At 45.1% G+C, this 57,671-nt stretch carries 54 protein-coding genes, 2 tRNA genes and 1 other RNA gene (2 of these 57 cut by a window edge); 11 read left to right on the top strand and 46 right to left on the bottom strand.

Annotation, left to right across the window (positions count from 1 at the left end):
• The 5 genes from QNI08_RS15400 to QNI08_RS15420 all read right to left on the bottom strand — a co-directional run.
• A protein-coding gene (locus QNI08_RS15400) for a Ger(x)C family spore germination protein (RefSeq protein WP_285768288.1) crosses the window boundary here: on the bottom strand, positions 1-385 show its 5' end (the start). It extends 698 nt beyond the left edge of the window; only the first 385 of its 1,083 coding nucleotides appear in the window; the start codon lies at positions 383-385; the stop codon falls past the left edge of the window.
• Entirely contained in the window at positions 382-1,482 is a 1,101-nt protein-coding gene (locus tag QNI08_RS15405) for a GerAB/ArcD/ProY family transporter (protein WP_285768289.1), read from the bottom strand. Before QNI08_RS15405 ends, QNI08_RS15400 begins: the two co-directional genes overlap by 4 nt.
• 23 nt (positions 1,483-1,505) lie before the next feature.
• A complete protein-coding gene (locus tag QNI08_RS15410) occupies positions 1,506-3,014 on the bottom strand; it encodes a spore germination protein (protein WP_285768290.1) in 1,509 nt (502 codons plus the stop codon).
• 154 nt (positions 3,015-3,168) lie between these two features.
• Positions 3,169-3,687: a YhcN/YlaJ family sporulation lipoprotein gene (locus tag QNI08_RS15415; RefSeq protein WP_285768291.1), complete on the bottom strand. Its 519-nt coding sequence runs from the start codon at positions 3,685-3,687 to the stop codon at positions 3,169-3,171.
• A gap of 541 nt (positions 3,688-4,228) precedes the next feature.
• On the bottom strand, positions 4,229-4,558 hold the full coding sequence (locus QNI08_RS15420) for a DUF948 domain-containing protein (RefSeq protein WP_061142386.1): 330 nt from the start codon (positions 4,556-4,558) through the stop codon (positions 4,229-4,231).
• A 118-nt stretch (positions 4,559-4,676) separates the two neighbouring features.
• On the opposite strand from QNI08_RS15420, the gene QNI08_RS15425 reads away from it, so the two are divergent.
• Entirely contained in the window at positions 4,677-4,856 is a 180-nt protein-coding gene (locus QNI08_RS15425; protein ID WP_061142385.1) for a hypothetical protein, read from the top strand.
• 683 nt (positions 4,857-5,539) lie between these two features.
• Here the strand turns inward: QNI08_RS15425 and QNI08_RS15430 are convergent.
• Positions 5,540-5,977, bottom strand: a complete 438-nt coding sequence (locus QNI08_RS15430) for a hypothetical protein (protein WP_285768292.1) — start codon at positions 5,975-5,977, stop codon at positions 5,540-5,542.
• 691 nt (positions 5,978-6,668) lie between these two features.
• On the opposite strand from QNI08_RS15430, the gene QNI08_RS15435 reads away from it, so the two are divergent.
• Positions 6,669-7,289: an RraA family protein gene (locus tag QNI08_RS15435; protein WP_285768293.1), complete on the top strand. Its 621-nt coding sequence runs from the start codon at positions 6,669-6,671 to the stop codon at positions 7,287-7,289.
• 57 nt (positions 7,290-7,346) lie between these two features.
• On the opposite strand, the gene ltaS is transcribed toward QNI08_RS15435, so the two are convergent.
• From ltaS to QNI08_RS15460, 5 genes are all read right to left on the bottom strand, one after another.
• On the bottom strand, positions 7,347-9,314 hold the full coding sequence (ltaS, locus tag QNI08_RS15440) for a lipoteichoic acid synthase (protein WP_285768294.1): 1,968 nt from the start codon (positions 9,312-9,314) through the stop codon (positions 7,347-7,349).
• Positions 9,315-10,349: 1,035 nt separating this feature from the next.
• Complete coding sequence (locus QNI08_RS15445) at positions 10,350-11,297, bottom strand: siderophore ABC transporter substrate-binding protein (RefSeq protein ID WP_285768295.1); 948 nt, start codon at positions 11,295-11,297, stop codon at positions 10,350-10,352.
• Between the two features lie 206 nt (positions 11,298-11,503).
• Entirely contained in the window at positions 11,504-12,262 is a 759-nt protein-coding gene (locus QNI08_RS15450) for an iron ABC transporter ATP-binding protein (protein ID WP_285768296.1), read from the bottom strand.
• Positions 12,256-13,203 carry an iron chelate uptake ABC transporter family permease subunit gene (locus QNI08_RS15455; RefSeq protein ID WP_285768297.1) on the bottom strand — a complete coding sequence of 316 codons (948 nt, stop codon included), beginning with the start codon at positions 13,201-13,203 and terminating at the stop codon, positions 12,256-12,258. Before QNI08_RS15455 ends, QNI08_RS15450 begins: the two co-directional genes overlap by 7 nt.
• Positions 13,196-14,146 carry an ABC transporter permease gene (locus tag QNI08_RS15460; RefSeq protein WP_285768298.1) on the bottom strand — a complete coding sequence of 317 codons (951 nt, stop codon included), beginning with the start codon at positions 14,144-14,146 and terminating at the stop codon, positions 13,196-13,198. The genes QNI08_RS15455 and QNI08_RS15460 overlap by 8 nt, the downstream gene beginning before the upstream one ends.
• Positions 14,147-14,467: 321 nt before the next feature.
• Between QNI08_RS15460 and QNI08_RS15465 the strand changes: the two genes are divergently transcribed.
• The 3 genes from QNI08_RS15465 (at position 14,468) to shc (ending at position 18,647) form a co-directional block, all read left to right on the top strand.
• On the top strand, positions 14,468-14,740 hold the full coding sequence (locus tag QNI08_RS15465) for a DUF1450 domain-containing protein (protein WP_285768299.1): 273 nt from the start codon (positions 14,468-14,470) through the stop codon (positions 14,738-14,740).
• Positions 14,741-14,971: 231 nt separating this feature from the next.
• Positions 14,972-16,627: a M14 family metallopeptidase gene (locus tag QNI08_RS15470; RefSeq protein WP_285768300.1), complete on the top strand. Its 1,656-nt coding sequence runs from the start codon at positions 14,972-14,974 to the stop codon at positions 16,625-16,627.
• A gap of 124 nt (positions 16,628-16,751) precedes the next feature.
• Positions 16,752-18,647 (top strand): squalene--hopene cyclase, encoded by a 1,896-nt coding sequence (shc, locus tag QNI08_RS15475; RefSeq protein ID WP_285768301.1) that lies wholly within the window; start codon positions 16,752-16,754, stop codon positions 18,645-18,647.
• 225 nt (positions 18,648-18,872) lie between these two features.
• Here shc and QNI08_RS15480 read toward each other — a convergent pair whose 3' ends face one another.
• From QNI08_RS15480 to QNI08_RS15520, 9 genes are all read right to left on the bottom strand, one after another.
• Positions 18,873-19,361: a tetratricopeptide repeat protein gene (locus QNI08_RS15480; protein ID WP_285768302.1), complete on the bottom strand. Its 489-nt coding sequence runs from the start codon at positions 19,359-19,361 to the stop codon at positions 18,873-18,875.
• 469 nt (positions 19,362-19,830) lie between these two features.
• Positions 19,831-19,901: transfer RNA gene (locus QNI08_RS15485), tRNA-Cys, on the bottom strand.
• Positions 19,902-20,032: 131 nt separating this feature from the next.
• Positions 20,033-20,287: a hypothetical protein gene (locus QNI08_RS15490; RefSeq protein WP_285768303.1), complete on the bottom strand. Its 255-nt coding sequence runs from the start codon at positions 20,285-20,287 to the stop codon at positions 20,033-20,035.
• 537 nt (positions 20,288-20,824) lie between these two features.
• On the bottom strand, positions 20,825-21,373 hold the full coding sequence (locus QNI08_RS15495) for a PepSY domain-containing protein (RefSeq protein ID WP_285768304.1): 549 nt from the start codon (positions 21,371-21,373) through the stop codon (positions 20,825-20,827).
• A gap of 65 nt (positions 21,374-21,438) precedes the next feature.
• Positions 21,439-22,794: a sensor histidine kinase gene (locus QNI08_RS15500; RefSeq protein WP_285768305.1), complete on the bottom strand. Its 1,356-nt coding sequence runs from the start codon at positions 22,792-22,794 to the stop codon at positions 21,439-21,441.
• Positions 22,791-23,486: a response regulator transcription factor gene (locus QNI08_RS15505; protein WP_285768306.1), complete on the bottom strand. Its 696-nt coding sequence runs from the start codon at positions 23,484-23,486 to the stop codon at positions 22,791-22,793. The genes QNI08_RS15500 and QNI08_RS15505 overlap by 4 nt, the downstream gene beginning before the upstream one ends.
• Positions 23,487-23,593: 107 nt before the next feature.
• Positions 23,594-24,115, bottom strand: a complete 522-nt coding sequence (gene msrA / locus QNI08_RS15510) for a peptide-methionine (S)-S-oxide reductase MsrA (protein ID WP_285768307.1) — start codon at positions 24,113-24,115, stop codon at positions 23,594-23,596.
• A 101-nt stretch (positions 24,116-24,216) separates the two neighbouring features.
• Complete coding sequence (locus tag QNI08_RS15515) at positions 24,217-24,825, bottom strand: response regulator transcription factor (RefSeq protein WP_285768308.1); 609 nt, start codon at positions 24,823-24,825, stop codon at positions 24,217-24,219.
• A gap of 12 nt (positions 24,826-24,837) precedes the next feature.
• Positions 24,838-25,959 (bottom strand): sensor histidine kinase, encoded by a 1,122-nt coding sequence (locus QNI08_RS15520; RefSeq protein WP_285768309.1) that lies wholly within the window; start codon positions 25,957-25,959, stop codon positions 24,838-24,840.
• A gap of 74 nt (positions 25,960-26,033) precedes the next feature.
• Here QNI08_RS15520 and QNI08_RS15525 point away from each other — a divergent pair, with 74 nt between their 5' ends.
• Positions 26,034-26,186: a hypothetical protein gene (locus QNI08_RS15525; protein ID WP_285768310.1), complete on the top strand. Its 153-nt coding sequence runs from the start codon at positions 26,034-26,036 to the stop codon at positions 26,184-26,186.
• A gap of 39 nt (positions 26,187-26,225) precedes the next feature.
• Here QNI08_RS15525 and QNI08_RS15530 read toward each other — a convergent pair whose 3' ends face one another.
• From QNI08_RS15530 to QNI08_RS15545, 4 genes are all read right to left on the bottom strand, one after another.
• Positions 26,226-27,152: an AEC family transporter gene (locus QNI08_RS15530; protein ID WP_285768311.1), complete on the bottom strand. Its 927-nt coding sequence runs from the start codon at positions 27,150-27,152 to the stop codon at positions 26,226-26,228.
• Positions 27,153-27,304: 152 nt separating this feature from the next.
• A complete protein-coding gene (locus QNI08_RS15535) occupies positions 27,305-28,177 on the bottom strand; it encodes a LysR family transcriptional regulator (protein WP_285768312.1) in 873 nt (290 codons plus the stop codon).
• Between the two features lie 22 nt (positions 28,178-28,199).
• The gene (fdhD, locus tag QNI08_RS15540; protein WP_285768313.1) at positions 28,200-29,024 is read right to left on the bottom strand and encodes a formate dehydrogenase accessory sulfurtransferase FdhD; all 825 of its coding nucleotides are present in this window, start codon (positions 29,022-29,024) and stop codon (positions 28,200-28,202) included.
• A 54-nt stretch (positions 29,025-29,078) separates the two neighbouring features.
• Positions 29,079-29,441, bottom strand: a complete 363-nt coding sequence (locus tag QNI08_RS15545; RefSeq protein WP_285768314.1) for a Na-translocating system protein MpsC family protein — start codon at positions 29,439-29,441, stop codon at positions 29,079-29,081.
• Between the two features lie 336 nt (positions 29,442-29,777).
• Here QNI08_RS15545 and fdhF point away from each other — a divergent pair, with 336 nt between their 5' ends.
• Together fdhF and QNI08_RS15555 are read left to right on the top strand one after the other, a co-directional pair.
• The gene (gene fdhF, locus QNI08_RS15550) at positions 29,778-32,717 is read left to right on the top strand and encodes a formate dehydrogenase subunit alpha (RefSeq protein WP_285768315.1); all 2,940 of its coding nucleotides are present in this window, start codon (positions 29,778-29,780) and stop codon (positions 32,715-32,717) included.
• An 18-nt stretch (positions 32,718-32,735) separates the two neighbouring features.
• Positions 32,736-33,212, top strand: coding sequence for a helical membrane plugin domain-containing protein (locus tag QNI08_RS15555; RefSeq protein WP_285768316.1), 477 nt, complete (start codon positions 32,736-32,738; stop codon positions 33,210-33,212).
• A 25-nt stretch (positions 33,213-33,237) separates the two neighbouring features.
• On the opposite strand, the gene QNI08_RS15560 is transcribed toward QNI08_RS15555, so the two are convergent.
• From QNI08_RS15560 to secG, 7 genes are all read right to left on the bottom strand, one after another.
• Positions 33,238-34,218, bottom strand: a complete 981-nt coding sequence (locus QNI08_RS15560) for a nuclease-related domain-containing protein (RefSeq protein ID WP_285768317.1) — start codon at positions 34,216-34,218, stop codon at positions 33,238-33,240.
• 421 nt (positions 34,219-34,639) lie between these two features.
• The gene (locus QNI08_RS15565; protein WP_285768318.1) at positions 34,640-36,289 is read right to left on the bottom strand and encodes an FAD-binding dehydrogenase; all 1,650 of its coding nucleotides are present in this window, start codon (positions 36,287-36,289) and stop codon (positions 34,640-34,642) included.
• Between the two features lie 127 nt (positions 36,290-36,416).
• Positions 36,417-36,778: a transfer-messenger RNA gene (ssrA, locus tag QNI08_RS15570) on the bottom strand.
• 123 nt (positions 36,779-36,901) lie between these two features.
• A complete protein-coding gene (gene smpB, locus QNI08_RS15575) occupies positions 36,902-37,369 on the bottom strand; it encodes an SsrA-binding protein SmpB (RefSeq protein WP_285768319.1) in 468 nt (155 codons plus the stop codon).
• Positions 37,370-37,435: 66 nt separating this feature from the next.
• Complete coding sequence (gene rnr / locus QNI08_RS15580; RefSeq protein WP_285768320.1) at positions 37,436-39,814, bottom strand: ribonuclease R; 2,379 nt, start codon at positions 39,812-39,814, stop codon at positions 37,436-37,438.
• 33 nt (positions 39,815-39,847) lie between these two features.
• The gene (locus QNI08_RS15585; protein ID WP_285768321.1) at positions 39,848-40,594 is read right to left on the bottom strand and encodes an alpha/beta hydrolase; all 747 of its coding nucleotides are present in this window, start codon (positions 40,592-40,594) and stop codon (positions 39,848-39,850) included.
• A 145-nt stretch (positions 40,595-40,739) separates the two neighbouring features.
• Positions 40,740-40,973, bottom strand: a complete 234-nt coding sequence (secG, locus tag QNI08_RS15590; RefSeq protein WP_057912046.1) for a preprotein translocase subunit SecG — start codon at positions 40,971-40,973, stop codon at positions 40,740-40,742.
• A gap of 176 nt (positions 40,974-41,149) precedes the next feature.
• Between secG and QNI08_RS15595 the strand changes: the two genes are divergently transcribed.
• Positions 41,150-41,692, top strand: a complete 543-nt coding sequence (locus QNI08_RS15595) for a hypothetical protein (RefSeq protein WP_285768322.1) — start codon at positions 41,150-41,152, stop codon at positions 41,690-41,692.
• Positions 41,693-41,748: 56 nt separating this feature from the next.
• A complete protein-coding gene (locus QNI08_RS15600; protein ID WP_285768323.1) occupies positions 41,749-42,573 on the top strand; it encodes a M15 family metallopeptidase in 825 nt (274 codons plus the stop codon).
• Between the two features lie 155 nt (positions 42,574-42,728).
• Here the strand turns inward: QNI08_RS15600 and eno are convergent, their stop codons facing one another.
• From eno to QNI08_RS15645, 9 genes are all read right to left on the bottom strand, one after another.
• Positions 42,729-44,024, bottom strand: a complete 1,296-nt coding sequence (gene eno / locus QNI08_RS15605; RefSeq protein ID WP_285768324.1) for a phosphopyruvate hydratase — start codon at positions 44,022-44,024, stop codon at positions 42,729-42,731.
• A 30-nt stretch (positions 44,025-44,054) separates the two neighbouring features.
• A complete protein-coding gene (gene gpmI, locus QNI08_RS15610; protein WP_285768325.1) occupies positions 44,055-45,590 on the bottom strand; it encodes a 2,3-bisphosphoglycerate-independent phosphoglycerate mutase in 1,536 nt (511 codons plus the stop codon).
• Positions 45,583-46,344, bottom strand: a complete 762-nt coding sequence (gene tpiA / locus QNI08_RS15615; protein WP_285768326.1) for a triose-phosphate isomerase — start codon at positions 46,342-46,344, stop codon at positions 45,583-45,585. Before tpiA ends, gpmI begins: the two co-directional genes overlap by 8 nt.
• Before the next feature lie 46 nt (positions 46,345-46,390).
• Entirely contained in the window at positions 46,391-47,575 is a 1,185-nt protein-coding gene (locus QNI08_RS15620) for a phosphoglycerate kinase (RefSeq protein WP_285768327.1), read from the bottom strand.
• Between the two features lie 249 nt (positions 47,576-47,824).
• Entirely contained in the window at positions 47,825-48,832 is a 1,008-nt protein-coding gene (gene gap, locus QNI08_RS15625) for a type I glyceraldehyde-3-phosphate dehydrogenase (RefSeq protein ID WP_285768328.1), read from the bottom strand.
• 32 nt (positions 48,833-48,864) lie between these two features.
• Complete coding sequence (locus tag QNI08_RS15630; protein ID WP_285768329.1) at positions 48,865-49,899, bottom strand: sugar-binding transcriptional regulator; 1,035 nt, start codon at positions 49,897-49,899, stop codon at positions 48,865-48,867.
• Positions 49,900-50,038: 139 nt separating this feature from the next.
• Complete coding sequence (locus tag QNI08_RS15635) at positions 50,039-50,281, bottom strand: glutaredoxin family protein (protein WP_285768330.1); 243 nt, start codon at positions 50,279-50,281, stop codon at positions 50,039-50,041.
• Between the two features lie 15 nt (positions 50,282-50,296).
• Entirely contained in the window at positions 50,297-51,634 is a 1,338-nt protein-coding gene (gene rpoN, locus QNI08_RS15640) for an RNA polymerase factor sigma-54 (protein ID WP_285768331.1), read from the bottom strand.
• A 293-nt stretch (positions 51,635-51,927) separates the two neighbouring features.
• Positions 51,928-51,999: transfer RNA gene (locus QNI08_RS15645), tRNA-Arg, on the bottom strand.
• A 290-nt stretch (positions 52,000-52,289) separates the two neighbouring features.
• On the opposite strand from QNI08_RS15645, the gene clpP reads away from it, so the two are divergent.
• Entirely contained in the window at positions 52,290-52,895 is a 606-nt protein-coding gene (clpP, locus tag QNI08_RS15650) for an ATP-dependent Clp endopeptidase proteolytic subunit ClpP (RefSeq protein ID WP_285768332.1), read from the top strand.
• Positions 52,896-52,979: 84 nt separating this feature from the next.
• On the opposite strand, the gene QNI08_RS15655 is transcribed toward clpP, so the two are convergent.
• The 6 genes from QNI08_RS15655 to trxB all read right to left on the bottom strand — a co-directional run.
• On the bottom strand, positions 52,980-53,237 hold the full coding sequence (locus tag QNI08_RS15655; protein ID WP_048688029.1) for an HPr family phosphocarrier protein: 258 nt from the start codon (positions 53,235-53,237) through the stop codon (positions 52,980-52,982).
• A gap of 20 nt (positions 53,238-53,257) precedes the next feature.
• Positions 53,258-54,211 carry a DNA-binding protein WhiA gene (gene whiA, locus QNI08_RS15660; protein ID WP_285768333.1) on the bottom strand — a complete coding sequence of 318 codons (954 nt, stop codon included), beginning with the start codon at positions 54,209-54,211 and terminating at the stop codon, positions 53,258-53,260.
• 70 nt (positions 54,212-54,281) lie between these two features.
• Entirely contained in the window at positions 54,282-55,268 is a 987-nt protein-coding gene (locus QNI08_RS15665; RefSeq protein ID WP_285768334.1) for a gluconeogenesis factor YvcK family protein, read from the bottom strand.
• Complete coding sequence (gene rapZ / locus QNI08_RS15670) at positions 55,258-56,157, bottom strand: RNase adapter RapZ (protein ID WP_285768335.1); 900 nt, start codon at positions 56,155-56,157, stop codon at positions 55,258-55,260. The genes QNI08_RS15665 and rapZ overlap by 11 nt, the downstream gene beginning before the upstream one ends.
• Positions 56,158-56,201: 44 nt before the next feature.
• Positions 56,202-56,660, bottom strand: a complete 459-nt coding sequence (locus QNI08_RS15675) for an 8-oxo-dGTP diphosphatase (RefSeq protein WP_061141161.1) — start codon at positions 56,658-56,660, stop codon at positions 56,202-56,204.
• 525 nt (positions 56,661-57,185) lie between these two features.
• Positions 57,186-57,671 carry the 3' portion of a thioredoxin-disulfide reductase gene (trxB, locus tag QNI08_RS15680; RefSeq protein ID WP_285768336.1) on the bottom strand. 462 nt of this gene lie beyond the right edge of the window, so only the last 486 of its 948 coding nucleotides appear in the window; its start codon lies off the right edge, out of view; the stop codon is at positions 57,186-57,188.

Below are 57,671 nucleotides of genomic sequence, written 5' to 3' on the forward strand. Positions count from 1 at the left end.
CGATCGCTAAATAAAGATCCCTTCCCACCATCGGGTCGCGCCGATATGTATCCACGTAATCATTCAGCCCTCTTCTCGCCAATTCATCACCGTACAGGATGACCGTCAGTCTCCCGCCGACGATGGGAAATGGCGTTTTGGCATTTTCTTGCTGACGAGTGGCGTTTATGTCATGGGAAATGGCTTCATACACCTCTTTCCCAAGATTCGCTTCCTCTCCAGGCTGCGGCACGCTGACAACGACCGTACCTTTGATTTTATCCTCACCCACATCATCATAGCCGACAATTTCAGCGATTAAAATATCCTCCAATATTTGCTTTTCCACTCCGCAAGCCGACAGTAGGATGAAACAGGATGATATTAAGAGTAATTTGACGTTCATGATTTATGTCCCCTTAGTTTGTAAACGATCATCTGCCATAAGAACAAAAGCGGGAGGTACACATAAATGATATAAAACCCGATATGTGAACTGATCGTGTTGAACAAATCGATCTTAATGCGGTTATCCAAGAAAATACAAGCAAATAAAATGACGAGCAGAATCATGACCAGCAGCTTCCTTTGCCTAACCCCGAATGCCCTTTTTGCCGTCCTGCTTGCTGCCCAGATCCCTAGGCAAATATTCGGCAGCACCATGAAGAGCCATAGGGAAACACCGATATATTCGAACCTCTCGATGAATGGAAGGTCGGCGATTTTCCATAAGGTCAAGGTTGCCCATATGACATCCTTCAGCTGATCTTGATGGTAGTAGGCAATGGAAACGATGAAGGAGTTTAGGTATACCGCCATGGTGAACAGCACCCCAAAGTGGGCCCATTTTTGCGAGTGCTCTCGCTTTTTGATGAATGGATAATAAACCAGGAGCAATTCAAACCCAAGATAATTCAACGTCATTTTCTTGCAGGCCTTCATGATTTCCAAAAAGGAATGATCAAGAACGGGTCCCAAATTTTCAAAATGGGCGTGCTTCAACGGAAAATAATTCAATAGGATCAAGGGGGACGTGATGATAAGTCCGATCAAACATAAGCCTGTAATGACCCTGAACCCACCCACGACAAAGCTATACACGAGTATCAGGATGATGCTTAAAAGCATCAGGATATTCACCCCCGGAAACATCCAAACCTGAATCACCTCCAAATACGTCCTGACAATGATGATGGTAATGGAGATGAAGTAAATGATGAATAAACTATTGAAGGCATTTCCTGCCCACTTCCCAAACAAATCGTGGTGGATGGCAACCAAGTCTAGCGTTTGGGTGCCTCTGCCGAGCATCTTGTAGCACATCCAAACAAGAATATTGATCGTTACCCCTGAAATGATGATCGATATCCAGGCGTCCTGGCCAGCCTCTTTCGCTATGATCCGCTCGAACCCTAACACCCCTACGCCAATCTGCATGCCTGGCATAAGGAAAAAAACAAAAAAGGCTGATATCAGCTTCGTTTCATTTGGTTTGATTTCCACACCATCTCACCGCTTTCCGGACCTTATTCATCAATATCTTTTTGAGACCTTCTAGCTTCATCCTTTTTCCTTATCCTTATTCCATCTTCCGTCCGCAGAAATTGCGGACGTTTTTTCTGTTTTGAGAAGGGCAGGCGAATTAAACTATCTTTAAAGTCATGAAATCGCATCGGGTAAAGCGGCTCTAAATAGGGGCTTCCAAGCGAAGTCAATTTCAATAAATGACTTAAAATGAATGCACTGCATATGACCAGTCCAAACAATCCGTATAGCTGGGCTGCAAGCAGGAAAGGGAAGCGGATGAGACGGATCGTATTGCTGATTTGATAAATCGGTACCGTAAAAGAGGCAAGGGCCGCCAGAGCAACGAGCATCAACAAGACGTTACTGACAAACCCCGCTTCCACTGCAGCCGTGCCAATGACGATACCGCCTACAATGCCGATCGTCGAACCAACCTTTGCAGGAAGCCTGACTGCCGCCTCCCTGAGGAGCTCGATCGTTCCTTCAAGCACGATCGCCTCCAAGATCGGCGGAAAAGGAATCACTCCCCTTGACGATATTAAAATCGGCAAAAGATCCGTTGGTATCACCTGATAATGATAGGTTATGACAGCAACGTACAGGGACGATGAAAAGATGGAAAAGAGTACGGCGAATAGCCGGATCAAACGAAAGGACGTGCCGAGATTCCAAATTTGCAGATAATCTTCAAATGACGAAAAAAACGAAATGATGGTATTCGGACCGACCAATGCATGTGGCGAGCCATCAAGCATGATCCCTATTTTCCCTTCCGATAGTACAGTGGCGAGATGATCCGGGCGCTCCGTATCGATGAGCTGCGGGAACATCGAATTCCGATTGTCCGTGATCATCTGGCCTACAAACGAAATATCGACGATCGTGTCATAATCGATGTCAGCGATCCTTTGCATGACCGTTTCTACCATCTGTTGATTAACGATGCCGTCCAAGTAGAGCACGACCAACTTTGTTTGCGAAATGCTTCCCACCCGAAATTCTCTTGCCTGCAGTTCGGGGGTGGGGAGCCGATTGCGAATCAGATTCAAATTCGTATCAAGCGATTCAACAAAGGCTTCCTTCGGTCCAGCGACCGTATACTCAGACTCGGGTATCGAGGTTTGCCTTTTCACGCTATGAACGCAAGGAATCAGCAAACACGATCCATCGGCCTTTTTTGTTTGGATCATGACCGATCCTGCCATGACCATTCGTTGAATGATGACGATATCCGAGGTCACTTTCGAAGCCTCCATCGGAATATCTCCTTTTAATCGCTGAAGACTTCTCATTGGCTGATTTTTGATCACCGCCAGGATATGCTCCTGTAGCTTTTGATCATTCACTAGTGAATTGAAATATGAAATCGTATACCCCTCTTCATCAGGGAATTGGAAGGTATGAAAATCATGGGATGCTTTTAATTTCCTCTGCAAATCATGAAAATCCTTAGGTGCTTCCTGAAAAGCGGCTACATCGGTTTCTCTTTTGCCCTTAAAAAACTTCACACTTCCACCCCCTGACGACAGATCCTCCCGTTTTCATTATTGTAACCACTCTCTTTAAAGTTACTCCAAGCTCATCGTAAAAGGAAAAGGCCTACCGGACCTCATGCTATTGACTAGCATGAAATCACAGATAGGCCATTGCACCTGATATACCTTACCTTGAGCTAGGGAAAATCCGAGTTACAAGCTCACGGAATTCATCAGCGAATCCTGCAACTGGTTTGCCATTTTGAATGTCATTGGCATAGCCATCCATCCTTTGAACAAAATCAGGATTTGTGGATACATACACCTTATCCACCGATGAATCTGCTCCTCTTACTGCATCTGCCACTTTGTTCTTCAGGTCATTCGAGACATCCTTGGCTCCACTGTTGTCAGTGAGAACAGCCCCGACATAGGCATGATGGTCCGTCACAATCACCCTGGCGCTCTTAACTTCCTTCAGGGCCTCGACGCGATTGGAGATATCGTCGGAAACCCTCATATCGGTTACATCATTAACATCATTTTGCATGTTATTCACATTTTGCCTCGTGTTGCTCACATTCATCGGATTTTCGTTTGTACGATTAAGGCCAAGATTCTCGCTTGCCCCTTCTTTACCATTCGAAGAACAACCCGTAACCACCAATGCCAACAACGTACTTGATATGATCGCTTTATAATTCATCCTTACACCCCTCTCTAATGGTTTAACGTTACTATTTGCATGGAGGAGGTAAATTATTCGGGAAACTGATATGATCAAGTGAGATAAATTCGTACGTCGTTCAACATTGACCGTTTCATTGCACTGCAGGCACTCCCTTTCCGCGGGCGGTTGGGGGAGCCTCCTCGGCGCATGCGCCTGCGGGGTCTCCCCTAGACCGCATTTCCCGCAGGAGTCTCGCACCTTCCGTTCCATTCCACTCTGCATTAATACGAAGATAAAACCCCCAATGCCTATTGTTTTAAGGGTTAGTATTTTTATCGCCTATTCTACACTACTTAAAAACGAAGTTAGACTTTCAAATACAAAAATTCAGGCGTATTTGTACTAAGTCTGTGTCTTTCTTCTGCATAAGAACTAAGAAAGACCCTCGATTGCCCGCATTTATGTGCATATCTCCTTAAGTTTGCACACAAAAAAGACACTGCCTGCAAAATACAGACAGCATCTCTTTTAAGTTGCTTTTCCCATTCTTTTTTCCAATCGTTAAAGTGATAAAGGGTTACCCATCACTTCTTTTTCTAATGCTCAGCTTATCGCCTTTTATCGTATACCAAATATTCTTGAATGGTTCTGGTGATTGTTTGGCTGCATCCACCGTATATTGGACAGCCTCTTTTTTATATTGAACATCTTCTGTGATCTCCTTCTGTGTCATGGAGAGCTGATCGGTTTCGGATTTGATTTGATCCGTTTTTGCCTGGATGCGCGTTACCGTTTCATTCACATTCTCGATTGTCGGCTTGGAATCCTTGAAGGTTTTGAAAGCAAAAAAAGCTAAATAGATAAGGGCTCCGATAAAGAGGGCAAGACTGATATAAACAATGACCACCTGAATTCCTCCTTCTTGTTTTATCTTTACTATACCCTTAATCGCAGGCGGAAAACGAATCCGCATGTATTTTCTTGCATGCCTGGTCATATTATTATAAGACAAAGGAGGAATGGACATGAATCAGATGCCGCTACTCAAAGCCTGCTTCAAGGCAGGGATGCACTTCATCAGACATATCACCATCCAGCAGGCTGCCGTTATAGCAGGAATCATCTTTTTGATCATTCATCCAGAAATCTTCAGCCCGATTTGGATCACACTCGCAGCCTCCGTCCTTGTATTGATCCTGCTTTGAAGCGCTCGACAAACCCCCTATCAGGAAAACCCCACTCCACTCGCTGCCGTCAGTAACATAACGACCTTCAGCCAGTTAAAAGCTTAGGAGCCCATGGATAACCACGAAAAAAAAGTTTAATCAAACGATTGATTAAACAGGGTTTAGCCTTGCGCAGAAACCTTTCTCCCTATCAACCCTCATTATCTTTTCGAAAAAGGTGCCCCGAAAAAGAAAAAAGTTCGCATAAGTGAGCTATTATGAACGTCCATGTATACCTATCCTCTTTAAATCAGAGGAATCATCCGCATTTTCTTCGTTATCTTTTTTGGCACTATAATATCCACAAAAAGTTATGGTCAGGATAAATATGATATAAAAAGAAAGACCTACGGCCCAATTGGGGATGAAGTCTTGAATATCTATACGAGAAAAAATTACTAAACATGCCAATGGTATATAAGAAATAAACCATAAATATAATTTATTTCGAATGATAAAAATAGTAAATATTATTATACATATTGTACAATACACTATCTGAAACAATTGAATCACCTATTCATTTTTTGTTGCTCTTCTTAAGGTCGAACATTAAATTAAGGTAGCTAACCAAGACAATCTAGGCAAACGAAATAAATAAAAATACTAAATGCACTCAGCAAAACCATCTAGTACCCTTTAAACAATTCTCCTCTAATAATTTAAAAATCAAGTATCATTTCTATAGTTTCAGAATACCTGTCCACAAGCTTAAAGCCTTTTTCCTCAGCCTCATCTTCATCCATTTTTTCATCATTTATCCATTGCTGATAATGAATAATTTCATGCGCAAAAGTATCTAGCATAGCATAAAGAGCATTAACTTTTCCTCGATCTTGAATAAGTTCATCATAATCTCCTGTTGCAATACGTATATAAGATTCTACATCTTTATCATAGGGTGCTAAAAAGGTAGCTGCTACATACTCTTTTGTTTTATGAGTTTTAATTTGATAATCACTTTTCACATATACAACAACTCGATTTGGAAAATCGATATTTTCTCGAGGCCATCTCCCAAAATTCAAACACACAGCTCGTACCTCGGGGTGAATTCCTTTTTCACTTCTAATCCTTAACCCACTTCTTGGATATTTCATACTTTTCTCCTTGTAGGATCAATTTGATAAAGATTGTAGAAAAAACGTTCGCAAAAGTGAGGTCTTACGAACGTCCATGGACACCTATCTTTTTTCAATCAGAAGAATCGTCCGCATTTTCTTTATTATCTTTCTTTAAGCTAAAATATGCACATAAATAGAAGGTCAGGATAACAATTATATAAAATGTAATGCTTACAACCCAATTGGGGATAAAATCTAAAATATCTGTTTTTGAAAGGACTATAGAATACGCAAAAGGTACTAAACACAGCAACCAGATATAATCTTTATCCCTAATCACTTTAATTATCACTATTACCGCTAATACTGTACTAATCACTATACTAGACATTAAATCACCTAATTACTTTATAATTTTTATATCCTTTATAGTAGCCGCGAGAAAAAGTATAAGCATCGACAGCCCAAGTGGCAGGTCCAAAGATAAAAAAAAATATAGCACTATATATTACATATTAGGTACTGTTATCCAATATTTGTTCAAAAAAATTAAAAATAGATAACATTTAGGGCAATATGAATTATTCGTCGTTCACATACATTATCCTATTTAGTCGATTTAAACAGCTTCCTCTCTGCGGCATCTATATTGAATTAATAAATAGAATATTATAATAATTGTGTATAATGGAGCTATATCATACATTTTCAAGGAGGAATCGTATACATGGATGCGCTGATTGAACAGTTCAGAGGTTTGCCCACTACGGCCATTTCGGATGTGCTGGGGGGAATGAGCAATTTGGATTCGGCGATAAAACCGTTGGATGAGGACTATCGTTTTGCCGGACGGGCTTTGACGGTACAGGTGCCTGTCGGTGATAATACAGCGGTCTTGAAAGCGATTGGCGAGGCAAGGCCTGGGGATATTATCGTCGTTGATTGCAAAGGCGATACATACCGGGCAATTGCGGGGGATTTTGTTGTCGGCATGATGCAGACGATGGATATTGGCGCGCTTGTAGTCGACGGGGTCATCCGTGATCTTAAGGCGATTAAGGACTTGAAGTTCCCTGTCTTCTGTAAAGGGAGCACCATTGCTTCAAGCGCCAAGGCAGGAGTCGGGGAAACGAATGTCCCCATTTCCTGCGGCGGAGTTGCCATTTTCCCAGGCGACATCATCGTTGGCGACGCAGATGGGGTCGTGGTCGTCCCACAAGCAAGGGGAGAAGAAATTCTAGTGCATGCAAAAGCCAAAATCAAGAAGGATGAAGAGCGGGCCGAAAAGTTTGCAGGAAAGCCTGAAGAAATAAGAAAATATATTGCCATGATGACCAACAATGCATGATCTAAACAAAAAACAGGCAGGGAGCCAATGCTTCCTGCCTGTTGCTTGTGTTCTGCCTTATTTACCGGTTTCGGCTTCCTTCGAACCCTCTTCATTATAGGTGTAATCATAGTCAGCTGGGTCGATCGGTTTAAAGCCATTCGGCGTGTAGAAACGGAGTAAATCACCGTTCACGACCTGGTCGGAGAGGTTGAGCATTGTTTCAACTCTTGTTTTGTAATTGAGGATGTCATCATTTTCCTCTACCAGTTCACCGGTTTTCGTATCATAATACTTCCCTTTGATTGAAGTGACATCAGGTGTTACGAAGTCACCATTCCTGAAAGGAACTACTTCATTGTGATCCTTGGACAATAGGTCGGATCCGAATTGTACGTAATCTTTGGATTCGATACCTAACAGATGCAATAATGTCGGAAGGAGGTCAATCTGGCCGCCGTATTGGTGCATTTCCCCGCCTTCAACGCCTGGTGCATGAATCAATAATGGCACCCGCTGCAATTGGGCATTCTCGAATGCGCCGACTTCCTTGCCAAGCACTTTCGACATGGCTTCCGTATGGTTTTCAGAAATACCATAGTGGTCACCATACATCACGATTACCGAGTTATCATACAGACCTGATTTCTTCAGGTATACGAAGAATTCTCTAAGGGCTTCATCGGCATAGCGTGCAGTTTGGAAGTAATTATCAACCGATGCATCGCCGGTGGTTTGCTTGCCGATTGTCGCTTTTTCCTGATCCATGGCATATGGGAAATGGTGAGAGACCGTAATGAATTTTGTATAGAAAGGCTGTTTAAGCGTCTCTAACATCGGAATCGATTCTTTGAAGAACGGTTTATCCATCAAGCCATAGCTAAGCACTTCTTCTTTGTTTTCCATATTATAATGGCTCGCATCGAAAAACTGGTTGAAGCCAAGGGACTTATACATCTTATCGCGGTTCCAGAACGATTTATAATTACCATGGAAAACGGCAGAAGTATACCCTTTTTGTCCCAAAATCGCTGGTGCCGCTTGGTACGTATTTTGCGATTGGGTTGTGAATGCTGCTCCCTGCGGCAGACCGAAGAGGGAATTTTCCAGCATGAACTCTGCATCGGCCGTTTTACCCTGGCCCACTTGATGGAAGAAATTATCAAAGTACATGAAATCTGATTTGTCATGTGCAAGTGAGTTCAAGAATGGCGTTACCTCTTCGCCATTCAGCTTGTAATCGATCATGAAATTCTGCATTGATTCCAAGTGAAGATATATGACATTCTTTCCTTTGGCCTTCCCGAAATATTTAGCGTTCGGTTCAGCGCTTGTTGCCTTCGTATAGTTGACCACTTCTGCGATATCCGTACTATTTGCAGTTGCTCGCTGTGCATACGTTTTTGTGTTCTGAACAGCGTCGTAGACCGTATAGTTGAACATTCCCAAGTACTTGACGATATAGTTGCGATCGAAAGTCCTTGATAGAAGCTGCGGACGATCTTTTTCGGCAAGTCCTAAGTTAATGGCAAAAATCGCAAGCCCCGCCAAGTAAACCAGTCCGATCGTACGGCGTTTGACTCTGAATTCTTCCATTTTGAAGTCTTTGAACTTGTAAAGCACGATCAACAGGACCGTATCAAGGAAATAAAATACATCATGGGATTTGAATAGGGCTAAAACGCTTGGGCCCAAGTCTCCTGCATTCTGCACTTGCGTCAAGGTCGGCAGCGTAATGAAATCGGTAAATGAACGGTAATAAACGATATTGAAGAATAACCATAAAGACAGCAATAAGTTCAACCTGATAATCCATTTAAACGATTTTTTACCTTTCGCCAATAGTGCCAAGCCAAAAAATAAAATGGCTGAGCTGATCGGGTTTATGAACAGCAAGAACTGCTGCAGGCCGTTTTCAAGGCCTAAGTTGAATTCGACCCGATATGAAATATAAGTTTTTATCCAAAACAAGACTACTGCAATAAAGAAAAAGCCTAGTATGTTATTTGCAAATAAATGCCGGCTTTTTTGTAGAAAATTATTCATGCTTTCACCTCTATTAATCTAGTGGTTTATTTATATAAATGTTTGCATACTGATTAGAACGGAAAATCGCAGAACCTATAATAGCATCCTTTTGCTCGGATAGTCAAGGATGTGACAAACCACTTTTTGCCACCCATTTACTTATCACCTTGTAACGCTTCTTTAGCTTATGAACAAGCCTCAGAAATAATGTTTCATCCGTCTTGAATGTTCAACACAACTATAACAACTATATAGGATTCCCTGTCCTTATTCCAATAAAATTCACCGTAACTTTTTTCAGGGACTATGGTTGACTGTCACAATTTATGTTCACTTCCTTCAGGCTTTTACCATTATAAACGACTCTTAATAAAAAAACCAGTACATTACAAAATATGTAAAGATATAAATCTGGGTAACTTTTGGACGCAGCTATATTGTCAGCGCTTTCTTTCCAGTCATTTCGACAAATAAAAAAATCGATTGATCGTAAAAGTCTTTTCTTAAATTTGACCATTACAGCCGTTTACCCTGCCCCATTTCGAAAAGTCCCCTTCCTGGTGTAACAACCAGTTCATCTCCCTCCCGCCTTTTTTCGACATCAAACCAAACTTATCAATTTTGCATACCTTTTTTTCATTCCTTTTTATCAAACCGTAAATATCACTAAAATTTCACGAATCTTTTTTTTCCATCCATCATAGGGGCGATTTTCCAAACATGAAAATCATACGTCCATCCTTCTATGCGAGGATGCATATTCCCCGAACAAACAACGGCCATCCACGCGGTTCACCATATAATAGGAAGAAACTATTTTCAAATAGGCCGAAGCGGATGATTTTATACCCAGTGGCACCTATCGGACATCGACGGCAAGACTTGGTATCCACAGCCTTGTCCCACCCCTTAACGGCCCTTCATAGGTTCCCCTTTTACATTGAATTGATTCGTATCCTCTTCGTTAAATATATATACTCTCATCCAGATTTATTATAAAAAAACAAAAAAACCTGCCCCCAATCGAGGACAGGCGTTGCTTATATTCGTTTATTACTTGATACCCTCGGAAATTTCTTTCACCATTTCATCAACGGATTCAAGTCCGCCTCCGGATAGGTACCAGTAGTTAGGGTCAAGGTAAATGATATTACCTTCCTTGAATGCATTAGTATTCTTCACGATGTCGTTTTCCACTGTTTCTTTTGCTGCAGCGCCATCACCGACAACCGCATCTCTATCTATAACGAATAGGTAGTCTGGATTCTTTTCAGCAATGTACTCAAAAGAAACGCTTTGTCCATGTGTCGATACTTCCAATTTATCATCGACAGCAGGCACACCGAATACATCATGGATGATCCCGAATCTTGAATCAGGACCGTATGCACTGATTTTACCGCCGTTGGCAAGAACGATCAAGCCTTTTTTATCAGCTGGCACTTTTTCTTTCAACGCATTGATGTTTTCTTCAACAGATGCCAATTCTTTCGTTGCTTTGTCTTCTTTACCGAAGATCTTGCCTAAAAGCGTGACATTTTCTTTAAAGGATTCCATATACTTAGTCGTATCGACACCTACGAATACCGTAGGGGCGATTTTGCTTAGTTCTTCGTATGCTTCGGATTGACGTCCTGAAATCAGGATTAGGTCCGGTGCCAGCTCATTGATTTTTTCGAAATCAGGTTCCTTTAAGCCGCCTGCGTTCTCCGTTGTGCTTTCGTATTTGGAAAGGTATTTCGGAAGGCCGTCATGAGGGACAGCAGCCACTTCCACGCCAAACTTATCAAGAGTATCAAGTGCACCCATATCGAATACCACAACTTTTTTCGGATTGGTTTTCACTTTCGTTTCGCCTAATTGGTGCTTAACCGTAATTTCTTCGCTTTTAGCGGTTTCCTTTTTCGTTCCTGTTTCTTCTTTTGCTTTATCTGATCCGCAAGCAACAGCCACTACGGCCAGCATTGCAATTAAAAGCAAGACAGATAATTTCTTTAACATTTTGGTCACCTCGAAAAATATTTTTTATTTAAAATCACTTTATGAAACTTCACCATCACAAAATCACCTTCGCCACTTTCTCCCTGAAAACAGGAGGCGGCTATAATCTTGGGCGCCCGCCACCTTTTACGAGCCAATATAATGGGCGAGGTCAAACTGGAACGGCTGCCATTACTGAAGTGATTAAAAACCGATTGGTTTGGTGCTTACGTGAAATACACGCAAATCCTATTGTCATTGATCGTTTGGATTTCAATATCCATATCGTAAATTTCCTTCAATACATCGGAAGTGATGACCTGTTCGGTAGGTCCATCATGAACGACCTTGCCATCCTTCAATGCGACGATATGGTCGGAATAGCAGGAGGCAAAATTAATATCATGGATGACGATGATCACCGTCTTCCCCAATTCGTCTGCCAATCGCCTCAATACCTTCATGATTTGAACGGAATGCTTCATATCGAGATTGTTCAAAGGTTCATCAAGAAGGACATACTCCGTGTTCTGGGCAATGACCATGGCAATGAACGCACGCTGCTGCTGTCCGCCGCTAAGCTGGTCAAGGTATTTCCCCTGCATGTCGGCAAGATCCATATATTCAATCGCTTCATCGACATAGACCCAATCCTCTTTCGTCAGTTTCCCTTGTGAATAAGGAAATCGGCCAAAAGCGACGAGTTCACGGATCGTTAAACGGATATTGATATGGTTTGACTGCTTTAAAATGGCGATTTTCTTTGCCAGCTCATTGCTATTGAAGTTGCCCATATCCTTGCCATCGATCAGGACTTCCCCTGAATCACGGGTGATGAGCCGGCTGATCATCGACAGGACGGTGCTTTTTCCCGCACCATTGGGCCCGATGAAGGAAGTGATTTTCCCTTTCTGGATTTCAAGGGAAACGTCCTCGACAACCGTTTTATTATGATATTTCTTGAACAAATTTCTCACTTCTACCATGATTTATTCTCCTTTAATAGAAGATAGATGAAATAAACACCGCCAATGAAGTTGATGATGACACTAAGGGTCGTGGAGAAGGTGAATATCCTCTCTACAATGAATTGACCCCCGGCCAAGGCAATCACACTGATCAGCATCGCTCCCGGGATGATGTGTTTATGGCGATAGGATTTAATGAATTGGTAAGCCACATTGGCAACTAGCAAGCCCAGGAACGTGATTGGGCCGATTAATGCAGTTGAAATCGAGATCAAGATCGTCACGACGATCAAGACCCGTTTCGTGACAAAATCATAATCCACACCCAGGTTTACGGCTTGGTCCCTTCCAAGGGACATGACATCCAAATATTTCATAAATCTCATGAAATAGATCATGACCGCAATCATGAGGATGATGGACAAGGTCAATAGGTCCGTATTGACATTATTGAAGCTGGCAAACATCTTATTTTGGATGATTTGAAATTCATTCGGGTCTATCAAGACTTGCATGAATGAAGACATACTTCCGAATAATGTCCCGAAGATGATACCGATAAGTAACAGAAAGTAAATATTGCGTTCTTTCTTGAACATGAATTTGAACAGCAGGCTGGCAAAAATGAGCATTACAGCCAGCGTAAGCAGGAAATTAAGATTTTTATTCATGATCAGGATGTGCGTTGAGCCAAAGAGGAAAATCACTCCGGTTTGGATCAGCATATACATCGAGTCCAATCCCAAAATGCTTGGTGTCAGGATTTTATTATTCGTGACCGTCTGGAAAATCACCGTTGAGAAGGCTATTGCACAGCCTACCACGATGATGGCGATGATTTTCACGATCCTTCGCGGAAGTGCATAATCCCAATTCGGACCAAGATCCCAAAAGATATAGCCTGCCGTCAAAGCCGCTGCAAGAACGGCTAACATGATGATCTTACTTCTATTATTCATATGCCCTTCTCCTCATTATCAGATAGATGAATACGGCGCTTCCTATCACACCCACGACGAGACCGATCGGGATTTCGAATGGATATATGATGAGCCTGCCGATAATGTCGCAGACCAATAGGAACACGGCCCCTAGCAAGGCTGTATGAGAAAGACTCTTTTTCAAATTATCACCAAGGTACAGGGACACGATATTCGGTACGATCAATCCTATGAAAGGAATGGTGCCCACCGTAAGCAAGACGACCGTTGAGGATAAGGCGACGATGACCAAGCCAAAATTGACGACGAATTTATAATTGAGCCCCAGGTTGATGGCGAATTCCTCACCCATTCCTGCCACAGTGAATTTATTGGCGAAGAAGTAGGCGAGAATGACTAACGGGATACTGACATATATCAGCTCGTACCTCCCCGACATGATCATCGAGAAGTCTCCATTCATCCAGGTGTTGAGGCTTTGGATCAAATCATATTTATAAGCAAAAAACGTCGAGATGGAGCCGACGATATTGCCAAACATCAACCCAACCAATGGAATGAAGATGGTATCCTTATATTTAACTTGATCAAGAATTTTCATGAACAAGAAGGTACCTGCCAAAGCGAATAGAAACGCAAATGCCATCTTCTCGATAAGCGCGGCTGATGGAAAGATGATAAGGGCAAGCAGAAGGCCAAGCCTTGCGGAATCCATGGTACCTGCAGTGGTGGGAGATACGAATTTATTGCGGCTCAATTGCTGCATGATCAGCCCGCTTATGCTCATCACCACTCCGGCAATGATTATCGTAACCATTCTTGGAAAGCGGCTTTGCAGCATGATCTGCACTTTATCATCGGATAAGTTCAATAAATCGAGGGGAGTGATGTCCTTTACGCCGATGAATAATGAAGTAAAGGATAAAATGATTAAAGCAATGACTAAATATCTTATCTTCATTTACATTTCCTACTCTTCCTATCTCAGTAATAACAGCGATAATATTTTTAATTAAAAATATATGAATAAAGACTATTAGACTGTCATTTTTCATATATAACTCATGAGACATCTTTTTTTGATAATGAGATTCATTATCATTATCAGATTCACTCTTATTCTAACACTTCTTAGATATGTGTCAATATATACAGGGCAATTACTTTTATTAATTAAAGTGACTGCCTTTGTAATGATTTTGGATAATCCATCCATGCATTTATCCTCGGTAAATGATAAAATCAAATAACATATACTCATTCTTCTAATGAAAGAAGCGATATGATGAAAACCTTCCTTTCCAAAATGTTCATTACAAAAGATAAAATCCAAATTGAATTTTGCCAAAATAACCTTGACCGCTTCTTAACTGAACAGACGATTGCTGAATATGGTAAGTTGCTGGCCACCCCCCGGATTCAACATAAGGAATATGAATGCTTAAGCGAATGTAAGCTATGCAAGGAAACGGCCTATGCAAAAGTGAACGGCCGGATCATGCGCGGAAAGGATTCACTTGACCTTTTGCACCAATTGCAGGAAGTTTTGAAATAAAGGCGGATCAAGCTAAAGGCTGATCCGCCTTTATTTCATTTCCAAGCTCCACCACGGGTCGCGGAGAATGAATATAGCCTGAAAGCAGGAGACCCTGCTGGGCTGGAAGCCATGCAATTTCCTTATCAATCTAGTATATCCTTCCTGTTTTTTACCATTCCTATCTTTTACACTGTATACCTAGTGAAAAATATGATAATTTATGGAAAAAGACAATTGAGGAGGACCTCCGTGAAAAAAATCATTCCAACCATCCTATCAGCCGTCACACTAGGCCTTGTCACTGGATTTCCTGGCCAAACTCCCATTGCCAAGGCAGAAGAATTCACCCCTTATTACGGAAAGGGACCAAGCTATATCCAACCTGATAATCTCTCATATCTTTTCCCAGAACCTGCCGCAGCTTTCAAGACACCTGCCTTTAAACGAGACAAGATCGCCTTTACAAGCCAAGAAGAGTTGATTGGCTATATCCAATCCCTCTCCCGTAAAAATAAGGACATGACTGTTAAAAAGCTCGGAAAATCCACAGAGGGACGCGATATCCCGATGCTGTTTTTCAGCAAGGAATCAAAAAGTCCGCATAAGGAAAGCCGCAAACCATTGATCTGGATCCAAGGACAAATTCATGGCAATGAACCCGCGGCTGGCGAATCAACCTTGGTCCTTGCCCAATGGCTCGCAGATGGCAAGCTTGGCGATGTGCTCGATAAAGTGAATATAGCCATCGTCCCACGCGTCAATCCCGATGGATCATATTATTTCAAGCGATACACCTCCAATGATATGGATGCGAATCGCGATTATTTGAAAGTGGAATATCCCGAAGTACAGAAGATTCATCAGGCAATCGATGAGTATGAGCCTGCCGTCATTCTTGATGTACATGAATATACCGTCAATCCCGCTCCCCTAACTAAAATAGGTGCAAATGGCTCGATTTCTTCCTATGACCTGCTCATCTCCTCAGCCAAGAATTTGAACATACCGAAGCAGCTGCGAAAAGCTTCCGATGAGCTGCTTTTACCGAATGTTTTTAAAACCTTGAAAAAAGAAAAGCTCTCCTATCATGATTACTATACACTCGATACCTCCGATGCAGGTGTCCTTACAGCGACTGAAGGGAGCACCGAAGCCCGTATCGGCCGAAACGCCCTCGGCTTGAAAAATACGATGACCTATTTAATTGAAACAAGGGGAATCAATATCGCCCGTACCGATTTTAAACGGCGGGTCTTTGCCCAAGCGACCGCACAGGCGGCCTTCATTAAAACGACCGCCGAACGGGCAGCTGCCGTTAAAAAAGCGGTGAAGCAGGCGGAGCATGAAGTCATCCAAAAAGGAAAAAAGGCTCATGATCGGGACAAGATTGTCATTACCAGTGAAAATAAGTTAGTCAAGAACCAAAGGCTGGCAGTAGTCGATTTGGCGAAGGCCAAATTGGTCAACACCCCAATCGATTGGCTCGATTCGACCGATGCCTACCCTACCCTTGTCAGGAATCGCCCGACAGCCTACATCCTGCCGCCTGAATATAAAAATATCGCCGAGAAACTGCAAGTATTGGGTGTAGACGTGAAAAAATTAAAAAAACCTGTGAAAATATCAGCTGAAGGCTATAAAGTCAAAGATGTCAAGGTATCTAAGGAACTGGAAAGCGGACATAGCACAAGGGAAGTCACCACCGACATAACAACGAAGAAACGCGATTTCCCAAAAGGCAGCTATGTATTCGACATGGCCCAGGCCGATGCCAATTTCATCTCCCTTGCCCTTGAGCCTGAAGGGATAGATAGCTATGTGACTTTCAATTTCATCCCTGCCCAAAAAGGGAAGGAACTCCCGATCTACCGCTATATGCACCAATCGCCGTTACCGGCCGAATGATTTATCCTGTTCTTATAAAAAGCGCTTTGGCTGATTTTATCGCCAAGGCGTTTTCTGTTTTCCCGAATGCACTGGTAACTTCCGAATATATATAAATCAGCAAGTGTTTTAAGGGGGATCATCTTTGAACGAAAATGTACAAGGGGAAATAAACCGTCTCATCCAACAGGTAAAAAGGGACCAAACAGCTGATGGCTCATGGAACTATCCGTTTGATACAGGAATAACCGCAGATGCCTACATGATTATAGTATTAAAACTTCTCGATATGGAAGATCCTCCTCTCATAGAGGCTCTAGTGAAACGAATCGAGAGCAGGCAAACCGAGAATGGTTCATGGAAGCTTTTCCAAGATGAACTGGATGGCAATGTTACGGTGACGATCGAGGCTTACTATGGGCTTCTTTTTAGCGGCCTCCGAAATAAGCATGACCATCATATGAGGAAGGCGAAGCAGTTCATTCTTTCCAAGGGCGGAATCAAGCAAGCCAAAGCGTTGACGAAAATGATGCTTGCGGTCACCGGGGAATATAAATGGCCGCGCTTATTCCCCATTCCGCTCGAAGCCGTCTTACTGCCGCCAACCTTTTTCGTCAGCATCTATGATCTTTCCGTATATGGAAGGGTCAATATGATCCCCATCCTGTTACTGGGGCATAAAAGATATCAGATCAAGGGTCCCAACACTCCCAGCTTAAAGGATTTGTTCCTTATGAGGGAGGACCGTTCCGAGGAACATGCTTGGGAGGAATATCGTTCCGAGGAATATCGCTCGTTCTTCTCCAACCTTCAATCCTGTGTCAAAACCTTGATTGGGTTTCCCGATTACTTGCATTCCCTGGCCTTGGATTCAACTAAGCGTTATATGCTCGATAGGATTGAACCGGATGGAACGCTTTATAATTACTTCGGGTCCACCTTTTTCATGATCTTTGCCCTCCTTTCGATTGGATATCCGAAAAACGATCCGGTGATCGTCAAGGCAGTGGCCGGATTGAAGGGGATGGCTTGTTCCATTGACGGTCAAACGCATATCCAGTTTACGACGGCACATGTTTGGAATACCTCCTTGATCAGCTACGCGCTTCAAGAAGCAGGCCTGCCCTGCGAAGACGAAACCGTTCATGCCGCCAATCAATATTTGCTTTCGCGCCAGCATTATATGTATGGAGATTGGTTGATTCATAATCCTGATGCCATCCCCGGTGGCTGGGGGTTTTCCGATATGAATACAATGAACCCGGATGTGGATGATACGACCGCCACGCTGCGGGCGCTAGCTAACCAAATTCGTGAAGCAACGGATAACCGGGATAGCTGGCAGCGCGGTGTCTCCTTCACCATTTCCATGCAAAATGAAGATGGCGGATTTCCTGCATTCGAGCGCAATAACGACCATAAATGGCTCCAGCTTCTGCCTCTTGAAGGCTCCAAATATCTCCTGACCGACCCTTCGACGGCAGATTTAACGGGAAGAACGCTTGAATTCCTTGGGAACTATACAAACATGAAGATGCCGGAGGAAGTCAGCAAACGAGCGGTTGACTGGCTATTGCAAGACCAGAAGCGTGATGGATCGTGGTATGGACGCTGGGGAATCTGCTATCTATACGGCACATGGTCTGCCCTCACCGGACTGAAGGCAGCTGGGCAATCCAGCGAGCATCCGTCCATCCGGAAAGCGGCAGCCTGGTTGAAGAAAATTCAAAATAAGGATGGCGGCTGGGGGGAATCCTGCTACAGCGACATCAAGGAACGATATATTCCGCTAGGTGCCAGTAACCTCACCCATACAGCCTGGGCGGTCGATGCGTTGATAGCCATATCCGATGAGCCGACGGCAGAGATCGAAAAGGGCATCGCCTATCTGATTCGCTCCGGTGAAGCCGGCAGCTGGACCGATGATTATCCTGTTGGCCAGGCAATGGCGGATTTTTTGTATATCCACTATCACAGCTATCGCTATATCTATCCGCTTTTGGCCTTAAGCCATTACAAAAACAAATTCCTGAATGCTTAACCTTCCTTACTGTTTTTTTAGTAAAAATGGTGAATATGTGGATTACCTGTGGAAAAGGGCGGGATGAAACAGAAATTTTATCCACAATCCGCGGTTATCCACATCTATTTATCGATAACATGACCAAATGCGGCCATTTTGTTGATTAATCGTTATAAAATTTGTGCGTAACGTCACTCACATCTTGTTTTTTATACCCTATGTGGATAATTTGGGGATGGCTGATCATTTTTCCGTGAAAATCGTATCCAGTTTATCGCTATAAAATTCAATCGCCCTTGCATATGATTGAACTTCGCAATCATTCGAGGTTTCCGCGATCACCTTCAATAAAGCTTCCATGGCCAGATCATGCTGGCCTAAATTATAATAAGCCATCGCCCTGAATACCAATAAAGCCCTATCGCCAGGAAACTTCTCCAGGCCCGCTTCCAATGTCCGTTTTGCCTGCGCATATTTCCCGATGGTGCGGTATGTACTCCCCAATCCTAGGTAGGCACCCTTTGCTTCCTCATCTGGCAATCCCATTTCGATGGCCGCCTCATAGTGCGGTACCGCCTCTTCCTCAAGTCCGAGGATATCCAAGCTCCAGGCACATTGATACCGAACGATGGCATCTCCGGGATTTCGTTTCGCCAACTCCTGCAATACCTGCTTCGATTGTTCATATTCTTTGTTTGCTCTTAAGATCAGTGCCCTCTCTAAACTCCCCATCCGATATTCCTCCATTACATAAAAGTACTTACCACCCCCTCATTCGATGGGCACACCAGCATTTCCTGCTTCATTCTGCTAAAAAGGGAGAAGGCTTGATTGAAAGCATTCCAGTCATTTATTGAGGATTTCGGGATTTGCTCGCAGCCCCGCACTGCGGGCACTCGCTTTACGTTTCGATTATCTCTGTGTGAACAGGAATATGGATTCCGATTGCCCGCAGTTTAGGCTGTTATACTTTAAACCGTTTCATTGCACTGCAGGTGCTCTCTTTCCGCGGGAATCTCGCCCATTTCGCTCACGTGAAAACGACATCTCAGTTTTGAAGGTTTTGAAATCAACACTTACGCAAGCCAGTTCTTCTTAGGACCCGTCTATTCTAAGCGAAGGTTCCTCGCCTTCCTACGTTGGAAGTGGAAAAACTTAAAAAGTAAAAGACATCTCCAGAACCGTTGGAGATGTCTTTTTAAGGCGGCAATCGGGATCGAACCGATGATAGAGGTTTTGCAGACCTGTGCCTTACCACTTGGCTATGCCGCCGTATCAACATTGAAATCATAAATTTTGTGTCCTTACCTTTAAACTATGTCGCTCCCTCATAAATGTGAAAAAAAAGTACCGCCTAATTTCCGATTTCAAACTACGGGAAGCCGGAAACCTCCCCTCTGGTCTCACACTAATTGAATGGAACGGTCAACATATAAACCATCCATATGATAAGCATCGGAACCCCCCATCTTATCTTCTGACAAATTGGAATGGAACGGAAGGCGCGAGACTCCTGCGGGAATGCGAGTCCTGGGCAGACACCGCAGGCGCAAACGCCGAGGAGGCTTCCCGGACCGCCCGCGGAAAGCGAGCGACTGCAGTGAAATGGAACGGTCAACATATACACCATCCATATGATAGGCATTAGAACCCTCCATTTTATTTTCTCGCAAAGTGGAATGGAACGGAAGGCGCGAGACTCCTGCGGGAGTGCGAGTCCTGGGAAGACACCGCAGGCGCAAACGCCGAGGAGGCTTCCCGGACCGCCCGCGGAAAGCGAGCGACTTCAGTGAAATGGAACGGTCAACATATACACCATCCATATGATAGGCATTAGAACCCTCCATTTTATTTTCTCGCAAAGTGGAATGGAACGGAAGGCGCGAGACTCCTGCGGGAGTGCGAGTCCTGGGAAGACACCGCAGGCGCAAACGCCGAGGAGGCTTCCCGGACCGCCCGCGGAAAGCGAGCGACTGCAGTGAAATGGAACGGTCAACATATACACCATCCATATGATAAGCATCGGAACCCCCCATCTTATTTTCTCGCAAAGTGGAATGGAACGGTCAATGTTCAAATCCTCCAAAATCCTTAGCAACCGAAGTCTAAAAAACAGCCTGTAAACATAACAAAAGCCCCGGAATGACATCATTCCAAGGCTTTGAGCCTGCTAACTGCAAGTATCATATTATTGATTAATCATCCAACTCGGTTTTCAATACTTTACCCGTCATTGCATCTACCACTACATCGAACTCTTTTTTATCTTGCTTGATTTCCAATTCATAAACAAGGCCGCCATTTTCCGAATCCAATTCGGCGTCCGTCACTTGGCCACCCACCTTTTTCAAAGCAATCTTCTCAGCCTCTTCCATGCTGACCTTCGCTTCTTCCACCGCTTGCTGCTTACTCATATCTTCATCGTCATCATCTTCCCGCTCCTGAGAAAGGATCTCTCCTTTTTCAGCATCGACATCCACGTCCTGATAGCCATCCTTCGTTTTAACGGTCATTTCATAGGTTTTTGGCTGATCCCAATCCTTTTCGAATTGAGTAACCTCCCCACCAAGCTTATCCGAAATCAGTTTGATGGCCTCATCCTCGGACATTGCCCCTTTATTGACTGCGTAGACCGCAGTCCCGGCAGCACCGCCAAATAGCAAAACCGTGGCTGCTGAAACCGTCATGATCATTTTTCTCCTTTGAATGATACCTTCCTTTATCGTGCTCCACTGCTTTTTCATGAATGATTTCCTCCTTTAATTTGTTACCTTAAGAATAACCATCCTTCATGAAACGAACATGAGGGCTAGATTAGAATTTGATGAGAAAGGATGATTGTCACCTCTGTCCCCTTTCCCAGCTCGCTTTCGATGTCCAATGTTCCGTCGAATGACTCGACAAGCGATCGGGCGATGGAAAGGCCGAGACCATTCCCCCCGGTTTTCCTTGCTCTCGACGAATCAACGCGATAAAAGCGTTCGAATACATGCGGGAGATGTTCTGGCGATATTCCTGGGCCATGGTCTTTCACGCTGATGAAGATTTTATCCGACTGCTGTTTTATCTTGATTTGTATTTTGCCATCACTATATTTCATCGCATTGTCGAGGAGGATGACCAGCACCTGCTCCAGCTGACCGGGAATTGTCTTTGCATGGATTTCCTTGACCTCGGATTGCAGCTCTATGTCACGATTGCCCGTTCGTCTTAACGTTTGGGCAATTTGTTCACAAAATGGAATAAGCTCGATTTTTTCCTCCATATCGGCAGAAGGTCCCGCTTGGGAAGCGGCCTGCAGCAAATGCTCCGTCAGCCGCTTCATCCGGATGGCCTCATGATGGATTGCCTCCACCGCCTCTTCCTGAATTGCTGCATCCTTCATTCCCCAGCGCTTCAATAAGGAGGAGTAGCTTTCAATGACCGTGATCGGCGTCTTCAATTCATGGGAAGCATCTGAAAGGAATTGCTGCTGCTGATCATAATTCCGTTCCAGCCGTACAATCATTCTATTGAATGATTCCCCCATTACCTGCAGTTCATCCTTGGATTGACCTGCTAGCGGGATCCGTTTGAATTCACCGCTCTTTTCGATATCGAGCATCGTTCCGCTCATGATCGATAGCGGCTTAAGAATCAGCCTCGCCAGCCACTTCCCTGCAACAACGGATAATAAAATGACGAATAGGGAGGCACCGGCCAATACCAGTGCCAGTGTCGTTAAATGATCAAGGAGGGTGTCCTGCGGCTGGGTGATCTCGATCATCCCCAACTTCTTCCCTTCATCCGGATAAGGATGGCGGTAGGTCAGCACATAGTCCCCGTCCACCTTGGTGAAATCATATCCTTTCTCGCTTACGGACCGAACCCCAAGTCCCAGGAGGTCTTCGTCATCCGCAAACTTCTTGATCAAGGTTCCATCCGTGCCGAATATGCGCACCATAGCATCGTCGGGCGTATAGGCCTCCAATAAACCGGCATCATCGGCTGTCAAATCTTTCTCCATTATGCTTTCTTCAATCAACGAAGCTTGATCTTCAAGCAAATCCTCTTCCCTTTCCACTGAAATCCATAGGAAGGCGAATAAAACGATGATGCTCAACAAAACAAGCATGATGCTTAAAAAAAGGCTGGAATACAGTTGAATCTTTGTGCTGATCTTCATAATGGCTCCTTCAAGCTATAGCCCACACCGCGATACGTATGTATGAGCTGCAAATCAAAGGGATAATCCACTTTCTTGCGCAAATACCGGATATAGACGTCAACCACATTCGTATCGCCTACGAAGTCATATCCCCAAACATGAGAAAGGATTTGATCCCTTGACAGTACTTGGTTTTTATTTCGCAAAAGGTACACAAGCAAGTCGAATTCGCGGGAAGTCAGCTCGATCCTTTTTCCCTGCCTCATAATATCCCTTGTGCCAAGGTTCAATTTCAAATCATGGATCACAAGTTCAGCTGCATTTCCTTCTTCCGGACCCTTCTGGACATTGGTACGAAAACAAGCACGGATTCGCGCCAGCAGCTCTTCGATTTCAAATGGCTTTGTCACGTAATCGTTCGCTCCATGGTCAAGTCCATTCACCTTGTCCGGGACGGCATCCCTTGCCGTTAAAAGGATGACTGGCGTGGAGGCATTTTCCTTCCGGTAACGCCTAAGCACTTCTATGCCATTCAGCTCGGGCAGCATCACATCCAATAAAATTAAATCCCACTCTTCACTTTCCGCTTTCTCTAAGCCCGTTTTGCCGTTAAATGCCGATTCGGTCCGATATCCTTCATGATTAAGCTCGAGCTGGAGCACCCTTGCGATTTTTTCTTCATCTTCTATAATTAAAATCCGTTTACTCATCGTTAGACCACCTCCCCCTTAGTGTACTGAAGAAAAATGAAAATATCATGAGAAACCTCATGATAAAGCTAAAAAAAGGACCGGATGTGATACACATCCGACCCGGTTCATTTGCCAACCCAATGTTGGTCAATGAATTCATCACGTCCCGATTTCGCTCGATCCGCCTTATACTCTTCTTTGTTTTTCTTATGGTAGCCTTGATGGTAGTCCTCGGCAGGATAAAAAGTTTGCGCCGGAAGGATTTCAGTCACGATCGGTTTAGTGAACTTCCCGCTCGCTGCCACCTTCTCCTTCGCTTCAATAGCCATTTTCTCTTGTGCCTCATCATGATAGAAAATGGCTGTGCGGTACTGGCTCCCCCTGTCATGGAATTGACCGCCGTCATCAGTTGGGTCAATTTGCTGCCAATACAGTTCCAGCAGCCGTTCATATGGAAATAATTGAGGATCGAACGTGATTTCCACGGCCTCGTAATGTCCCGTAGTTCCCGTCTTCACTTCCTCGTAAGTCGGGTTTTCGACATGTCCTCCCGTATAACCGGATACGATTCCTCCGATACCCGGTTGTTCTTCAAATGGCGTCACCATGCACCAAAAACAGCCGCCGGCAAATGTGGCTTTTTGCATATTGGTCATCTCCTCCCCTATATGTAATAACAATCAATATACCATACTTCCATACTGCCCCTGTGTTTTGGGGGCGTATAAAAAGTCGGACACTCCGAAAGTCAATCTTTTGACCAGCCCTTTTCCTTGAACCTTACGATCGCCTCCACGCGATTGCTTACATCCAGCTTGTCGAGTATGACCGAGATATAATTACGAACGGTACCATTCGTTAAATAAAGCTGGCTGGCTATTTCCTTCGTATTCTTTCCATCGGCAATCAGTTTGAGCACCTGACACTCCCGTTCAGTCAGAGGGTTTTCCTCCTCGAACGCCATATCCACCAGCTCCGGGGCGTAAATGCGCCGGCCATCCATGATGACCCGGATGGAGTTTGCCAGCTCCTCACTTGGGCTATCCTTAAGTAAATAGCCGCCTACCTCTGCCTTCCTCGCCCTTTCAAAATAGCCAGGCCGCGCAAACGTGGTCAAAATGATGACCTTGCATTCATTGCCATCATTCTTGATCTCTTCCGCTACATCCAGTCCGGTTTTAACCGGCATCTCTATATCAGTAATGCATATATCCGGCTGTAAACTTTTGACGAGCTTCATTGCTTCTTCCCCGTTGCTCGCTTTTCCGACAACCTCCATATCCTCTTCCAAATCAAGGATGGAGCCTAACGCACCGAGCAGCATCCGCTGGTCTTCGGCAATTACGATTCGAATCATTGCCAACCACTCCTAATCATTATTTTTTATGGCATTCGGTACCCTGATATACAGTGTGGTTCCATCAGTCGATTGGATATCCAGGCTGCCGTTCACGAATTCAAGCCTTTCCTTCATCCCTTGAAGACCATTGCCTTTATAAAACTCCGATTTATGTGAAAGCCCCACGCCATTATCTTCGACTTTGATCGTCACGTCTGTCTGTAATTCCTCTATTATGATATGACAGGAGTCGGCATGGCTATGTTTGACGATATTGGTCACGGCTTCCTTCAAGCACATGCTTAATACCGTTTCAACAAGCAAAGGGGTATCTTGCAATTCCGCGGTGCCTTCCAAACTGAATTCTATCTCTGCCGCCTTCAATATTTGCTGGACCCGGATGATTTCATCACTTAGCTTGGCCCCGCGCATTTCCGATACCATTTCCCTTACTTCCTTGAGCGCTGTCCTAGCCGTTTGACGGATATCCCTGATTTCTTTCTTGGCAGATTCCGGTTTTATATCGATCAATTTTCCTGCGAGATCGCTTTTCAAGCCAATTAATGAAAGCTTTTGTCCTAGCGTATCATGAAGATCGCGGGCGATTCGCTGACGCTCCTCCATCTTCCCCAGCTCTGAGATTCGTTTGTGCGCATCTTCCAATTGTTCTTCCAATCTATCTCGTTTATTGCGATTATACGTATTGAATGGAAGGAGGATTACGCCCACTACACAAATGAGCATGAAGGGAAACTGCGAAAAGAAGGTAGGGTCCTTCATGATGAAGCCGATATTGACGGAAACGATGGTAGCTAATAGCTGAATGGAATATAAAACGAAAAAACCAACCTTATTTTGAACATTGCCAATAAAAAATGCTAAAAAAAGGGAAAAATAAATATAGCCGAAAAAGATGGTCATCGATATCGAGATGATGATTTGTATCGCCGTCCACATGTACACGGGCCATCCCTTAGATACGAATGAGAGACCGTAAGAAATGAAGAATAAAATGATCATGACGATTCCAAAGACAATCTCCAGCATCGATGAAGATTTAAAAATGAAATAAAAAGGAAGGATACAAAAAATGATCCAGACGTAAGGGCTGAGCCCCGTATTCTTCGGAAAGATATGATACCAACTTTGCATGGCGCCGCCTCTAATTCTTTTATTCCTAGTATATACTAAGAAGTATCATCAAAAAACCATCCAATGTAGATCGAATGGTTTTTTGCGTACGATTTAATGGTCTTGGGGCACCGCTTGAATTCATTAAAGCCAACGGACGTCTTGCTTTCTCCGTCATGCAGTCAAAAACGAAGTTATTCAAGCTCGATCCAAGGATGAATGTCGTTGCCTGCTCCAAAGGCACTTGATTTTGAATTCAATAACTTTTTCGTGAAAAGCAGGCGCTGCTAGAATAATATTTTCGATAGATATACGACCAATGTTACCGTTATGCTGCTGAATAAGGTGGACATCAGGACAGCCTGTGCCGCATACTCCGGGTGGTTGTCATACTCCAAGGCGAATAAGGCGCTGTTTCTTGAGGTCGGAAAGGAGCTTGCAATGAATAGCCCTTGGGCGACAGTCCCCTCCAAGCCCAGCATGAGAATGATCAGGAACGCGATGGATGGAGAAAGGATCAACCGTCCAATCAAACTAAGAATAAGCGGAAGCGGGAAATGCGTGATTTTCAAGTAAGCGCTCTGTGCCCCCAAGGTAATCAGGGCAATGGCTATGAACGCACTGGCGATATTATCGATCGGGGCCCACAAAAACAAAGGGATATCGAAGGACGCAGCCTGTAATAAAAAACCGAGTAAGAGAGCATAGATGATGGGGTTTTTCAAAAATTCCCGAATGGCCCCCTTGGCACTTTTTGTATGGACCGTAACGGAATTCATCAATCCATATGTATAGCTCAACAGGTTTTGAAAAATGATCACGATGACCTGGATCGACAGCCCAAGTGGATTCCCATGAAAAACCATCTGGCTGACCGGCAGCCCGAAATTGGCTGAATTATTCAGGACCACGCTATTTTTAAACGTGGCCGAAAGACTTTGATCAAACCTGGCCAGCTTGGCAACCACGGTACTCACCAAGATGAGGCTTACCGCTTGCAGGGCAAGGAAGCTAAATATTTGGACGACCATCCCTCCACCGATATTACTTTCATAAATATTGACAAAGCTAATGGCCGGCATGAGCAGGAAATGATTCAATTTGGATAATGTATTCATATCGAGCTTGAATTTACGATGAAGAATAGCCCCTGCCCCTATCAGGAAAAAAACAGGCACGATGACATTCAATACAATCAGAAACAGGACACTCACTTGACTTCCTCTCCATTCTTTAGGTTGATTCCTGTTGGCTGGCACCTCCCTTTCATCATAATCCTGTACATACCATAATTAAAATACCAATAAATTATCGTTACCCATTCGAAAATGGAATGACAAAAAAGCACAGAGGTATCTGCGCTTCCCTATATATCCCTCATGAAATCGACACTCTCGGCAAATTGTACAAATTCGTTGACCAGCTTTAGTTCCAGTGATTTTTCATGATATAACATCCACGTATTGCGGATAAGCGGATTGCCTTGTTCATCCCTCAGATCCATTTGCCTTAAGGATGGGTCGTGCTCCAATAAAACACTAGGAAGGATTCCATATCCCAGCCCATTTTTGACCATTTCCTTGCATGTATCCCCTTTGTCCACCTTCATCCCCACTAAGGGAGGTCCCTGGAAATTATTTCTCCACCAATCATCGATCATCGTTTTTAGAAGGGCATCCGTCTTGTAATCGATTCTCGGCAATGAAGGCAGGTCCCCGATTTCGACTTTTTCTTTGGAAGCAATGCAAATCGTCTCCTCAAAAAGATGATGCTTCGCGCCTGACCACTGGTAATCGCCCCGAACGATGCCGACATGCACTTCTTCCTTGTAAATGAGGTTCAGCACTTCTTTGCTCCAGCCTGTGGTCACATGAAAATCCACATTCGGAAAGCGTTCACGAAATAATTTCAGCAACCCTGGCAGCTTATGCAGCGTAATGTAATTGGAAACCCCCAGCCGTAGGGTTCCACCAATTTCCTGTCCCATATCGAACGCCATCTCTTTGATTTGCCGTAGCCTGATCAGCATCTCATCCGCACAGATGGCCAAGTATTCACCCTGTGGGGTGAAGTGCACGCCCCTTGTTCCCCGCTCCACGATCTTCAAATTGAATTCCTTCTCCATATGCTGGATCCTTTTTGTTAAAGAAGGCTGTGATATATATAAGCTTTGGGCCGTTTTCGTGATATTCTTTTGTTCATGCAATGTCTTTAAAATATGCCAATCCCTTTCATTCATAAAGCTTCCTCCGATATATTCATCACTTAATTGCAGGATTTTTCCCCCGGCTTCCATCGAAGAGGATTCTCTCCGGGCATGTGTACACATTCAGGGAATCATGGCGGATGAACCCGACCGTGGTGATTTTCAATCCTTCAGCTAATTCCAGGGCCAATTCCGTTGGAGCCGATTTGGAGAGAATCAGTTCACAGCCGATCTTCGCCACTTTTAATAAAATTTCCGATGAAATCCTGCCGCTGAACACAATCGCTTTCCCTTCCATTGAAATCCCATTTTTCAAGCAATGGCCATAAATCTTATCCAAGGCATTGTGCCGGCCGATATCCATCCTGCTAAGGACCAATCCATCGACACCACATAATGCAGCATTGTGGACCCCGCCTGTATGCAAAAAGGTGACCGCAGCGCTTTGCAAGTCATTCATCAACCGGAAACAATCATCGGGAGTCAGTTTGATGGATACATGATCCATCTTCTTGGCAGTCCAGGCATCGTTCACGAAGACAAAGCCCTGCCTGCTCATGCCGCAGCAAGACGTGATGTATCGTTTATTTTGAAAGTCCTGGTAGTATGGGTTCACTTTATCTGTCTTTACGTGAACAAACCCCTCTTTTTGCTGGACCCAAATTTCTTTGATGTCTTCATATTTTTTTATGATGCCTTCCGAAGCTAGATAGCCGATCACCATCTCTTCGATGTATTGTGGTGTACATACCATCGTTACGAATTCCTTGCCATTCATTTTCACCGTAACGGGAAATTCGGTTACGACCGTATCTTCCTTTTTCACCATGTTCCCCTTGGTTATCTGGATGATTTCCCTCTTCACCTCGGTCGCCTTCATGAAAGCCCCCCTTTTTAATGTCTAGCAGTCTATTATGCTAGGATCATGCGCGGGTCACTTGCCGTTTAGTTCCTTCGCTATATCCTTGTCGAATACAAATACGGAGATCGCTATATTCTCCTCTACTTTAATATCTGAAAATAAGTGGACAAGTTTGGCTCCCACCAGTTTTTCCATTCCATCCGGAGGATTCACGGAGTACACATCCTGAATCATTTTCGTTCGTGCAGAATGGACCATATCCCTGCCTTCTTCTGTACTGGATATGAATATTTCCGTTGGGGTTAAATTCCCATGCAATGTGGTGACCGCCATATTTTCAACGAAAACCGTATGGATCCGTTCAGGCCCTTTCCCGAATAATTCCTTACGCAGCTTACGGATCATATCATTGAACTCATGAATGACCTTTGACATAATGCACACACTCCATCTCCGTGAATTTTCACGTTCTTTATGTCCTTATCTTAATTCACCAAGGTCAAAAACGAAAGGAAATTGGCAAATGCCAGCTTCTGCTGAGGATTGTATCTTTTTGTAAATAAAGGTATACTATCAGTAATGATAGTTGGTTATGCGATATGGAATTGTTGCATATCTTTCTTTTTCATTGCTTATACATAATGGTATGATTGGTATATTGGCAAGTTTTGCTATTAAACTATTCCACCATGACTTACACCATCGTTACAGAGGCGGAGGTGTGATCATGGTGGTTTTTTGTGGTGGTTTTTGCTAAAAGGGGGAAGCACTATGAGCAATTCGACTAGCACGTTCAAAATCAATGGACTGGATTATACAGCCAAAACCGGTTTGACGATTCTTGAGGTCATCAATCAAAATGGGCTGGCCCATCCGCAAATTTGCTATGTACCTGAGGTCGATCCGATCCAGACCTGTGACACCTGCATTGTCGAGGTGGACGGCCAGCTCGTCCGGTCATGCTCGACCGTGGCAGTGAGCGGGATGGATATTGCCTTGAACTCAAGCAAGGCAAAGGAAGCCCAAACCGAAGCAATGGATCGGATCCTGGAAAATCACTCGTTATACTGTACAGTGTGTGATAATAATAACGGCAATTGCAAGCTTCATAACACGGTGGAATGGATGGAAATCGAACATCAAAAATATCCGTACACACCGAAAGTGAAATTGGCTGATGTCGATATGTCACACCCATTTTACCGCTATGATGCCAATCAATGCATCGCATGCGGCCAATGTGTCGAAGTCTGCCAGAACCTTCAGGTCAACGAGACGCTATCCATCGATTGGGAAGCAGAACGCCCGCGGGTCATCTGGGACGAAGGAACTGAAATCAACCAATCATCATGCGTCGGCTGCGGACAGTGCGTGACCATATGTCCGTGCAATGCATTAATGGAAAAATCCATGCTCGGCGAGGCAGGATTCATGTCCGGGATAAAAACCAATTTGCTCGAACCGATGATCGACCTTGTCAAAGAAGTGGAGCCTGGATACAGCGGGATTTTTGCCATTTCGGAAATTGAGGCGGCGATGCGTGAACAAAGGACGAAGAAGACAAAAACGGTCTGTACGTTCTGTGGGGTCGGCTGCTCATTCGAGGTCTGGACAAAGGGGCGGAAAATCCTAAAAATCCAACCGACCCACGAAGCTCCCGTTAACGCGATTTCCACATGTGTCAAAGGGAAATTCGGCTGGGACTTCGTTAATTCCGAGAAACGATTATCCAAGCCCCTGATCCGGAAGAACGGCAAATTCGTTGAATCGAGCTGGGAAGAAGCATTGGACCTAGTCGCCTCTAGACTCGGTTCGATCAAGCAGCAGCATGGAGGCAACTCCGTAGGCTTCATTTCTTCCTCCAAGATAACGAATGAAGAAAACTATGTGATTCAAAAACTGGCACGACAGGTCTTCGGGACGAATAACGTCGACAATTGCTCCCGTTATTGCCAATCACCCGCGACAGACGGATTGTTCCGTACGGTCGGAATGGGCGGAGATGCCGGCACGATCAAGGATATCGCCGCCGCAGGCCTTGTCATCATCATCGGGGCCAATCCGGCCGAAGGGCATCCTGTACTGGCGACACGGGTTAAGCGGGCCCATAAGCTTCACGGCCAAAAACTGATTGTAGCGGATATCAGGAAAAATGAAATGGCGGAGCGTTCGGATATTCATATCAGCCCCAAACAAGGAACGGACCAGGTCTGGTTGATGGCGGTTACCAAATATATGATCGATCAAGGCTGGCATGATCAGCCCTTCATTGATGAAAATGTCAATTTCTTCGACGCTTATAAAGAAGTACTCGAGAAATACACCCTGGAATACGCAGAAATGCACACAGGTCTTCAGAAGCAAACTATGATCGAATTAGCGAAAATGATCCGGGATGCCGATGGAACCTGCATTCTTTGGGGAATGGGTGTAACCCAAAACACGGGAGGCTCCGACACGTCGGCCGCCATTTCCAACCTTTTGCTGGCTACAGGAAACTACCGCCGCAATGGAGCCGGGGCTTATCCGCTTAGAGGTCATAACAATGTCCAAGGTGCTTGCGATATGGGTACGCTCCCGACGTGGCTTCCGGGCTACCAGCATATTTCCGATGACGTGGCCCGCGCCAAATTCGAGCGTGCTTACGGCGTGGCAATCGATGGAAAACCAGGCATGAACAATATCGAAATGCTTCACGCCATCGAAAAAGGCGACATGAAAGCGATGTACCTTGTCGGCGAGGATATGGCCCTTGTTGATTCGGATGCCAACCACGTTCATGACGTATTATCCAGCTTGGATTTCTTCGTGGTTCAAGATATTTTCCTTTCCCGGACCGCTCAATATGCGGACGTGGTATTACCAGGCGTCCCCTCGCTTGAAAAAGACGGAACGTTTACCAATACGGAGCGCCGCGTACAGCGTCTATACCAAGCACTGCCTACACGAGGGGAAGCTAAAGCGGATTGGTGGATCACCCAAGAGATCGCCAAACGGTTGGGGGCGGAGTGGAACTACACACATCCTGGTGAAATCTATGATGAAATGGCAAGCCTCTCGCCATTATTCAGTCAAGCCAATTATGAAATTCTTGAAGGCTGGAACAGCTTCCTCTGGGGCAGCCATGATGGAGCCAGCACGCCGCTTCTTTATGTGGACGGCTTTAACTTCCCTGATAAGAAGGCGCGATTTGCCCTATCCGATTGGGTCGAGCCTGCTCAATTCCCAGCGGAATACGATCTTCACATCAACAACGGGCGGATGCTCGAGCATTTTCATGAAGGAAATATGACGAATAAATCGAGTGGAATCCAAGCCAAGGTTCCCGATATTTTCGTTGAGATCTCGCCGAAGCTGGCACGTGAGCGCAAGGTCGGTGATGGCGGGCTCGTCCGCTTGGTGTCACCGTTCGGAGCCGTTAAATTAAAGGTGCTGGTCACCGACCGCGTAAAAAACAATGAGTTATTTTTACCGATGAATTCCGTCGATAAAGACTCGGCCATCAACTTCCTGACCGGTCCCATCTATGATCAGCGCACAAGCACGCCTGCTTACAAACAGACGAGGGTCCGCATGGAAGTGATAAGTGCATGCGGAGAGAACCCGCTGCCGGATTCAAATCCACGGAATAAAAAACGCCATCCCCAAAATGGCGTCGAGGTTGAACGGAAGTGGGCACGTCCAGGGTATGTTCACTTAACGGAAAATTAAACAAGGAGGGTGAGGCTCATGGCGGCTCCCATTACAGAAATCCATAATCCGCTTTCGGAGGAAGAAAAGAAACAACAAAAACTGGAGGAACTAAAAACCCTGATCGCCAATCACGAAGACGCATTAAACAATCTGTTTACAATCGTCAATGAACTGAATGACACGGGAGTATTCGAGGCTGCGACCTCCATGCTTCAAGGAAAAGAACAGATTGCAAAAATCGCGCTGGAGCAAGTTACACGCCCGCCTGTCACCAACCTGATCAATACCCTGATGGGGGCAACAGGAGCGCTGATGAACGCCGATGCCGCACAGTCCACGAAACTGCTGAACAGTGCACTCGCCGGAATCGACGAAGGAAACAAATTCCTCCAAAGCGAAAAGAAAATCGGCGTCCTGGATCTCATGAAAACATTGAATGACCCCGACATAAACCGGGCGATCGGCTTTGGCGTCCACTTCCTGAAGGGAATGGGCAAGGAATTGAAGGAATAGGAGTGAGGCTGACCCTGTTAGGGGGTCAGCCTTTTTTACCTGCATCAAACACCAAGTTGTACACCCTCCCCTTATTCACGCCACGGCTGGTCAGATCCAATGATTGCAGGATTCGCGTTGCAGTGGATGAGGAGGGAATGTTCAAAAAATCCCGCAGCTGCCGATTCGTGATGGTCGGTCCTAGTAAATGGAAATAATCTTGTAAAGCCTGAATATGGGCGTCCTTACTGGAATGGCCGCATTGATTGCAAAGCCATCTCCCATGCCTTCTAAATAACTGATGATCGTTACAATTCGCGCATATCACGCCCTTGATCAGGTCCTCTACAGTAAGAGTATATCGTTCAAGGACGGAAAAATCGGCATCGATGTGCTGTTTATTGAGGGCTCGAACAGCTTTTTTTAAAGCTTTATCGTCTAAAACGGACTCTTTCATGGAATTTTCGATTTGCTTAATTTTGGCCGGAAGCGCATCGCGATGGATGACTTTGAAGTGAAGGTTACGGTTATCAGGAGAAGTGCGAATGATGGTTTGGGGATTACTGATGACAATCAATGAAAGGATCGGAAGTACTGGAAAACCATTTTCCAACAGCCAATTTCTCAACTGCGATTCCTGGCGGCCGACTTGAATGAGAGGATCGGAAAACGCCGATTCAACTCCATCTTTTGTCCGGATGAGTTGATTGAAATGAGCATCAAAAAAGAGCATGCCAGACATATTTTTCACTTCGATGATGAGGCCGAATTTCTTTGTCACGATTAATGTATCCAACTGGAAAAAACGGGTTTTGTCCTGCAGCCGTAAATCGTGGAAGATGAAATGACGCTTCGGGTCCAAAAAGCTTAATGGAAAGTCTAAGGAACACTCTCCTTTATAGCCTGCTTCCCTTTTTTTGAGATCATTCAAAATGGACGACATCTTTGGATGATGCGGCGGAAGCCTGCGCACCAATGCTCGCAACTTGAGGATGGTAAGCGGGACATTTCGCTGTTTAACAATCAATATACCTCACTCCAATCATGGTTTCCCCAAAAGAATTCGACAATCATGAGGGATATTCCTCCAACTGCTGCTGATAGTACCGATGATGACTAATATTTATACGAATCTGGACAATTTATCTGCGGAACTGAGGTTTTATCTACGAAATTTGGCAATATATCTGCGATTTCCGCATTTTATCTGCGAAATTAAGGTTTTATCTACGAATTTTGGCTATATATCTGCGATTTCCGCATTTTATCTGCTAAATCGAACATTTTATCTGCGATTTCAGCATATACTCTGCGAAATTAAGGATTTATCTACGAATTTTGGCAATATATCTGCGATTTCCGCATTTTATCTGCGAAATCGAACATTTTATCTGCGATTTCGGCGATATATCGATTTTTCGACAAAAAGGACCTGGCAAGCAGGTCCTTCATAAATCTGCAATCGCCCTGCCCGCCTGTCTTCCGGAGAATAGGCAGCCACCGACGAATGTTCCTTCCAGCGAACGGTAGCCGTGAACCCCGCCGCCGCCGAAGCCAGCCACCTCACCCGCTGCATACAGTCCTTTCACCGGGTGTCCAGAAGCATTCAGGACCCGGCAGGAAAGATCGGTCTGCAATCCGCCCAATGTTTTTCTGCTGACGATATTCAGCCGCACGGCTATCAACGGACCATTCTTTGGATCGAGGAATTTATGCGGTGCTGCAACTCTTATCAGCCGGTCCCCGATATAATGGCGTGCCCCTCGCATGGCGGTAATTTGCAGGTCTTTCGTGAATTTGTTATCCATTTCCCTATCCCTCGCGATGATTTGCCGTTCGATATCGGCAAGGACAAGCAGGTTCTCTTCCGTGAGCGCATTCATCCCAGCCACAAGTTCCGGGAGTGATTCCGCTATGACAAAGTCCTCTCCCTTGTCCATGAAAGCCTGTACGTGAGATGGTGCGCCAGGCAGGGCCCTGGATAAAACCTTCCGAATGCTTTTACCTGTCAAATCGGGATTTTGCTCAGAGCCTGATAAAGCAAATTCTTTTTCAATGACTTTTTGCGTCAAAATGAACCAGGAATAATCGTACCCTGTCGCCATGATGGCTTCAAGCGTCCCCAGTGTATCGAATCCAGGAAAATTCGGGGCAGGGAATCGGCGGCCCGTTGCATCAAGCCAAAGAGATGAAGGCCCGGGAAGGATTCTGATTCCATGCTTGGCCCAAACGGAATCATGATTCTTGATTCCTTCCGTATAATGCCACATCCGGTCGCGATTGACGATCCTTCCGCCAGCCTTTTCCGAAATGGCAAGCATCCTCCCGTCCACGTGCTCAGGCACGCCGGAAATCATATGGTTCGGAGCTTCACCTAGGCGCTCCGGCCAATTTTTTCTGATCAAATCATGGTTGGCCCCGATCCCGCCGCTTGTAACGAGCACAGCCTTCGCATGAAACGAAAAATCACCGATCACTTCCCGGGAGCTGGCCTCGCCGCGAGCTGCCAAGCTCGGTACGAGCACGGATCCACATACCCCAATGACAGCATCATCCTGCGTTAGCAATTCATTCACACGATGACGGGGACGATAATCGACAAGCCCTTTCCCGATCGCTTTACGAACCCGGGCCTCGAACGGTTTAACAATCCCCGGGCCCGTTCCCCATACAATATGAAAGCGCGGAACCGAGTTACCATGCCCTTCAGCGAGGTATCCGCCACGCTCGGCCCAGCCAACTACCGGAAAAAAGCGGATGCCCTGGGCTGTCAGCCATTCACGCTTTTCCCCTGAAGCGAACTGGACGTAAGCCTCCGCCCACTTTTTCCCCCAATAATCTTCATCCTCTTCTCGATCGAATCCAGCCGTCCCTAACCAATCCTGCCAGGCAAGCTCCCGTGAATCCTTAATGCCCAGTCTCCGCTGCTCGGGTGAGTCGACAAGAAACAACCCGCCAAATGACCACCACGCCTGTCCGCCAAGGGAAGCTTCCGGTTCTTGATCCAATAACAAAACCTTTTTCCCGGCATCGGCAAGCTCAGCCGCAGCCACCAATCCGGCGAGACCCGCTCCGACCACAATCACATCAAATTCCATCAACACGCCCCCACTCCGTATGTATACGCTTACAAAAAAATCATCCTCAATCCTTCATTCCCTGCTGCACGCCGGATTTCCTCCTTAACAGAAAAAAAGCCAAATAAAAAACCACCAATATATGTATTGGTGGAGACGGTGGGAGTCGAACCCACGTCCAGACATAACGGCACTTAAGCTTCTACGAGTGTAGTCGATATATTCGCATTTCGCGAACTCATTAGCCTATCGACAGGCGGCAGAGCAGCTAGTCTGGTTGGTCTCTTCCTTCATCCTCAGACGGTGGATTCCGGCGTATCCCACTTAGAGTGAGTCCCTTACCCTACCACGTGGGCCATGGAGGGAGGAACAGCTATCGACTGTTGTTACGCAGCGAAAGCTAGGTTGTTGTTTTGTTTGCCAGTTATAGGCGTTGACGTTTTAACGAGGCCGATCCCCTCGACTCGCAACTTAAGCTCGAACTATCCCTGTCGAATCCGTAACGTCCCCATGATTGAAATGGAGCGTACGAGAGTAGAATAGTCAGCAAGTTGGCTGATATTCAATTGTCATCGGTACAGGATTAATTATAACAGATTGAAACGAAAAATCAATTGTAAGGTCTTGGCAGTGTTACATCTTTTGACGATCGCGGAAAGCACGCTCGATATCACGTTTCGCTTCCTTCTTCTTCAGGTCATCCCGCTTGTCATATTGCTTTTTCCCTTTTCCAAGCCCGATCAAGACCTTGGCAAAGCCATTTTTCAAATACATCTTCAACGGAACGATGGTGTAACCCGTTTGCTTTGTTTCACCGATCAGTTTACTGATTTCTTTCTTATGCAAAAGGAGCTTCCGTGTCCGCAATGGGTCATGATTAAACTGGTTCCCCTGTTCATATGGACTGACATGCATGTTATAAAGATAGATTTCGTTATTTTCTATTTTGGCGAAGGCATCCTTCAGATTCACACGGGCCGCGCGAATTGCCTTGATTTCGGTCCCTTTCAATACGATGCCTGCTTCAAATGTTTGTTCAATGAAGAAATCATGATATGCTTTTTTATTTTGTGCTAGTTGTTTACCTGAGCCTTTTGGCATCTTACTCTCCCCTTTTTGCATCCGATCACGGTGAGGGGATGAATCGTTCGTCCCCTCACATCAATCTTATCTCTTTTTAGGCTTTCTCTTGCGTTTGGCAGCTGGTGCATTTTCGAAGAATTTCTTCTTCTTTTTCGGCTTCCTATCCGAGGACGAAGACGAAGACGAATCTCCCTTGCGCTTGCCTACGCGGCCGCTGTTATTCCCTTCGTTACGGCCGCCATTGCCGCCGCGTCCGCGTTTGCGCTCACCTGAGTTAGCTTTGAATATTTTCTTCTCGACTGATGGACGTGCACGGCTCACCTTCATGCCGATAATTTCAAAATCGATGGCGCGTTCCTCTTTATTGACGTTGGCTACACGTACGTCGATTTCGTCGCCAATCCGGAACACATTACCTGTGCGTTCCCCGATCATCGCCAGCTGACGTTCGTCGAAACGGTAATAATCATCCGTCATGAAGCTGACATGAACAAGACCTTCGATGGTATTAGGCAGTTCGACGAACATCCCGAAATTCGTAACGGAACCAATGATCCCGGTATATTCCTCGCCAATTTTATCAAGCATGAATTCCGCCTTTTTCAGATCATCGGTTTCACGCTCGGCATCGATGGAGCGACGTTCCCGCTTCGAAGTGTGATCGGCAATTTCAGGTAAAATGGCATTCCATTTCTCTTTCGTGGCTTCATCCAGCTTACCTTCCACCAAGTACGTCCTGATCAGCCTATGCACGATCAAATCCGGGTAACGGCGGATCGGTGAGGTGAAATGTGTATAAAATTCAGCTGATAAACCAAAGTGGCCCAAGCTCTCCGGATCATATTTCGCTTGCTGCATCGAACGGAGCATGACGGTGGAAATGACCGTCTCTTCCGGCTTGCCCGCCACTGCCTCGATGATATCCTGTAATGCCTTAGGATGTACGTCATTGGCCGACCCGCGCACGATGTATCCGAAGTTCGTGATGAATTCGAAGAAGCGCTGCAGTTTTTCCGGCTTGGGATCTTCATGGATACGATAAATGAAAGGCACTTGGAGACGGTTGAAATGCTCGGCAACGGTTTCGTTGGCCGCAAGCATGAATTCTTCAATCAGCTTCTCGGCAACCGACCTTTCACGTAAAACCACATCTGTCGGATGTCCCTCTTCATCGACGATGACCCTCGCTTCATTGAAATCAAAATCGATCGCACCGCGGTTCATCCGCTTTTTACGCAGGATGGCCGCCAGCTTCTCCATATCCTCGAACATCGGCACCAACGCTTCATAGCGCTCAAGCTGTTCTTCATCTTTATCCACCAGGATTTTGTTTACATTGCCATATGTCATCCGCTCCGTCGTCTTGATGACACTTTCAAAAATCTCGTGATTGACGACTTGACCGTCTGGCGTGATTTCCATTTCACAAGAAAGTGTAAACCGGTCGACCTGCGGGTTCAGGGAGCATATCCCGTTCGATAAACGATGCGGAATCATCGGTATGACCCTATCTACCAAATAAACGCTCGTTCCTCTTTCAAGGGCTTCCTTATCGATCGGAGAACCTTCCGTAACATAATGGCTGACATCGGCAATATGGACGCCTAGCTTGTAATTGCCATTATCAAGCTTGGAGACCGACACGGCATCATCGAGGTCCTTTGCATCCGCTCCATCAATCGTGACCAAAATATCATGGCGCAAATCCCTGCGGCTGCCGATTTCACTTTCTTGAATCGTGTCGGAAACGGCATTGGCTTGCTTCATGACATCTTCCGGAAATTCCATCGGCAAACCGTATTTATGGATGACGGACAGAATATCGACGCCAGGATCATTCTTATGCCCCAGAATTTCAATGATTTCGCCTTCTGCACTTACACGTCCTTCCGGATAAGAAGTCAGCTTGACGACGACCTTATGGCCCTCCACCGCTCCATGGGAGGCATGCTGCGGGATGAAGATATCGTTGGCGATCTTTTTATCGTCAGGGATGACGAAGCCGAAGCTTTTACTTTCGGAGTATGTACCGACCACTTGAGTGATTCCGCGTTCAAGGATCCTGATGACCGTGCCTTCCTGTCTTGATCCGGATGTTTCCGAAGACACCCGTACCATGACGATATCTCCATGCATCGCTGTACCCGTTTCAGTTGGCGGGATGAAAATGTCATCCATTCCCGGGTTATCTTCTGGCGTTACAAAGGCGAAGCCCTTGGCATGCCCCGTTAATTTGCCCCGGAATAAATTCATTTTTTGCGGCAGGCCGTAACGATTGCTTCGCGTCCTGACCACCAGCCCCTTTTCCTCCAGCTTCACGAGCGCCTTGACGAAATTCTTGAAGTCTGCCGAGTCTTCGATCTTCAAAGCCTCTTCAAGCTCCTGTACCGTCAATGGCTTGTATGCTTCATCGGTCATGTACGTCAAAAGTCTATTCATATGTTCTTGAATGTTATCTTCCATAAAACCCCTCCTATTCAGGGTATGATTAATTTGTTATTCGGACCAATCCAAGCTTTCTAAAAATCCCAGTATATCCTCATGCAGCTGTTCCTTTTCTTTATCAAGGGTTATGACATGACCGGATTCTTCATACCACTTCAGTTTCTTGACAGGTGACTCGATCGAATCAAAAATGATTTCGGCACTTTTCGGATTGATGACGTCATCATGACGCCCCTGCACGACATATGTCGGCGCATAAATCAAATCGACATTCTCACGCACTTCCGTTATCAATTCCTGGAGTGCTTTCAAAGTATTCATCGGTTTATCGGCCAGGAGGTCCATTTCACGTACTATTTGCTCTTCCGTTTTTCCTTCGTATTTCTTAAATTCTCTAGCGTACTCCAATACTCCTTTAAACATCATCTCTTCACTTTTGATATACATGGGCGCACACATTGATACGATACCCTTTATAGGTACAGTGTAACCTAATTTAAGAGAAAATACGCCTCCTAAAGAGAGTCCGGCGACAGCAATTTCCTCGTGGCCCTTACCCTTCAGGAAATCGTATGCCATCATGACATCCTTCCACCAATCCTCAGGGCCCGTTTTCACCAGTTCCTCCGGCGGAACCCCATGTCCCTTATAGTGCGGGGCATGACAGGTGTAACCATGCTTCTCCAAGTGACGTCCAAGCATCCGCACATCGGCGGAATTCCCCGTAAAACCATGTAAAAGTAAGACAGCTCTTTTTCCGCCTTCAAATGTAAAGGGCTGCTGCAGCTTGATTTTCATAATCATTAGCTCCTTCATTAGTAAATAGCATCCAAAAAAATTACCCTATCCTAATACAGTAAGTACTAAAATTACTATATCTATTCATGCAACTATCGTGCAAAGAAAAAAGCCTAGCTATTTAGCTAGACTCATTTTTGATCGTTTACACATCAAAGAATGCAACAAGTAAAGTTAAAGCAAAGAATAAAATGGCTAATACTATCGTTGCACGATGTAAAATCAAATCCAAGCCGCGTGCTTTTTGCTTTCCGAATAGCTGCTCAGCCCCGCCGGCAATTGCACCTGATAAACCTGCACTTTTACCTGATTGAAGCAATACCGTCACAATAAGGGCGATACTGACGATCACCAAAAGCGTTATGAGAAATGCATGCATGCAATTACACCTCCTGAAGTACCAATAAACAATTACTTTAACTTTACCACACCCATAAGATATCCACAATCTTTGTTATACGATAATGGTAAGAATTCCTAAACAGCATCTTCATCATTTTCCTTTTGAATCAAAGTTTGAGATAATTCACAAAAAGGGAAGAAAGAGGTGTCACCATGTTCAAGCCCATTCTTCGGATTCTTGATTTATTGACCATCCTGTTCTCGGCGGTTGCAGGCTATTCTTTATGGGTAGGCGGAAGCAATCTTATCAGTATCCTTTTAATTGTTCTCTCACCGCTTTTGCTGCTGCTTGCAAAATACCATGGAAATCGCTACTTATTATTTGCTGCATATACGACGACAACCGTCTATTTTACTGCTATTATTTATAATGGACTTTCCAATAGCAGTATCGACTTTTTCCAATCCAGTTACCATGTACTGCTGATCGGTGCAGCCGCCATCCTGCTGAGCATCATCGCGGCCGTGATTGGTTTCGGAACCAATACCCTGACGATTCTCTGGCTATCGCTGCATGCATTGGTCACATTCGAGACAATCAGGCTGTCAGGCGGCTTCCTTTCGCACTTTTGGTCTGCACCCGTCGTTGAAACGGCAGTCCGCAATGATTATCCATTTTTGCTGATGGTAGTCTGGATCGGTTTATTTCTTGATAAGTACCAAAGTGAATTGACAAGGGATTACTTGTCACGATAATCTTTCAATCCGCCTATCGCGGAAAATCTCATTTTTAAAAGCAAGGGGCCTTTCATATGTTGAAACCTATATTTACAGCAACTGCTCTATCATCGTTCATCTTATTGTCCGGATGCTCATTCGACCTATCCGGCGAGGAAAAAAAAGAGCAAAAAGAAGAACACCCGAGCTCCCACCATACGGAGACAGAAACGAATGATAACCAAGATGATTCAAAAGAATCGGCCCAACGCCAAGTGGAAGTGGATGAAACGGTCAAGCCCGCACAGGCTGGCCTGCAGACATTAGCCAATCCGGAAAGCATTCCTGTCCTGGTCAACAAACAATACAGCCTACCGGAAGATTACAAGCCTGAAGATCTCATCTACCCAAAAGTCGATTTCATCTTCCAGGACAAAATTGAAAAAAGAATGATGCGTAAAGAAGCCGCAGAAGCACTTGAGCGATTATTCCAAGCTGCCGAGAAAGATGACATGCACTTCGCCGGCGTTTCCGCCTACCGTTCACATCAAACGCAAATCACGGTCTTCAATAACTATGTGGCCAAGGACGGAGAAGAAAAAGCGAAAACCTACAGTGCAATGCCTGGGACGAGCGAGCACGAAACAGGTCTTGCCATCGATGTCACGACCCATGACGGTGCATGCGCTGCCCAAGATTGCTTCGGGGATACGAATGAAGCCGCCTGGCTTGCAGACCATGCCCACGAATTCGGATTCATCATCCGCTATCCGGAAGGCAAGGAAGACATCACAGGCTATAAATATGAACCGTGGCACATCCGCTATATTGGGGTAGATGCTGCAACTGAAATATTCGAAAAGAAGATTACATTGGAAGAATACTATAATGCCGTTCCAGTAGATGCTGTAGATAAATAAACAAAAGGTGCCCATATGCGGCACCTTTTTTGGACTTTAATCAAACGTTTGATTAAATCGGAACTATACAGACCACCATAAAAATACCTCCCATTCAAAAGGAATGGGAGGTGAAAAGACCATCCGCTTCTCTTCGGAAGCGGATTTTGCCATGATTACTTCTTCAAGTTATAGAAAGATTTCAAGCCACCGTATACAGCCAAGTCGCCAAGCTGGTCTTCGATACGAAGAAGTTGGTTGTATTTAGCGATACGGTCCGTACGTGACATGGAACCTGTTTTGATTTGTCCTGCGTTCGTCGCAACGGCGATGTCAGCGATCGTTGCATCTTCCGTTTCACCTGAACGATGGGAAATGACAGCCGTGTAGCCAGCACGCTTAGCCATTTCAATTGCGTCAAACGTTTCAGTCAGTGTACCGATTTGGTTCACTTTGATCAGGATGGAGTTGCCGATGCCTTTTTCGATGCCTTCAGCCAATTTTTTCGTGTTCGTTACGAATAAATCATCCCCGACCAATTGAACTCTAGAACCAAGACGCTCAGTCAGAAGCTTGTGGCCGTCCCAGTCATTTTCATCCAGACCGTCTTCGATGGAAAGGATCGGGAATTCATTCACTAGCTCCTCATAGAAAGAAACCATTTCTTCAGAAGAGACGCCATTGCGGCCTTCGCCTGCAAGATCGTATTTGCCTGTTTCTTTGTTATAGAATTCTGATGAAGCTACATCCATGCCAAGGAAGATATCTTCCCCTGCTTTGTAGCCTGCTTTGTCGATTGCCTCGATGATGACTTGCAGCGCTTCACGGTTAGAACCAAGGTTCGGGGCAAAGCCGCCTTCGTCGCCGACAGCCGTATTAAGGCCTTTGGCAGATAAAACGGATTTCAATGCATGGAATACTTCTGCGCCCATGCGGACCGCTTCCTTGAAGCTTGGTGCACCGACAGGAAGGATCATGAATTCCTGGAAGTCAACGTTGTTATCGGCATGTGATCCACCATTGATGATGTTCATCATTGGAGTCGGAAGTTGTTTTGCATTGAAGCCTCCAAGGTAACGGTACAATGGTAAGCCGGAAAATTCAGCAGCAGCGTGGGCAGCAGCCATGGATACACCAAGGATTGCATTGGCTCCAAGTTTTCCTTTGTTTTCCGTACCATCCAACTCGATCATCGTAAGGTCGATGCCCGCTTGGTTCGTTACATCCAAGCCAATCACAGCTTCAGCAATGATTTCATTTACGTTATCGACTGCTTTTTGTACCCCTTTACCAAGGTAGCGAGATTTATCTCCGTCACGAAGCTCAACCGCTTCATGTTCACCTGTTGAAGCACCAGATGGTACGATTGCGCGTCCGAAGTAACCGGACTCTGTTTGGATTTCTACTTCTATTGTTGGATTACCACGGGAATCAAGCACTTCGCGTGCATATACATGTTCAATGTACGGCATTATAAATCTCTCCTTTTCCAATTCACATTTTTATTTAGATAATAGGGATTTCCCTGTCATTTCGACAGGTTTGTCGACTCCAAGCAAATCAAGCATAGTCGGAGCCAAATCGCCTAAAATACCATCTGTTCTTAATGTTACCTGATTTTTGGTGATAATGACAGGCACAGGGTTCGTCGTATGGGCCGTCATCGGATTCCCTTCGAGCGTAACCACTTCATCGGCATTCCCATGGTCTGCCGTAATGATGGCCGTGCCGCCTTTAGAGACGATTAAATCGACGATTTTGCCTAGGCATTCATCAACGGTTTCAATCGCTTTTATGGTCGGCTCAAGCATGCCTGAGTGCCCGACCATATCCGGGTTGGCGAAATTCAAAATGATTGCATCGAAGTTATCGGCCTCGATTTGTTCCACCAATGCATCCGTCACTTCATAGGCGCTCATTTCCGGTTGTAAATCGTATGTAGCGACCTTTGGAGAATTAATCAAGATCCTCTCTTCACCAGGAAACTTCTCTTCTCGGCCTCCGCTCATGAAAAACGTCACATGCGGATATTTTTCGGTTTCGGCAATGCGAAGCTGGGTAAGCTTGTTTTGAGAAAGCACTTCCCCTAATGTATTATCTAGATTCGTCGGCTGGAATGCAACATATCCGTCAACCGTTTCCGAAAAATGCGTCAGGCAGACAAAATGAAGGTGCTTTGGATGCCCGGGACCGCGGTCAAATGAGCGGAAGTCCTCATTGGTGAATGTATTCGAAATCTGGATCGCCCGGTCGGGACGGAAGTTATAAAAGATGACGGCATCCTCATCCTTGATCGTCGCCACCGGCTTCCCATCTTCCGCCGTAATGACGGAGGGGATCACGAACTCGTCAAAAATACCATGTTCGTATGAATCCTCAACACATTCCAGTGCAGAAGGATAGGCAGGTCCATCACCGTACACCATGGAACGGTAGGATTTTTCAACACGTTCCCAACGTTTATCACGGTCCATGGAATAATATCTTCCAGAGATGGTAGCAAACCGGCCTACACCGATTTCCTTCATTTTCGCTTCTGCATCCTTGATATAGCCCTGTGCCGTTTTAGGTCCGACATCACGTCCATCGAGGAATGCATGTACATATACATTCTTGACTCCTTCTTTGGCTGCCAATTTCAGCAGGGCATACATATGTTCAATATGACTATGCACGCCGCCATCCGAAAGAAGCCCGAACAGATGAAGGTCTGTACCTTTTTTCTTTGTATGGCTCATGGCCTCGACCAATGTTGGGTTTTCCGCGAACTCGCCTTCCCGGATTGCAAGGTTCACACGGGTCAGGCTTTGATAGACGATGCGTCCGGCACCGATATTCAAATGGCCCACTTCCGAGTTCCCCATTTGGCCAGCAGGCAAGCCGACCGCTTCACCGCTAGCAGTTAGATGGGAGTGCGGGTACTGCTCCCAATAACGGTCAAAATTCGGTTTTTTCGCATGATAAACCGCATTTCCTTTTTCCTCGCTGCGGCAGCCAAAGCCGTCCAAGATGATAAGTGCCACTGGCGACTTACTCATAGTGACCAGCCTCCAGCAATTGTAAGAAACTATCCGCTTTCAAGCTTGCCCCGCCTACCAAAGCACCGTCGATATCAGGTTGCGCCATGTACTCTTTGATATTCTCAGGTTTTACGCTGCCGCCGTACTGGATACGGATGGCCGCTGCCGCTTCGTTAGAAAACTTGTCAGCAACTACTGAACGGATATGTGCACATACTTCATTCGCATCCTGGGCGGATGACGATTTACCTGTTCCAATCGCCCATATCGGTTCATAGGCGATGACGGTTTGTTTCAATTGCTCGTCTGTCATGCCTTCCAGACCTTTTTCAATTTGGCTGGCAACAAAATCATTCGTTTCGCCGGCTTCACGCTGCTCAAGCGTTTCACCGCAGCACACGATCGGGGTTAATTGGTTAGCGAAAGCGGCATGAGCTTTTTTATTAACGGCTTCATCCGTTTCATTGAACATTTCGCGACGTTCGGAATGGCCTAGGATGACATAAGAGACACCAAGATCAGCCAGTGCGACAGGACTTACCTCCCCTGTGAAGGCTCCACTTTCTTCAAAGTGCATGTTCTGTGCCCCGATTTTTACATCGGTACCCTTGGCAGCTTGAACTAATTGATCCAAAAACAAAGCAGGAGCACATACAACCGTATCGATTACATCTTGCTTCGGAATTAAATTGCTCACTTCTTCCAAAAAGGCAGTTGCCTCAGATAGTGTCTTATTCATTTTCCAGTTACCTGCAATAATCGGTTTACGCATTTGGTTTCTCATCCCTTCTAAAGTAGAAATTATTGACGGTTCACGCTTATTTGTCGTTCAATGCTACCACGCCCGGCAATTCCTTGCCTTCCATGAACTCAAGAGATGCACCGCCGCCTGTTGAAATATGGGACATTTTCTCTGCCAAACCAAACTTTTCGGCAGCTGCAGCAGAATCTCCTCCGCCAACGATGCTGTAAGTATCCTTAGCATCAGCCAAGGCTTGGGCAACGGTCCTTGTACCATTCGCAAATTTATCGAATTCAAATACGCCCATAGGTCCATTCCAAATGACAAGCTTGGAGCCTTTGATGATGTCCGCATATAATTCACTTGTTTTCGGACCGATATCAAGAGCCATCTTATCTTTCGGTATGGAATCGATATTGACGACTTCAGTTTCTGCATCTGGTGAAAATTCAGCCGTTATTACGGCATCGATCGGCAAATGAAGCTTTACGCCTTTTTCTTTAGCGCTTTCGATGAAAGATTTGGCCAACTCAATTTTGTCTTCTTCCAATAGAGAGTCTCCAATTTCATGGCCTTGCGCTTTGATGAATGTATAGCCGAGCCCGCCGCCAATGATCAAATGATCGACCGTTTCCAAAAGATTTTTGATGACGCCTATTTTATCCTTTACTTTAGCGCCGCCAATTATAGCTGTAAAAGGACGTTCAGGGTTTGATAGAGCTTTTCCAAGCACTTCAAGCTCTTTTTCCATCAGCAATCCGGCAACTGCTGGAAGATGGTGGGCGATTCCTTCGGTGGAAGCATGAGCACGATGGGCAGCCCCGAATGCATCATTCACATAAACATCTGCAAGTGCGGCGAATGATTTTGCCAATTCCTGATCATTCTTTTCTTCACCAGGATAGAAGCGGACGTTTTCCAATAACAAGATCTCGCCATTCTCCATATTATCAATCATGGATTGAACGGACTCTCCGTAAGCTTCTTCAGCCTTTTGGACATCCTTGCCGCTAAGCTCGCTTAGTCGTTCGGCCACAGGAGCTAAACGTAATTCTTCTACGACTTGTCCTTTAGGACGGCCAAGGTGGCTCGCCAGGATGACTTTAGCGCCTTGCTCCGTCAGATGGGAAATCGTCGGCAATGCAGCCTTGATTCTCGTATCGTCCGAAATCTTTCCGTCCTGCATCGGAACGTTGAAATCAACACGGCAAAATACTCGTTTCCCCTTTAATTCAATATCTCTAATCGACTTTTTATTCATAATCCAAAGAACCTCCTTAGATATTGTTATCACATTTTTGATTCTTTTAGTCAAAAAGGGAGAGGGTAAATATCCCATCTCCCCTTTTCTCTACTTCATTATAGTCGGTTTCCTGAAAATTATCCAAAAACAAGGAATCGAAGCGCTTAAAGTGCTTCATGACTTACTAATAATATCATCATCTTCCAGGTTTTATTAGGGGCATGATTAAAAAAACCTCACCTTGGTGAGGTTTTTTTATTATTCTAATTACAATCCTTTTTTAGCCAAATAGTCGATCAAATCAACTACACGGTTAGAATATCCTGTTTCATTATCATACCAAGATAATACTTTAACCATGTTTCCTTCCATTACCATTGTGGAAAGGGCATCGATTGTAGAAGAAGATGGGTTACCGTTATAGTCCGTTGATACTAGCGGAAGTTCGCTATACTCAAGAATTCCTTTTAGTTCCCCTTCAGAAGCCTTTTTGAATGCTGCATTCACTTCTTCAGCTGTTACGTCTTTTTCAAGCTCTGCAACAAGATCGACTACAGATACGTTTGGAGTCGGTACACGCATTGCCATACCATTCAATTTTCCTTTTAGTTCAGGAAGAACAAGTGCAACAGCTTTTGCTGCCCCAGTTGTTGTAGGAATGATGTTTTCAGCCGCTGCACGTGCGCGACGGTAATCTTTATGAGGTAAGTCAAGAATTTGTTGATCGTTTGTATATGAGTGAACAGTCGTCATCATACCGCGTTTGATTCCGAATTGTTCATGAAGTACTTTAGCGAATGGAGCCAAGCAGTTCGTTGTACATGATGCATTTGAAATGACATGGTGGTTAGCTGCATCATATTTCTCTTCATTTACACCCATTACGATCGTGATGTCTTCATCGGATGCAGGAGCGGAAATGATTACTTTTTTCGCGCCAGCTTCTAAATGTTTAGCTGCATCTGAACGTTTCGTGAAACGTCCTGTAGATTCAACCACCACTTCAACACCTAGTTCTCCCCAGCCTAATTGTGCAGGGTCACGTTCAGCCAAAACTTTTACTTTATGGCCATCAACAACCAAGAAGTCACCATCAACCACTACTTTTTCATTAAGGGAACCATGAATTGTATCATATTGAAGAAGGTGCGCTAACATATTAGCATCCGTTAAGTCGTTAATAGCGACAATTTCAACCTCAGGATTATTTAATGCTGCACGAAATACATTACGTCCTATACGTCCAAAACCATTAATACCAACTTTTACTGCCATGAAAAATTCCTCCTTTAAAATTCGTAAATATATTAAGGGGTATAATTCCCCTGAATTAACTCCTGTGCTGCTGCTTCATCAGTAATCAAAACGGTTGATGAAGGTGCGCCTTTCATGTAAGAACGGATAGCCTTGGCTTTAGTTTTCCCACCTGCGACCGTTATCACCCGCTTTTCAGGGCTGAGATCATCCAACTGGATGCCGACCGTCAAAACCTTATGAACGACTGTGCCGTTTTCATCGTAGTAATACCCGAATGCCTCTCCTACAGCATTGCCATCTACCAGCTTCTTTAACATATCCGGCGGAGAATTCCTTCTCTCTGCCATCGCCATGGCATCACCAATTCCATGAATGATCATATCCGCAGATTTGATTTGGGAGATGACTTCCTTGATTGCAGGTTCCTTCTGGAAGGAAGCATACACCTCACCGCTCAATTGATCGGGTACATATAGCACTCTGTAAGAGGCCTGCGCCTTCTGTGCCATTTTTTCGACAATCGTATTGGCCTGGTTCTGCACTGCTTCACCAATTCCACCGCGGGCTGGAACGAATATCAATTTCTTAGAGGCTTCATCAGGTGACAGCGAATTGGCCACTTCGGCCATTGTCGATCCACCAGTTACCGCAATGATATTCTTTGAATTCCACTCGAGTTTCATACGGTTTGCACAAGCTTTGCCCAATTCTTTTTTTACCCATGGGGTTTCATCACAATTTCCTGAGACAATTATGACCTCGTCGACTTGTAACAATTCCTGCAATTGCCGTTCCATTATGTCTATACCCATAACTTCACGCATTATTCCTTCCAACTTATCAAGGATTTCCATCCCTTCATCAGTCATTGTCATGCCAGAACTGAATATATTAACCAGGTTCTGACTTTTCAGAAAATCAACCTCGCCTCTAAGCGTCCGCTCCGTCACATTAAGACTCACGGCCAGGCTTCGCCTTCCCACCGGCTGCATCATTTTGATATAACGCAGGATATCATACCTTTTTTGCATAACCGTAAGGAAATCAGGCAATAATTTTCTTTGTACCTCGAGTAATGTACGCATATTGAAAACTCCTAAAAAGTTTGGTTGGACACGAATTGTCCCGCGTAGTCATTTAATGTCCCACTTAAAACAAAAAAATATTCCTGCTACATATTTTATTCTAGCAGGAACGGATTGTTTCTTCAAATGATTTGAAAAATTATTTTTGCAAACGCCCATTTAGAGCGGTTTTATCCACTTTTCCATATTGAATGATTTCTTCTTCCCATTCGATCACAGGGATCATCAAGGCAAATTTCTCAAGCAGCGAGTCGTCGGAATGGATATCGATTTCCTTATATCCTATGCCCGAATCCCGTTTCACCTCTTCCAGGATGGTCTTGGCTTCATCGCATAACGGACATCTTTCCCGGCTATATAAAACAAACTCATTCCTTTTCAAAACACTCAACCCTTTTCAATCATATCTTTTCCGTTTGGAAGAGGAGGGTATACCCAGCTGCTCCCGGTATTTGGCCACCGTTCGGCGTGCAAGGATGATCCCATGCTTTTCCTTGAGCAAATCCGCCAAATCCTGATCCGACAGCGGCTTTTGTTTATTCTCGCCCTCGATGGCTGCCTTGAGGCCCTTTTTTGCTTGCATGCCAGACATATCCTCATCAAGGCCTACTGATTGCAATGATGTTGTGAAGAATATCCGCATTTCGATTGTCCCAAATGGCGTCTGAACATATTTACCTTTCACGGCGCGGCTTACCGTCGATTCGTGTATCCCGATTTCATCGGCCACTTCTTTCATCGTCATCGGCTTCAAGTAATTAAGCCCGTGGTGAAAGCACGCCGGCTGTTTATCGACGATACACTGGATGACCTTCAATATCGTTTCTTTTCGCTGTTGAATCCCTTTTGAAATCCATTGGTATTCCTGCCACTTATCCTGGATGAAGCGCTGCACCCCTTTATCTCCATGGCTCTTCATCCGGTTTAGGTACCCTTTATCGACATTAAGGTTTGGTGTGTTGCCATCATAATTCCCGACAAGCAGGATTCCATCACGGACCTCGACAACGACATCAGGCACGATATAAGATGGCTTTTCCTGAAAGAATAGTGAGGCTGGCCTTGGATTCAACGTCTGGACATAATCGAATACCTCTTGGATATCCTTCATTGCAGTACCTATTTTCTTGCTTAAATCTTTCCAACGCTTTTCGGCAAAGTCGAGGAAATGATGTTCCATGATGATTTCAGCCAGCGGGTTGATCCCTTCCGCCCTTACTTGAAGCAATAGGCACTCTTGGAGATTCCGTGCGGCAAGTCCGTGCGGCTCGAGCTGCTGTAAAAGGGACAGACTCTCCTCCAAAACAGCTGGCGTGATACCGGCCATGCACATATCATCCAGATCAATCCGCAAGTAACCGTTTTCATCAAGGTTGTGAATCAATAGCAGCATCGCCTTCCGCTGCTCACCTGTAAGCTGCTGGTGATTCACCTGGGACATGACATGCTGTTCAAGCGAGACGGTGTCTTCACTGATTTGCTCGATCCAATAGTTGGCATCATACGTATTTTTAAGAGTTCGTTTACCCTTTTTCCGGTCAAAGGTCGGCTGAAATAGTGCGGATGTTGGCTGATCTAGGGACAGTAACGGATTTTCGGCCATTTTATTTTCCAAGAAGGCAGAAAGCTCCTGGGCGGAGTACTGCAGCAATGTAATAGCCTGCATGAGCTCCTGGGTCATTGCCATCTTTAATGTTTGCTGTTGAAATAATCCTGCTTTCATATTCATGCTCATCGATTCATCCCTCCCCACTCCATTTTACATTATCAGGAGAAAATTCTACACAAAAACCCATGAAAACGCTTACGTTTTTTTCTGAATAGTTTATTTGTTTTACATACTATATGACAGGAATGCCATTTTAACAACTAGTTTTATGGAAAAGTCCTCACTTTCCATGCATATTCCCTCATATTAGTGGAGGGGCTTATCCAGCAGGTTTCGATGATAATCGCAAAATTCCAACAAAATTCATCATTCAAAAAAAAAATCCCCCACTTAATTAAATTAAGCGGGAGATTTGGCAGTGCCCTCGGCAGGAATCGAACCTGCATTTCAAGCTTCGGAGGCTTGCGTTCTATCCGTTGCACTACGAGGGCGAAATGGAGATCATTCTTTTCGACAGACTTCATTATATGATAGAATGCCCTCCTTTGCAAGGGCTATCAGGTTTAAAAGTTTGTCATTTGGGTATTATGGATAATGTGGAAATTCATCCCTGATCGGCATAATCATTATTGAATCCAAATGGGAAGGAGCCTTGACCAGAAAATTGTCGAACAAATTATCACTTATAGGATTTGTTTTGTTTGACCTAAATTGACCAAAAAGTGTATCATACATACATAAAGAATTTAAATGATTCTCTTAATCGAAGGAGGAAATGAACATGAATTTAATTCCTACAGTTATCGAGCAAACAAGTCGTGGGGAGCGTGCCTACGATATTTACTCCCGTTTATTAAAAGACAGGATCATTATGCTAGGAAGCGCAATTGACGATAATGTTTCCAATTCCATCGTTGCTCAATTACTATTCCTTGAAGCGGAAAACCCTGAAAAGGATATCACATTATACATCAACAGCCCAGGCGGAAGCATCACTTCCGGTATGGCCATTTACGATACGATGCAATATATCAAACCTAATGTATCTACAGTTTGCATCGGCATGGCTGCTTCCATGGGGGCATTCCTGTTGGCAGCTGGCGAAAAAGGCAAGCGTTATGCGTTGCCGAACAGTGAAGTCATGATTCACCAACCGCTTGGCGGAGCGCAAGGACAAGCTACCGAAATCGAAATCGCTGCCCGCCGTATCCTTCACTTGAAAGATAAATTGAATCAAATTTTGGCAGAGCGCACCGGTCAGCCTCTTGAAGTCCTTCAAAGAGATACGGAACGCGACAACTTCATGACTTCCGAAAGAGCCCTTGAATACGGCTTGATTGACAAAGTCATCACTCGCAGCATCCTTGAGGATAAAAAAGATAAATAATCTAGCACAGCAACAGGCCGCGAGAGCTTCGCGGCCTGTTTGCATGCCATGAAAAAAAGGATGCACTTTTAGCATCCTTTTTCTTTACCCCTCTTGTTGAACGAATTCTTCCAGTGCTTCCAACGCTTCCTTCTCATCGCGCCCCTCAACGATCAGCTTCACGGACACTCCTGAACTGATGGCAAGGCTCATTAAGCCCATGATGCTTTTCGCATTCACTTTTTTTCCTTCTTTTTCAAGAAATACATCTGAATGAAAGCGGTTAGCTTCTTGTACAAACAGGGCCGCCGGCCGGGCTTGTAAACCTGTTTTCAGTTTTACTTCAACTTGTTTCTCCACCATCATGATCTCCCCTGTAAGATTTATTTTTTCGCAGCAATAGCCTCTCCTCCACGGAGCCTGTCAGCTATTTCGTCAATCTTCCGTAATCGGTGATTGATTCCGGATTTACTGATGCTTCCGCCTGATACCATCTCGCCAAGTTCCTTTAAGGTTATATCCTGGAAGGCAATTCTCAATTCGGCTATTTCACGAAGTTTATCCGGCAAAATGTTCAGCCCCACCGTATCCTCGATATAATGGATATTTTCCACCTGCCGCAATGAGGCACCGATCGTTTTGTTCAAATTGGCTGTTTCACAATTCACAAGCCGATTGACTGAATTGCGCATATCACGGACAATCCGGACATCCTCGAACCTCAATAATGCGGAATGGGCTCCGACGATGCTTAAAAATTCGGCGATTTTTTCGGCTTCCTTCAAGTAAATGATATATCCTTTTTTGCGTTCAAGCGTTTTTGCCTTTAGATCGAACTTATTCATTAACTCACAAAGCGCATCATTATGCTCCTTATAAAGCGAGAAGATTTCCAGGTGATAAGAGGACGTTTCCGGATTATTCACTGACCCCCCCGCAAGGAATGCACCTCTTAAATAGGAGCGCTTGCAGCATTTCTTTCCGACGATCGTATCGGAAATCGCATGGAGTATTTCAAAGCCATCACCCAAAATTTCCAAATCATTCAAAACGCGCTGCCCACCAGACGACATCCTGACGATATAGACATTATTCTTTTTAAGCTTCATCTTTTTACGGACCAAAAGCTCGACTTGGACCTCATAACTTTTTTTCAGCAGCGTATAAATCCTTCTGGCAATCGCCGCATTTTCGGTTTGAATATCCACGACAAGCTTCCGATTAGAAAATGAAAGGGAACCGTTCATCCGGATCAGCGCACACAATTCCGCTTTTCCGCAACAGTCCTTTCCCTCTAATGTAGTGAGCTCTTTTTTCGTTTCTGAAGCAAAAGACATCCGTTTCACCCCCCATCGAACGCAGGTAATCTATTTTTATCCATTCAAAAAAAACCGTCCCTGTCCATATCTACGGAACTATATGGCCTTTTGTTTCATTTATTAGCATATTGTAAAGCAAATCGGCCACTTTTTTCGTGTCATGCCGGATGACATTCCCTTCATAGCTGAAAATGCGTTCCTGGATGATCTCGAGCCCCATCCGTTTTAAACCCTCGACATCATACATGACCGGCTTGGCATATTCAGCTTGATACCGCTGCTGGACCTCGGCCGGTATTTCCTCGTTATTAACCAGTATCCTGTCAATATAAGCATTGCCCATATGGTCGTAGATCGCTTTAATATGATCACTCGCACTATAATCCAGCGTCTCGCCTGCTTGTGTCATCAAGTTGCAGATGTATACCTTCTTAGCCTTGGAACGGCCAACCGCTTCCCCTAATCCAGGGACAAGCAGGTTAGGGAGAATGCTAGTATATAAGCTTCCTGGGCCGATGACAATGAGGTCAGCCTGCTTGATTTCCTGGATGGTTTCCCTGAGCGGCTTGATATGCTGGGGAGACAGAAACACTTTCTTAATTTTCTTTCCCGAAAAGGGGATCTTGGACTCGCCCGTAACGATCGATCCATCAGCCATTTCCGCGTGGAGAACCACGCTTTGGTTTGCTGCCGGCAGCACTTTGCCGCGGACGTTCAGGAACTTACTCATTTCCTGGATTGCATGGACGAAATCCCCAGTCAATGAGGTCATAGCCGCCAAGATCAAGTTCCCAAGCGAATGCCCGGAAAGTTCGTTTTTGCTCTGAAAGCGATGCTGAAACATTTGCTCGACAAGAGGTTCCACATCCGATAGTGCAGCAAGCACGTTCCGGATATCTCCCGGAGCGGGGATATCCATGTCCTCCCGAAGGCGTCCCGAGCTTCCGCCATCATCGGCTACCGTAACGATTGCCGTTATATCGACCGGATGCTTCTTCAAGCCCCTTAATAAAACGGGAAGACCGGTTCCCCCTCCAATGATCACGACCTTAGGCTGTTTCTTATCATTTAGCATCTGCTTTCCCCTTACTTTTTTCGATATCACGATGTGACACTTGTACTTGATAATCCTTTTGGAAGTAATTCGAGATATACTCCGTCAACGCCACAGAACGATGCTGACCGCCTGTACATCCAATCGCAACCACAAGCTGCGCCTTCCCCTCCCGCTTATAGTAGGGGAGCATGAACGCGAGTAAGTCGGTTACCTTTTCCAAAAACTTCTGGGTCTCGCTCCATTTTAAAACGTAACTGGAGACTTCCTGTTCCAAGCCAGTCCTAGGCCTCATATGGTCAATATAATAAGGATTTGGCAGGAACCGCACGTCAAACACTAAATCAGCATCTATCGGCAAGCCGTGCTTGAATCCAAAGGACATGACGTTAACCGTGAATCCTACACTTTTATCGGCAGAAAATTCCGAAGCGATTTTCTCCCTCAACTCCCGCGGCTTCAATTGCGACGTATTGAAAATCAGCTGGGCCCTTCCCTTCAATTCATCCAGAAGCTCCCGTTCCATTTTGATGCCTTCCAATGGCCGCCCTAATGGAGCCAGCGGGTGGGTCCTTCTCGTCTCTTTATACCTGCGCACCAAGGAATCGTCATCAGCTTCAAGGAAGAGGATCCTTGGAGATACTGACGATGTATCCGTAAGATTATCAAGTGCCAGAAATAACGAATCAAAAAACTCCCGTCCGCGCAAATCCATGACAAGGGCCACTTTATTCATCTTATTCCCCGAGTCCTTCATTAACTCCAAAAACTTTGGCAAAAGCGTGGGCGGTAAATTATCGACGCAAAAAAAGCCGAGGTCTTCAAAACTTTGAACCGCCACTGTCTTTCCCGCTCCCGACATTCCGGTAATGATGACCAATTGCGTTTCATTCATCTGCCCTGTACTCATCGTTCTCCGCCCCCATGTTTAACAATCTTTTTTATAAGCAACCATCAGCCTGGATCCAATCGATACGAAAGCAACTTAAACTCAGGCGTGTAGGTAAAGGTTCCATAGATGATTCCGCGTCCATGGACCATATAGTCCAGGATGTGAAAGTCGCCTTCAGCCATTTCCAGCTTCTTGACATCATCGACTGGGTGCCAGCTAAGTTCACCTTCTTCACAAACATCCAAATTGACTCCATCGGAATCTGTTGCAAAAAAAGTGAACATCATCCATTCCGAAAGCACTTTATCTCCATCCTTCATGATGAAAGTGAAAATGCCTTTGATGGAAGGGTTTTTCAAATAAACACCCGTTTCTTCACGATATTCCCTGATACAGGCATCCCGTATGGATTCTCCAGGCTCCATCTTTCCGCCCGGGGCTACCCACCAACCGCGTCTGGGTTTTTTCAGCAAGAGGATTTGTCCATCCTTGATCAATACACAATTTGTGACACGTTGCACGTTCTTCACCTCGATTCGGCCTCTTCTGTTCGACTATGGAAACCTTCCTTAAACCGCCGTACAATATCCATTTGACGATTTACAAATGCTGATAGTTCAAACAAATGGTATTTTACATCCTTTTATGAAAGATATATGTTTAGTATATCTTCTCATTATACTATTTTTGAAATGAGCTAACAATAAAGGAAACTTCCTGCATCGGGGAATATTCACCCGTCATGCTCGTCGCCTTATCCAATCATCTCCTGCTTTACACCTATTGTTCACCAGAATCCCCGCCTGCATGCAAAGGGCTGGCCAAAAGCAATGTCTACCCGCAGAGCACTTTTCCGTTAATTGGAATTTCAAAGCATCAAGATCAAGGACACAAAAAAAAGGACACAGATGCTTCATCTGTGTCCTCCAACGTTTATAATTAAAGGGGGTCAACTTCTACTCTAACTATACCGAATCATTATTTCACACGTGTTACAGCCTCGTTAAAACGGAATTACGATGTGTAAAATTTTGTAACCGATGCTATTATGCCTTTAGCTGTAACTTTTCCTGAAGCTCTTCTACATAATGCTGGGCAGATTGAGCGGCGATACTTCCATCACCGGTCGCTGTCACGATTTGACGCAATGTTTTTTCACGGACGTCACCAGCAGCGAAGATACCAGGGACGCGTGTCTCCATGCGGTCATTCGTTTCGATATAACCCGTTGCATTCAAAATGTTCAAGCTTTCGAATGGTTTAGTCAACGGAAGCATTCCGATGTAGATGAATACACCATCTGCATCCAGCTTCGTTTCTTCCCCGGTCACTGTCGAAACGAGAGTGACGCCGCCAACTTTACCGCCCTCTTCATTGATTTCCTTCAATGTGTGATTCCAGATGAAATCAACTTTTTCATTGGCAAAAGCGCGATCCTGAAGGATCTTTTGGGCACGAAGCTCTTCCCGCCTGTGAACGATCGTCACCTTCGAAGCGAAACGGGTCAAGTATACACCCTCTTCAACCGCAGA

Source organism: Peribacillus folii (assembly GCF_030271255.1).
In the GTDB taxonomy this organism is placed as follows: Bacteria; Bacillota; Bacilli; order Bacillales; family DSM-1321; genus Peribacillus.

Coding starts and splice junctions, on each gene's coding strand:
- QNI08_RS15415 (WP_285768291.1), bottom strand. CDS start 3,687: ATGAATTATAAAGCGATCATATCAAGTACGTTGTTGGCATTGGTGGTT.
- QNI08_RS15425 (WP_061142385.1), top strand. CDS start 4,677: ATGAATCAGATGCCGCTACTCAAAGCCTGCTTCAAGGCAGGGATGCAC.
- QNI08_RS15430 (WP_285768292.1), bottom strand. CDS start 5,977: ATGAAATATCCAAGAAGTGGGTTAAGGATTAGAAGTGAAAAAGGAATT.
- QNI08_RS15435 (WP_285768293.1), top strand. CDS start 6,669: ATGGATGCGCTGATTGAACAGTTCAGAGGTTTGCCCACTACGGCCATT.
- ltaS (WP_285768294.1), bottom strand. CDS start 9,314: ATGAATAATTTTCTACAAAAAAGCCGGCATTTATTTGCAAATAACATA.
- QNI08_RS15445 (WP_285768295.1), bottom strand. CDS start 11,297: ATGTTAAAGAAATTATCTGTCTTGCTTTTAATTGCAATGCTGGCCGTA.
- QNI08_RS15450 (WP_285768296.1), bottom strand. CDS start 12,262: ATGGTAGAAGTGAGAAATTTGTTCAAGAAATATCATAATAAAACGGTT.
- QNI08_RS15455 (WP_285768297.1), bottom strand. CDS start 13,203: ATGAATAATAGAAGTAAGATCATCATGTTAGCCGTTCTTGCAGCGGCT.
- QNI08_RS15460 (WP_285768298.1), bottom strand. CDS start 14,146: ATGAAGATAAGATATTTAGTCATTGCTTTAATCATTTTATCCTTTACT.
- QNI08_RS15465 (WP_285768299.1), top strand. CDS start 14,468: ATGATGAAAACCTTCCTTTCCAAAATGTTCATTACAAAAGATAAAATC.
- QNI08_RS15480 (WP_285768302.1), bottom strand. CDS start 19,361: ATGGGGAGTTTAGAGAGGGCACTGATCTTAAGAGCAAACAAAGAATAT.
- QNI08_RS15490 (WP_285768303.1), bottom strand. CDS start 20,287: ATGGAGGGTTCTAATGCCTATCATATGGATGGTGTATATGTTGACCGT.
- QNI08_RS15495 (WP_285768304.1), bottom strand. CDS start 21,373: ATGAAAAAGCAGTGGAGCACGATAAAGGAAGGTATCATTCAAAGGAGA.
- QNI08_RS15500 (WP_285768305.1), bottom strand. CDS start 22,794: ATGAAGATCAGCACAAAGATTCAACTGTATTCCAGCCTTTTTTTAAGC.
- QNI08_RS15505 (WP_285768306.1), bottom strand. CDS start 23,486: ATGAGTAAACGGATTTTAATTATAGAAGATGAAGAAAAAATCGCAAGG.
- msrA (WP_285768307.1), bottom strand. CDS start 24,115: ATGCAAAAAGCCACATTTGCCGGCGGCTGTTTTTGGTGCATGGTGACG.
- QNI08_RS15515 (WP_285768308.1), bottom strand. CDS start 24,825: ATGATTCGAATCGTAATTGCCGAAGACCAGCGGATGCTGCTCGGTGCG.
- QNI08_RS15520 (WP_285768309.1), bottom strand. CDS start 25,959: ATGCAAAGTTGGTATCATATCTTTCCGAAGAATACGGGGCTCAGCCCT.
- QNI08_RS15525 (WP_285768310.1), top strand. CDS start 26,034: ATGGTTTTTTGCGTACGATTTAATGGTCTTGGGGCACCGCTTGAATTC.
- QNI08_RS15535 (WP_285768312.1), bottom strand. CDS start 28,177: ATGAATGAAAGGGATTGGCATATTTTAAAGACATTGCATGAACAAAAG.
- fdhD (WP_285768313.1), bottom strand. CDS start 29,024: ATGAAGGCGACCGAGGTGAAGAGGGAAATCATCCAGATAACCAAGGGG.
- QNI08_RS15545 (WP_285768314.1), bottom strand. CDS start 29,441: ATGTCAAAGGTCATTCATGAGTTCAATGATATGATCCGTAAGCTGCGT.
- fdhF (WP_285768315.1), top strand. CDS start 29,778: ATGAGCAATTCGACTAGCACGTTCAAAATCAATGGACTGGATTATACA.
- QNI08_RS15555 (WP_285768316.1), top strand. CDS start 32,736: ATGGCGGCTCCCATTACAGAAATCCATAATCCGCTTTCGGAGGAAGAA.
- QNI08_RS15565 (WP_285768318.1), bottom strand. CDS start 36,289: ATGGAATTTGATGTGATTGTGGTCGGAGCGGGTCTCGCCGGATTGGTG.
- smpB (WP_285768319.1), bottom strand. CDS start 37,369: ATGCCAAAAGGCTCAGGTAAACAACTAGCACAAAATAAAAAAGCATAT.
- rnr (WP_285768320.1), bottom strand. CDS start 39,814: ATGGAAGATAACATTCAAGAACATATGAATAGACTTTTGACGTACATG.
- QNI08_RS15585 (WP_285768321.1), bottom strand. CDS start 40,594: ATGAAAATCAAGCTGCAGCAGCCCTTTACATTTGAAGGCGGAAAAAGA.
- secG (WP_057912046.1), bottom strand. CDS start 40,973: ATGCATGCATTTCTCATAACGCTTTTGGTGATCGTCAGTATCGCCCTT.
- QNI08_RS15595 (WP_285768322.1), top strand. CDS start 41,150: ATGTTCAAGCCCATTCTTCGGATTCTTGATTTATTGACCATCCTGTTC.
- QNI08_RS15600 (WP_285768323.1), top strand. CDS start 41,749: ATGTTGAAACCTATATTTACAGCAACTGCTCTATCATCGTTCATCTTA.
- eno (WP_285768324.1), bottom strand. CDS start 44,024: ATGCCGTACATTGAACATGTATATGCACGCGAAGTGCTTGATTCCCGT.
- gpmI (WP_285768325.1), bottom strand. CDS start 45,590: ATGAGTAAGTCGCCAGTGGCACTTATCATCTTGGACGGCTTTGGCTGC.
- tpiA (WP_285768326.1), bottom strand. CDS start 46,344: ATGCGTAAACCGATTATTGCAGGTAACTGGAAAATGAATAAGACACTA.
- QNI08_RS15620 (WP_285768327.1), bottom strand. CDS start 47,575: ATGAATAAAAAGTCGATTAGAGATATTGAATTAAAGGGGAAACGAGTA.
- gap (WP_285768328.1), bottom strand. CDS start 48,832: ATGGCAGTAAAAGTTGGTATTAATGGTTTTGGACGTATAGGACGTAAT.
- QNI08_RS15630 (WP_285768329.1), bottom strand. CDS start 49,899: ATGCGTACATTACTCGAGGTACAAAGAAAATTATTGCCTGATTTCCTT.
- rpoN (WP_285768331.1), bottom strand. CDS start 51,634: ATGAGCATGAATATGAAAGCAGGATTATTTCAACAGCAAACATTAAAG.
- clpP (WP_285768332.1), top strand. CDS start 52,290: ATGAATTTAATTCCTACAGTTATCGAGCAAACAAGTCGTGGGGAGCGT.
- QNI08_RS15655 (WP_048688029.1), bottom strand. CDS start 53,237: ATGGTGGAGAAACAAGTTGAAGTAAAACTGAAAACAGGTTTACAAGCC.
- whiA (WP_285768333.1), bottom strand. CDS start 54,211: ATGTCTTTTGCTTCAGAAACGAAAAAAGAGCTCACTACATTAGAGGGA.
- QNI08_RS15665 (WP_285768334.1), bottom strand. CDS start 55,268: ATGCTAAATGATAAGAAACAGCCTAAGGTCGTGATCATTGGAGGGGGA.
- rapZ (WP_285768335.1), bottom strand. CDS start 56,157: ATGAGTACAGGGCAGATGAATGAAACGCAATTGGTCATCATTACCGGA.